Origin of the sequence: Rhabdaerophilum sp. (assembly GCF_046092605.1) — a bacterium.
Taxonomy (GTDB): Bacteria; Pseudomonadota; Alphaproteobacteria; order Rhizobiales; family Beijerinckiaceae; genus Rhabdaerophilum.
Genome location: NZ_JBJTDY010000140.1, coordinates 1 through 54,434 on the forward strand (window position 1 = coordinate 1; position 54,434 = coordinate 54,434).

The window sequence follows — 54,434 nt, forward strand, 5'->3', positions numbered from 1 at the left end:
GCGAGCGCAAACCCGTCGAGCATCAGTTCGAACGTGCCGAGATGGCCCTTGGCCTGCCGGATGACGCCGCAGGCGATCGGAAAGTCGCGGTTGCGCGGCGGCACCACGGCGCCGGGCTTCGCGAGCATCACGGTGATATCCAGCGTATCGGCGAGGCGCGCCGCGACCTCAAGGGCCACCTCGTCGCGACCATAGACCAGCGTCACGCCCTGGCTTTCCATCGTGAAGAACGGCAGCGCCGGCATGGGCAATTGCGCGGTCGCGAGCAGCGCCGCCATCTTCGGGCCAGCCGTGGCCCCCTCGCTTCCCCAGCCTGCGCGGTCGCGGATGTCGACGAAACGCGCCTCGCCCGCGAAGCCCGCTTCGGAAAGGCCGGTGCGCAGGCTGGCCTGCTCCTGCTCGCAGGCGATGGTGACCGTGCTCGCGCCCGCGAATCGACCGAGCAGATGGCGATCCGCGCCACAGAGCTGCGAACAGGCGACGATCGCCGGCTCCTGCCCGGCCGCCTTCAGTCCGCGGGTGATCACCGCCTCATCGGGTGAGAAAGTCCGCTCGCAGGAGCAAAGCGCCAGAATCGCGCCCTTGCGCGGCGTGGAGGAAATGTCTGCCATCATGTCCCTCGGGCGGGCGCGGGGTGTTGGTTGTTCCGTTCTTGGCCCCCGGCCCTTGTCGTTCGAACAAAAACGTTCAAATAACGCTAGGGCCGGAGAAGCAAGGGGGCAAGGCAAGAGAACCCCGCTGGCCAAAACGAGGGGGGAGGGCGGTTCAACGCCCCGCATCGCATGCTGACGAATGCCGAAACCACGAAATTCCCGCCGCTGGTGAAACCCTGTCGCCTGCGCGAGATCGAGGATTCCTTTGAGATCGCAAAGGCGCGCGCGGCCGAGTTTGGCGCGGGCTCGATGTTCTATGTCGGCCGCTTCGCGCTGATTGATTTCGCGCTCGTGCTGGAGCCGGAGGAGCCGCTGCGGCTTTCCCGCAAGATCTTGTTTGCTGGCATGAATGCTCTGGCCGAGACGCTCGCAAACATCGCGCCGCCCGAATTGCCCATCGAATTCGTTTATCCCGCCTCGCTCCATTTCGATGGCGCGCTGATCGGCGGCGGGCGCATCGCCTGGCCGGAGGGGTGCGGCGAGGATGACGTGCCGGAATGGCTTGTCTTCGGCGCGATGATCCGCGCGGGCGGCATGCGCGATCTCGGCATCGGGCTTTCGCCCAGCGTCACCACGCTCGATGACGAGGGGTTCGATGCGTGGAACCCCGAGGAATTCGCGGCGAGTTTCGCCCGGCACTTCATGATCGAGGCGGATAGCTGGGCCGAGAAGGGCTTCCGCGCCATCGGCCCGCGCTATCTCGAGCGCCTGCCGAGGATGAAGGGTGATGTGAAGCGCGGCATCGACAGCAATGGCGATCTCCTCGTGCATCGCAATTCGACCGATGCCCCCGAGCGCCTGCCGCTGCTCAGCCGCATCAACCCGCCGGAATGGTATGACCCGGCGGAAAACGAGCCGCGCGGCTGAACCGGAAAGGACGATGATGAAACTCCTGCGCACCATCCGGCTCGATCCGTCCGACGCCTTTGTCTTCACCCGCGCGGCGGAAACGGGCGAATGGGCCGTGCCCGGCACGTTTCTGTTCTGGGAACGGCCGGTGGAGACGCTGATCGGCAAGGAGCGCGCGGCCTTCCGCTCCGGTCTGCTCGGCATTGCGAGCTTCGGCTGGTCGACCCTCGCGACCATCGTGGAGGCGACGGAAGAGGAGCGCGCGGCCGCCGTGGAAGCCCTCGCGCAGCGCCTGCTCACCGATTGCGGCGCGCCGGATATGGAAGCGGCACGCGCGGCGGCGGAGGCGGAAATCGCCACATCCGCTGAACTCGCGGAGCCGGTTGTCGGCACGCTCGTCGCCATCCATCGCAGCGTGGAAAACGGCGAGATCATCGAGCGCTTCCGCACCCTGCTGCCGGGCACGGATGACCGGCATGGCCGCGTTTTCGAATTCGTGGAAGAACCGGATGATATCGAGGAACAGGTCGATCTGCTCGGCCTCATGAAGGAGGGTCAGGCCCGATGAGCCAAGCCGATACCCGCCAAGCCCCTACCCGCCAAGCCCATAACCATGACCACAAGGTCGTCGCCACCGCGCCGCGCGAGGCTTCCCCCATCCATGACGATTTCTGGGTGGCGAGCGGCCATCACCTTGTGGATCGGGGCGAGGAAGGCGGGCTTGTCATCACCGATGCCTTCCTCGCAGCCTATCTCGCCCGGCCGGAACTCGTGCCGCCGGAAGAGGCCTGCCCGGTGGAGCGCGGGCTCCATGCCAGCCTGCTCGCCGAGCCGCGTCGAGTCGTGCCCCCGGATGAACTCGCTCTCGTCGCGGATGAAGATGCCCGCGAAAATCTTGGCTATTTCCTGGCCTTCCGCGATCACCTCCTGGCGCACCCGACGCTGGAAGCGGCCTATCTCGCGCTGGTCACCAGGGGCAAGCCGCGCCTGCCGGTCATCTTCATGGGGCATCTCGCGCATGTCATCGCGCGGAACGCCTTCGATGAGGTGACCGATGGCTGGGCCCTGCGCGCGGCGGAATGCTTCTACCGCGCCCAGCGCCTCACCTTCCATGAAGGCCGCGCGCTGCTCGCCGATGCCGAGACCATCGAGACCCACGAGCATGATCGCACCCATTCGCCGCTCCTCTCGATGCTGGGCGGGCCGGCGGTATCGGAGCTTGAAGTGCTGAATGACACGAATGCCGGGACCTATCGCGCCCGCTCGGATGCGCATGATCTCGTGCTCGACATCACCGATCTCGCAGGCGGCCGCGCCGCGATGGCCCGCGCCATGACGCGCTGGATCGCGCATCTCACCGGGATCGCGATCGAATTCACCCCCGTCGAGCGGTTCTCGGGCCATGATTTCGGCTGGTTCCTGTCGCTCGATCAGGATGGAACGGCCTTCTCGAACAAGGTGTGGCGGGGCGAGAACCTGGAAGACGAGGAGGCCTCGCGCGTGCTCGCCCTCTTCACCTTCACGCTGCCGGATCATCCGCGCCTCGAGGCGGGCAAGCGCGGCGCGGCCGGCTTTGCGGTGCTGGGTTCCAGCGCGGATCGCTTCGTGCGCATCAAGCCGCAGAACCTCATCGCGGGCCTGCCGCTCGCAGCCGGAGAGTGATCCCATGCTGGTGGAAGAGGTGATCCCCGTCGCCGTCATCGTGGACAAGAAGAAGGCCGCGAGCCCCTGGCTCAACCATATCTGGGTGCCGGCGCGGGTCGTGACCGGTCTGCCCGAGACCGAGCCAATGACCCTTGTGGCGCGCGATGGCGAGAACGAGAGCTATTTTGCGGGCTCGACGAGCCTCGTCTTCGCCTCCACGGAAACCGCGAATTACCGCGACAACCTGCTCACCGGCCAGCCGACGCTCTGGGTGGTTTTGCGCATGGGCGAGCTCGATGCCTATGTCAGCGTCGTCGCCGTCACGGCCGACCCGGCCGAGGGCGAGGCGCACACGGAATCGGGCTCCAACATCGTCGAGCCGCTGCCGATGCCTCCGGAGATCGCCGCGCAGCTCGCGGCCTTCGTGGACCGGCACCATGTCGAGCGCGAGTTCTTCAAGCGCAAGCGCGACCGGGTGAACCCCGATGCCCTCGCGCATCGCCGGCACGGCCGCGGAGGCGAGGCATGAGCGTGGAAGACCCGAATCGCCCGGAGGGATTTCTCAGCCGCTGGTCACGCCGCAAGCGCGAGATCGCCGCCGGGGAAGCGGCGGTCGCGCCGGTTTCCGGCTCCGAATCGGCAGAAACCCCCGCCCCGCTCGTTGAACCGGAGGAGGAGGTTGATCTGTCCCTCCTACCGGATATCGAGACGCTCACGGCAGAGAGCGACATCACGCTATTCCTGAAAAAGGGCGTGCCGGAAGCCCTGAAAAACGCCGCATTGCGCAAGATGTGGAGCGCCGATCCGGCCATCCGCGACTACATCGGACCGGTCGATTACCAGTGGGATTTCAACGATCCGATGGGGGTCCCCGGCTTCGGGCCCCTGGGCTCTGATGTCGATGTCGAGGCGCTGCTCCGGCAGGTTATCGGCGAGCCGAAAAAAGCCGTCGCAACGATCGCTTCCGAGGGCGAAACGGTCCAGAATCCGGCCATTGTTACGGAGACAGAACCATCAGCTTATACGAAAGTCGAAGAACCCTCTTCCGAAGAAGCTGACGGACAGGTTGTTGCAGCAGTAAGTCTCTCAAAAAACGACGAAAATTTTGGCTCATCGCCTTGTCCCGCTTGTGATGGGGTCGAGACGGAGCCAAGACCCCGCCGCCACGGGGGGGCATTGCCTCCGTGACCCAACGCCGCAGGCCTTGCCTGCCCATAGGAATGGCCTATTTTTTTTAAGACTAGTCTATCTTACTATGTCCTCGGTTCCGTCAGAAAACGCCGCGGGCCGGACAGATAATCAAAAGGCGGGTTTACCGCCGATCGGAGAGCAATGAGGGACTCCGGTTTACAAGCCGCGCTGCAGTCTGCGGGTGGAGCTTCCGCTCTCGCGCGCATGCTTGGCTTGGCTCAGCCATCGATTTCCGGATGGAATCGTATTCCCGCCGAGCGTGTGGCGGCAGTCGAGGCGGCTACGGGCGTTGCGCGTCATGTCCTGCGCCCTGATCTCTATCCCTCCGAAGATGGTGTGTCGGTCCCCGTGGTGCTGGATCCGATCGACGAGGCTCGCGCTCAACTTTACCTGCTTTTCGCCAATCTCCTCCTGCGCGTTCCGGACGAGCGCATCCTGATCGGCCTGCGCCAGCTTGGCGGGGATGACGGGGCGCTCGGTGAAGCATTGCGCGGGCTCGCCGCCCAGGCGGACGTTACCCGTGCTGAGGAGATCGCCCGCGAGCATTTCGACCTGTTCATCGGCGTGGGACGGGGCGAATTGCTGCCCTTCGCTTCCTATTATCAGACCGGCTTTCTCTATGAGCGTCCTCTGGTGCGCGTGCGCTCCGACATGCGCCGCCTCGGGCTGGAGCGTGGCGAGGAATTCCAGGAGCCGGAAGATCATCTCGGTTTCCTGATGGAGACCATGTCCGGCCTCATCGCCCGCCGCATTCCCAGCGAAGCGCGCGAGGAGAGGGCCTGTTTCGAGCGCCATCTGAAGCCGTGGGTCGATCGCTTCTTCGCCGATCTCGAGAAGATGGATGCGCAACCTTTCTACCGGGCCGTCGGACGGCTCGGAACAGTCTTCATGGCCATCGAGCGCGAGGCTTTTGCGCTTGATGGCGAGGTAACGCCGGATGCCGCCTGAGGCGGACCGCAATCGAGGGGAGAAGATCGCGATGACGAGCGACACGAAAAAAGTGCCCGACCGCCCGGATGAATCCCGCCGCACCTTCCTGCGGACAGGGCTTGTGGGTGCAACGGCAACCGCGATCGGCGCGGGCGCGATCGCAACGCCGGCTGCGGCCAGCGAGAGCGATTCCGAGAAGAAGAAGGCGCGGTATCAGGAAACCGCGCATGTGAAAAAATATTATCAGACCAACCGCTACTGAGGAAAACGCCATGCTCATCAAGCGCAAGGAAGGTCAGGCGCCACGCGGCGCATTCCTCTCCTCCGTCAACGGCCTCGTTGCCGAGCGGCTCGATCGCCGTTCGTTCCTGCGGCGCTCTGGCCTTGCGGCCGGTGGTCTCGCGGCTCTCGGCTCCCTTTCCGTCGGCACGGTTCGTGAGGCTCGGGCGAAGATGCCCGTCCCCGGCAAACCGGTGGATGTGAAGACCAATATCTGCACCCATTGCTCGGTGGGCTGCACGGTGAAGGCCGAGGTGCAGGAAGGTGTCTGGGTCGGGCAGGAGCCGGCCTGGGACAGCCCCATCAACCGCGGCACGCATTGCGCCAAGGGTGCTGCGGTTCGCGAACTTGTGAAGGGCGAGCGCCGCCTGAAGTATCCGATGAAACTCGTCAACGGCGAGTGGCAGCGCATCTCCTGGCAGCAGGCCTTCGACGAGATTTCGAAGAAGATGCTGGAAATCCGCCAGGCTTCCGGCGCTGATTCGGTGTGGTTCCTCGGCTCGGCGAAGTTCTCGAATGAAGGGGCCTACCTGTTCCGCAAGTTCGCGGCCTTCTGGGGCACCAACAACGTCGATCACCAGGCCCGCATTTGCCACTCCACCACAGTGGCGGGCGTGGCGAACACCTGGGGCTATGGTGCGCAGACCAACTCGTATAACGACATCCGCAATTCCAAGACCATGATCATCATGGGCGGAAACCCGGCGGAAGCGCATCCGGTCTCGCTCCAGCACGTCCTCTCCGGCAAGGAGATCAACCGCGCGAACATGATCGTGATCGACCCGCGCATGACCCGCACGGCCGCCCACGCGACCGAATATGTCCGCATGCGTCCGGGCACGGATATCCCGGTCATCTGGGGCATGCTGCACCACATCTTCAAGAACGGCTGGGAAGACAAGAAGTTCATCGAAAGCCGCGTCTACGGCATGGAGATGGTGAAGAAGGAATGCGAAAAGTGGACGCCGGCGGAAGTCGAGCGGGTCACCGGCATTCCCGGCGCCCAGCTTGAGAAGGTCGCGAAGACCTTCGCGCTCGAGAAGCCGGCGACCCTCATCTGGTGCATGGGCGCCACGCAGAAGACCGTCGGCACGGCCAATGTCCGCGCCTTCTGCACCTTGCTGCTTGCCACGGGTAACGTGGGTTCGGCCGGCACGGGTGCCAACATCTTCCGCGGCCACTGCAATGTGCAGGGCGCGACCGACCTCGGCCTCGATGTCACGACGCTCCCGCTCTATTATGGCCTCGATGCGGGTGCCTGGGGGCATTGGGCGCGCGTCTGGGAAACCCCGGTGGATTGGCTCCGCGGCCGCTTCGACACCATCAAGGCGGCGGATGGCAAGGATGTCTCCACCATGGAGATGCCGGGCATCACCTCGACGCGCTGGTTCGATGCGGTCACCCTGCCGAAGGAGCAGGTGGGCCAGAAGGACAATGTGAAGGGCATCGTGGTGTTCGGCCATGGCGGCAACACCGTCACGCGCATGCCGGAAATGACCAAGGGTCTCGAGAAGCTCGATCTCGTGGTGGTTGCCGACCCGCATCCAACCACCTTTGCGCATATCTCGAACCGCAAGAACGGCACTTATCTGCTGCCGATCTGCACCCAGTTCGAGTGCTCGGGTTCGCGCACGGCTTCCAACCGCTCCATCCAGTGGGGCGAGAAGGTGGTCGATCCGATCTTCGAGAGCGCGAACGATTACTGGGTCATGCATCAACTCGCCCAGAAGCTTGGCTTCGCCGACCAGATGTTCAAGAACATTAAGATGGTGAAGGGCAAGTATGGCGAGGAGCCGGAGCCCGAATCCATCCTCCGCGAGATCAACCGCGGGGGCTGGTCGACCGGCTATTGCGGCCAGTCGCCGGAGCGGCTCAAGGCGCATATGAAGCACCAGGACAAGTTCGATCTTGTCACGCTGCGCGCGCCGAAGGATGCGCCGGAAGTGGGCGGTGACTTCTACGGCCTGCCCTGGCCGTGCTGGGGCACGCCGGAATACCGGCACCCGGGCACGCACATCCTCTACAACACCAATGTGCATGTGAAGGATGGCGGCGGCACCTTCCGCGCCCGGTTCGGCGTGGAATACGAGGAGCCGCAGGCCGATGGCTCCAAGAAGAAGATCAACCTGCTCTCGGAAGGTTCGTATTCCGAAGGCTCTGAGATCAAGGACGGCTATCCGCAATTCACCCTGGGCGTGCTGAAGCGCCTCGGCTGGGACAAGGATCTCACGGAGGCGGAACTCTCGGTCATCAACCGCATCGGCGGCAACAACCCGGATAACGTCTCTTGGGCGATCGACCTCTCGGGCGGCATCCAGCGCGTGGCCCTCGAGCATGGCTGTATCCCGTTCGGCAACGGCAAGGCCCGCGTGAACGCGTGGAACCTGCCGGACCCGATCCCCGTGCATCGGGAGCCGATCTACACGCCGCGCACCGATCTGGTGGCGCAGTACCCGACCAGGCCGGACTTCCGCCAGTTCCGCGTGCCGAATATCGGCTTCACGGTTCAGAAGGCAGCGGTGGACAAGGGGATCGCGAAGGAATTCCCGATCATCCTCTCCTCGGGGCGTCTCGTGGAATACGAGGGTGGCGGTGAAGAGACCCGCTCCAACCCTTGGCTCGCCGAACTGCAGCAGGACATGTTCGTCGAAATCAACCCCGCGGATGCGGCCGATCGTGGCATCCGCGATGGCGGCTGGGTCTGGGTCACCGGTGCCGAGAACAACTCCAAGGCCCGCATGAAGGCGCTCGTCACCGAGCGTGTGGGCAAGGGTGTCGCATGGATGCCGTTCCACTTCGGTGGGTGGTTCCAGGGCGAGGACCAGCGCGCGAAATACCCCAAGGGAACGGATCCCTATGTCTTGGGCGAAAGCGTGAACACCGTGACGACCTATGGCTATGATCCCGTCACCGGGATGCAGGAAACCAAGGTCACGCTCTGCCAGATCCGTGCGGCGTAAGGGAGGAGAGACACCATGGCTCGCATGAAATTTCTCTGCGACGCGGATCGCTGCATCGAATGCAACGCCTGCGTCACCGCCTGCAAGAACGAGCACGAGGTGCCCTGGGGCATCAACCGTCGCCGTGTCGTCACCATCACTGACGGCAAGCCCGGTGAACGCTCGGTCTCCATGGCCTGCATGCACTGCACGGATGCGCCCTGTGCCTCCGTTTGTCCGGTCAGCTGCTTCTACACCACGGCGGATGCGGTGGTGCTGCACTCGAAGGACCTGTGCATCGGCTGCGGCTATTGCTTCTACGCCTGCCCGTTTGGCGCTCCGCAATATCCCAAGACGGGCAACTTCGGTTCGCGCGGCAAGATGGATAAGTGCACCTACTGCGCCGGCGGTCCCGAGGCGGATAATGCCTCGGCCGAACTCGATAAATATGGCCGCAACCGCCTCGCCGAGGGCAAGCTCCCGCTCTGCGCGGAGATGTGCTCGACCAAGGCCCTGCTGGCTGGTGATGGCGATATCATCGCTTCCATCTACAAGGAGCGTGTCGCAAAGCGCGGCTATGGTTCCGGTGCCTGGGGCTGGAAGGTCGCCTACAAGGAAACCATCGCCATCTGAGGCGATGCACGAGAAAGCGTGAGGCGGGGAACCCCGCCTCAACCCAACAATAAACCGAACATAAGGGGGCTTATCGTGTCGATGTCCTTCTCCCGTTTCCTTCGTGGTTGCCAGGTCAAATCCGGTTTTGGCGCGCTGCTTCTTGCGGCCTTCTTCATGGCCGCCCCTGTCGCGGCCCAGAGCGTCAACCCCACCGCGCAATCGGTGAAGGAAGAGCAACTCATGCAGGCGCTGAAACCTGGCGAGCAGTTATCCGGCCGCATCTCCATCCCCGATCCGAAGGCCGCGAGCCTCATCCAGTCCGGCCGTGAATGGCGCGCCTTCAACCAGGAGACCCTGCATGCGCTGGGCACTTGGACGTTCCTTGGCATGGTCGCGCTGTTGATCGGGTTCTACCTGCTGCGCGGCAAGATCCGCATCGATGCGGGGCCTTCGAACCAGCGTATCCTGCGCTTCAACATGGTCGAGCGCTTTGCCCACTGGCTCTCTGCCGTCAGCTTCATCATCCTCGCCATCACGGGCGCTAACGTCACCTTCGGCAAGCTGCTGCTGGCCCCGGTGATGGGCCCTGAGGCCTTCGCCGCCTGGGCGCAATACGCCAAGTATATTCATAATTATGTTGGCTTTGCCTTCATGGCGGGCGTGCTGCTGGTGTTCCTCGTCTGGGTGAAGGACAATCTCCCGAACGCGGTGGATCTTCGCTGGTTCGCGGCGGGCGGGGGGCTGCTCTCCAAGGGAAGTCACCCTCCGGCGAAGCGTTTCAATGGTGGCCAGAAGATCGTGTTCTGGTCAGTCGTGATCGGCGGCTTCCTTCTCTCGCTCTCGGGCTGGTTTCTGCTCTTCCCGTATTCGACCACGCTGGCTGACGTGCAGTGGCACGCGACTATCCATGGCGTCACCGCCTACGTGATGATCGCGCTGATGCTGGCACACGCCTATATCGGCTCCATCGGCATGGAAGGCGCCTTCGATGCCATGGGTTCCGGCGAGGTCGATCTCAACTGGGCCAAGGAGCACCATTCGCTCTGGGTCGAGGAAGAAATGAAGAAGGGCACGCTGCATCCGCATGCTGCCGGGCAGCCGGCCGAGTAACGGCCATGCACTCGCCGGGAGCATTTTCAAGGGCAAGGGTTCCTGTTTGCAGCGGGAAAATGTAACCGAACAAGAGATTGGGTTTGATCTGCCTCAGTCAGATCGGGAACCGCTGAAGACTTGAAAAGGGCGCGCCAGCGCCCTTTCTTGTTCGGGTAGCAGAGGGGGGGCGGCATTGCGGGTAATCGGACTGGCGGGGTGGAGCGGCGCAGGCAAGACGACGCTCGTTTCGAAACTCATCCCCACCCTCGTGCAGCGGGGGTATCGTGTCTCCACCGTGAAGCATGCCCACCACAGCCTCGAGATCGATCAGCCCGGCAAGGACAGCCACACCCATCGCGTGGTGGGGGCCACCGAGGTGCTGGTATCATCCGCGAACCGCTTCGCCCTGATCCACGAATTGCGCGACGAGCCGGAATTCGCCCTGCGGCAATTGCTGGCCCGGCTCGGCCCGGCGGATCTCGTGCTGGTCGAAGGGTTCAAGCGCGAGACCCATCCGAAGATCGAGGTTTTCCGTGCCGCCAATGGCCGTGAGCCGCTGCATCCCGTTGATCCGATGATCCGCGCCGTCGCCACGGATTCGCCCTTCGCCGATGTCCCCCTGCCGCAGGTGCACCTCGATGACATCGAGGCCATCGCCGATCTCGCCATCCGTTTCGCGCTGCCGCGCGCCGAACTGCTCGCCGGGAGCTGAGCGATGGCGCAACTCAGCCCGGATTCCTTTGCCTTCGGCGGCAGGCTGCGCCGCCTTGATGATGCGCTGGACGATCTTACGATCCGCCTTGCGGGCCTCAGCGAAACCGAAACCGTGCCGGTGATGCAGGCCATCGGCCGGGTGCTGGCGCATGAGGTGCGGAGCTCCTTTGCGATCCCGAATTTCGACAATTCCGCCGTCGATGGCTATGCCGTGGGCTTCGCCGATCTCGCAGCCTCCGGCGAGACGCGGCTGCCCGTCTCCTTGCGCATTCCCGCCGGGATGATTGGCGTGCCGCCTCTGCCGCCCGGCACGGCCGCGCGCATCTTTACCGGCGCGATGATGCCTGCCGGGGCCGATACGGTATTCATGCAGGAAGATGTGTGCACCGAGGGCGAAACGGTTCTCCTGCCGCATGGCCTGAAGCTGGGCTCCAACCGACGTTTCGCCGGCGAGGATTTTGCGAAAGGGGCGGCCATCGTTCCGGCGGGCACGCGGCTGAAGCCGCAGCATCTCGCGGGCCTCGCGGCCGCTGGCCGGTCAGTGGTCACCGTGCGGCGACGACTTCGGGTCGCGATCTTCTCCACAGGCAACGAGATCCGCGAACCGGCTCCGGAGGCCCCCGAGCCCGGCTGCCAATATGATGCGAACCGCGCGATGCTTGCGGGCTTGCTCGCGGCACGTGGCATAGAGATCATCGATCTGGGCATCCTGCCGGATGATCCCGGCATCATGGCGCGGGCCCTGAAGGACGCCGCGAAGGCCAACGATGCAATCCTCACCTCTGGTGGCGTCTCCACCGGTGAGGAAGACCATGTGAAGGCTGCGATCGAGGCGGCGGGGCGGCTGGATTTCTGGCGTCTCGCCATCAAACCCGGGCGGCCCATCGCCATGGGCACATTGGAAGGCACGCCTTTTCTTGGCATGCCGGGCAATCCGGCTGCGGTGTTTGTCACATTTTTGCGTTTCGTCGGGCCAGTGCTCGACATGCTCGCCGGCGCGAAACCGCTGCGGCCCGCGCCCATCCCCGTACCCAGCGGCTTCGATTACCGCAAGAAGGCCGATCGGCGTGAATATCTCCGCGTCAGCCTCGCGGCCGGAGCGGGTGCGCGCATGATGGCGCAAAGATTCCCGAAGGATGGCGCCGCGCTGATCTCATCGCTCATCGCGGCGGATGCGCTGGCGGAACTCGGCGAGGACATCACGGAGATCAAAGCGGGAGAGACGATCCACGTCCTCCCGCTCGCAGGTCTGCTGAGCTGAAATCAGCGGGGCAGGGCGGGTGATGCCCTCGCCTCGCTCAGAGGCGCACGCCAGTGGTCGCGAAGCTCTGCGACGCCGTCTTCTGGTAGCTTGCGTTGAGAATGAAGCTCGCGCCGAAGCTGATCGCGAGAATCACAGCGCAGGAAGTCAGGAACGCTTTCATCATTGCCCTCCGGAAAGTCCGGGCCGCTTATGCGACCTCGTTCGAATGTGCCCGGCCTGTCGACCGAACCTCTTTTCCTTTTTAGGGCCTTGTGGCCCCGGCGACAAGCGCGGCCAATCGTTCCGCCTCGCTCAATTCGTCGGGCGTGTTCACGTTGAAGAACGGATCGAACGGCTCCACCGGCCACTCCGCCGTTGCGCAGCCGAAACGGCCGGTGAAACGGTCGATCTTGCGCTCGCCGGCGGCCATGGCCGCGCGCAGTTCCTCGCGCAGGGAAACCGGCCAGAGCCCGATCACGGGATGCGTCCAGCCACCCGAACCGGCGCAGGCCAGCGGCACGCCCGCCGCCTGCCGCGCTTCCTCCAGCCTTCCGGCGAGATCATGCGGAATGAAGGGGCAATCGCCGGGCACGCTGAGCACGTCGCCGGCCATTCCCCGCGCCGCCGCCCAATCGAGCCCCGCGAGAATGCCCGCGAGCGGCCCCGGGAAATCGCCTTCCGCATCCGCCACAACCGGCAGGCCGAAGGGCGCGAAACGATCGGGGTCGCCATTGGCGTTCAGCACCAGCGCACGCCCATCCCTCGCCACGCGGGCGAGCACATGGCTGAGGATCGGCACGCCCCGGAGCACCTTCAGCGGCTTGTCGCCGCCGCCCATGCGTGTGGCGCGTCCGCCCGCGAGAATCACCACCGCGAGGCTCATTCAATCCTCCCCGCCTGCGCCCTTGCGGCGATGCTTCGCGCTCTCCTCGGGCACATAGGCGAGATCCTGATCATGGATGAGCCGATCCGCGCCGGAGAGCACGACGAAGCGCTTGCCCCGCGCGCGACCGATGAGCGTGAGCCCGGCCTTCCGCGCGAGTTCCACGCCCCAGGCGGTGAAGCCCGAGCGCGAGACCAGAGCCGGAATGCCCATGCGTACGGTCTTGATAACCATTTCGGAGGTAAGCCGACCTGTCGTGTAGAACAGCTTGTTTTCCGGACTCATGCCGTGTCGGTGCATGTAGCCCGCGATCTTGTCCACGGCGTTGTGGCGGCCCACATCCTCCAGATAGATCAGCGGGCGATCCTCCTCCGCGAGTACGCAGCCATGGATGGCGCCGGCCTCAAGATAGAGCGAGGGGGTCTGGTTGATCTTGCGGGTGAGGGCATAGAGCCAGGAGGTGCGGATCTTCGCTTGTGGCAATTCCGCTTTCTTGATCACGTCCATCAGGTCGCCGAAGACCGTGCCCTGCGCGCAGCCCGAGGTCTGCACCCGCTTCTTCAGCTTTTCCTCGAAATTGGTCTCGCCGTCGGTGCGGACGACCACCACGCCGAGTTCCTCGTCGTAATCGACGCCGGTGATCTCATCCTCCGGTTTCAGCATGGCCTGGTTGAGGAGGTAGCCGATCGCGAGATATTCCGGGTGGTCGCCGATCGTCATCATGGTGACGATCTCGCGCGAATTGAGGAAGAGCGTCAATGGACGTTCCACCGTCACGCGGGTTTCGATGGGCTCCCCGGCCTCGTTGAAGCCGGTGACCGGCACGGAAAGGCGCGGATCATCCGGGTCCGGGCGGAGCCGGTAATCGCTCAGGAAGTCAACGGGCATTGGCGAGCCATTCCTCTCGTCCGCCTGCGCAGCAAGGCCGCTGGCGGAACCTTGTCCTTGAATCGGGATCATAGGTCGGATCACGGCGAAAGCGAGGGCCTGCCTTTCCCTCCGCGCAATGCCTTTTTCCTTGCCAAGCCCGGCCAAACTCGCGCATGGAGGGTCTTGTCGACTGCTCTCTCAAGGGTTTGAAGTCCATGAGCGAATCCCTGATCCGAACCGATTGCCTCATCATCGGCGCGGGCCCCGTGGGCCTTTTTGCCGTGTTCGAACTCGGTCTGCTGGATATCAAGTGCCACCTCGTGGACATTCTCGGCAAGCCCGGCGGGCAATGCTCGGAGCTTTATCCCGAGAAGCCGATCTACGACATTCCCGGCTTCCCCATGGTCACCGGGCAGGGGCTGGTCGATAACCTCATGGCGCAGATCGCGCCCTTCGGCCCCACCTTCCATTACGGCGAGATGGTGAGCGAGGTGCATCGGCTCGGCACGCCGGAAGCACCGCTCTTCCGCGTGAAGACCGATGCCGGCACCGAATTTGAGGCGAAGACCGTGGTGATCGCCGCGGGTGGGGGCTCCTTCCAGCCGAAGAAGCCGCCGATCGAGGGGATCGAGGCCTATGAAGGCGGTTCGGTGTTCTATGCCGTGCGCAAGATCGAACCATTCCGCGGCAAGCGCGTGCTGATCATCGGCGGCGGCGATTCCGCGCTCGACTGGACGCTGAACCTCCAGCCCGTCGCCGAGCGCGTGACGCTGCTGCATCGCCGAGACGATTTCCGCGCCGCCCCGCATTCCGTCGCGCAGATGCGCGAACTGGTGGCTTCGGGTAAGATGGATCTCGCGATCGGGCAGGTCACGCGCCTGGAGGGGACCGCGCCGGAACTCTCGGGTGCGATGTGCAAGGCGGCGGATGGCAGCGAGTTCCGCGTGGCATGCAACCGCATGCTGCCCTTTTTCGGTCTCACGATGAGCTCGGGCCCATCGCGGACTGGGGGCTGAACCTGCATGAGAATCTCATTCCGGTGGATACCGAGAAATTCGAGACGAGCGAGCCCGGCCTTTTCGCCATCGGCGACATCAACACCTATCCGGGCAAGCTGAAGCTGATCCTCTCCGGCTTCCATGAGGGAGCGCTGGCGGCGCAGAAGGTGCACCGTTATGTGTTCCCGGAAAAGCGGCTGGTGTTCCAATACACGACTTCATCCACCAGCCTTCAGCGCAAGCTGGGCGTGAAGGACGAGCCGGCCGCGCCGCCGTCAGCGTGACGAATCGATCCTGGCGATGCGCGCGGCAATTACACGCGTGAGGATTTTGGTCGGCACGGACATGATCAGGTCGGGGCTGCCGGCCATGCACCAGACGCGCCCGAGATTTACGAGGGTCTCGTCCATGATGATCGGCAGTCGATGGGTCGGCAAGAAGGGCGGCAGGCATTCAGGCGGAAAACCAGTGATGCGCTCGGTCGTTGCGGCGTCAACCCGCTCCAGCACCTCCCCGACGATCTGCGCCAGCGCACGTTCGCCCACATTCGTTGTGGCGGAAGCCAGAACCAGCATGGGCTTCTTCGTCGTCTTGCCCCGGAAGACAATGGCACGCAACAGCGCGCTGGGTTCTGTGCCGCAGGCTGCGGCAATGGTCTGGGGATCAACGGCCTCCGCCGGCAGACGTCTGAGGGAGTAGGGGATCCCGCCCCGCATGGCCGTGTCGATCACGCGACGAACAGCAACCGGAACCTCTTCGAGCTTGACTTCCGCAGCCGCGGATACCTGCGTTGCATCCATGCCGATGAAATTGTTCAAAACCGACTGAGTAGAGGTCATACATGCAATCTCCCAACCCGCAGGCAGAGTGCACATCAATCGTTAATCCACCGTTTTCTACAGGGTCAGCAGCCCCACCCGGGACACGATCCGGCTGTCGAGAGCGATCCCTCGCCGTTCGACATGCACGGCCTGTTCGGAGCCCGGCACAATCCGCATCAGATTGTATTCCGCCAGATGCTGGACCGTGCCGGGAACGGCAGATGCCGATCCCACGCCCACAACCGGGATTTGTGCGCGAGGCCCGGCAATCCGCTGAACCGAGAAAGAGTGATTATGCCCGTGCAGCACCAGTTCGGCCCCATGTTTCCGAAGAATCCTTTCAAAGCGCCGGGCATCGGTGAGGCCACGCCCGAATTTCACCCCTCGCGTCACCGGAGGGTGGTGCAGCATCACAATTCGGAATAGATGCTGGCGGCCGGTTTCCTCGAGCAGGCGCGCAAGCTTCTCGCCCTGCTTCTGCCCCATGGTTCCGGTGGCGAAGAAAGGCATTGTGGGCACCCCGGTATTCACACCGATGAGTGCGACATTCTGTCGCACCCGAAGATAGGGAAATCGCTCCTCCAGCGGCTTCTTCCTCGGCGATTCATCGCCATCGGAGCACATGAAGGGCGCGAAGACCTCATCCATCGCCGGCAGGGAGCCGCGCACATAGGCATCGTGATTGCCGGGTATGACGCTGACATCCGTTCCGCTGCCCAGGGTTTCAACCATGCGCGCCGCGACCGGAAATTCCGGAGGGTAGCCGACATTCACGAGGTCGCCCGTCAGCGCGATATGATCGGGCTTGTGCCGACGGATATCGGCGATGATCGCTTCAAGTACCGCCATGCTATGAATGGTGGCGCGGGCGCGGTGCCAGTTCAGCACGCCGGTGAGGCGTTTGTTCGCCATCGCCCGGAAAGGCATGGCGGGCAGAGGACCGATATGGGGATCGGAGAGATGAGCCAGCAGAAGGGTCACGGCGCGCCTGTCTCGCCCTCGGCCGAAGAGGCGGGGCGCTCCGGGTTCGTCTCTTATGATGTGGCGCATGCGTCAAGAGGCGAAACGCCGCCACTGCCCGCCCTCCGGCATCGCTTGACTTTCGCGCCATGGCGGTGGAAGCGCGGGGACATGACGGAACTCTCCCTCACGATCGAAGCCGCGAAGGCCAGCGACGAACCGGCCATCGAGAAACTGCACCAGCGTGCCTTCGGCCCCGGTCGCTTTGCGCGCACGGCCTATCGCATCCGCGAGCAGGCAAATGCGGCGGAATCGCTCACTTTCGTGGCGCGTGTGGGTTCGCTGCTGGTGGGTTCGGTGCAGTTGACGCCGGTGCGGCTGGGCGAGGCGCGCGCCTTCATGCTCGGCCCGCTCACGGTGGAACCGGCCTTCGAGAAGCGCGGCATCGGCGCGGCGCTGCTGCAGCGCTGCGAGCAGGCGGCGCGGGCGATGCGCTCGGACGCGATCTTCCTCGTGGGGGATGAGCCCTATTACAGCCGCCACGGCTACAAGCGCGTGCCCATGGGCCGCGTGCGCTTGCCGGGTCCGGTCGATCCCGGCCGGCTGCTCGTCCTGCCGCTGACCGGGACCGGGGCGAGCCTCTCCGGCCCGCTGGTTGCCGCGCGCTGATCAGGCCGAACCGCGCGGCTGGCGGCGACGCCCTTCGCCGAACCACATGGCGATGAGCGGCAGGAGCAGCAGCCCCAGCCCGAGGAAACCCAGGCCGAGTGGCGTGATGGTGATGCCGCGGAGAATCGAGGCGTTATTCGGCTTCAGGCCGATATAATCCGAGCCCGCGAAGCGGCTGCCGGAACGGATATCCACGATGCGCGGCACGGCGACCGTGCCATTCGCTGCGATCCGCCGCACCGAGCCGCCGGTCCATTCCGCCACGGGCTGAAGCATCTCGGTCGTGGAGATCACCTGCCGGAACTCGCGCGGGTTGGGCGGGCCGGCATTCGCGAAGGCGATGAGCCCGCCATTGGTGGCGCGATGCAGGCCGGCGCGGCGGATCGTCACCTCCGCCTGCCAGAGGCCTGGCTCGGTCTCGGCGAGCGAGATCGGCAGGGTTTCCCCGGCGGGATTCGTCAGTTCGACATCGCCCGGCGGGCCGCCGATGGTGCGTCGCTCGACCATGAGGCGATTGCCGCTGACCATGAGGCGCAAGGCCTCTTCTTCCAGCTCCGGCTCCTTCATCAGCCAATGCGAGAGGCGGCGCAGCACATCGAGATAGGGGCCTCCGCCCTGATAGCCGCGCGCCCAGAGCCAGACGTGATCGGACAGGAAGAGCCCTACGCGACCCTTCCCCTCGCGCTTCAGCACGAGAAGCGGCAGGCCATCGGCGCCGGTCATCAGGCCCTGCCCGTCGCGCGGACGCGCCGCGATCTGCCGAAACCAGGGCGACCAGCGCGCGGCCTTCACGGCAATCGGCCCGGTGCCTTCATTCGCTCCGTCAAGCTTGCGCGTCACCGGATGCTTCTGGCCGAGATCGGTGACTTCCGCGCGATAGGGCCGCTCGATGATCGATCCCGTGGGCTCGGCCGGCATGATGTCCTTCAGCGGCGTGGTGAGAAGCCCGTTGCGCGCCACGAATTCCGGCCCCACCGCGAAGAGCATTGCCCCGCCATCACGCACATAGCGCACCATGTTCTCGAAATAGAGCGTGGGGAGAAAGGTCTGGTTCGAGTAGCGGTCGAAGATGATGAGATCGAATTCCTTGATCTTCTGCACGAAGAGTTCGCGCGTGGGGAAGGCGATCAGCGACAGTTCGTTGGTGGGCGTGCCGTCCTGCTTCTCCGGTGGGCGCAGAATGGTGAAATGCACGAGATCGACATTGGGGTCGGCCTTGAGCAGGTTGCGCCAGGTGCGCTCGCCATTATGGGGCTCGCCGGAAACCAGCAGCACGCGCAATTTCTCGCGCACGCCCTCGATGGGGATGGCGAGGATGTTGTTGAGGCCGGTGAGTTCGCCCGGCGCGGTTTCGATGCCGACCTCGAACAGGTTCAGCCCCGCGCGATCGAGCTTGAGGAGGACGCGGAAGGGCACGCCGGGCACCACGGGGCGGGCGGGCAGCGTCTCGCCATTCTGGCGCAAGGTGAGGCGAAGCGGCGCGGCGCTTTCCCCTTGGACTTCCACCCGAATGATGGCCGTGATCTCCTTGCCGACGAGGCCGAAGCGCGGCGCTTCCACCAGTTCGATGCGGCGATCGAATTCATTCGCGCGGCCTGTGATCAGCCCATGGAAGGGCGCGGAGAAGCCGAGGCGCGCGCGCTCGTCCGGCACATCATGCACCACGCCATCGGTGATGGCGATCACGCCCGCGAGGCGATCCCGCGGAACGTCACGCGTTGTGGCGGAGAGCGTTTCGAACAGGCGCGTGCCATCCGAGGAGCCCTCACGCTCGAAAACATCCACCATGCGGATTTCGGTATTGGGCCGACGCTTCAGTGCTTCGGTAACCTCGCGGAGCGTCTCCTCCGTCTCGGCGGGCCGCGTCGCGAGGTTCTGCGAGCCGGAACGATCCACCACCACCGCGACGATATCGTTCAGCGGGTCGCGCTCCTCGTTCACGAGGCGAGGATCGGCAAGGCCGAGACAGATGAGAAGCGTCGCGGCCAATCGCAGCCAGGCGCCGCGCTTGCCGCGGAATACGAGCACAAGGCAGACGCCCAGCGCCAGCACGGCAAAGCCGATCAGCACCGGCCAGGGCAGGAAGGGCGCGAAATCGAGGCTCAGCCGGTCGGCATTCATTGCCCCAGCCTTTCAAGGAGCGCCGGCACATGCACCTGATCGGCCTTGTAGTTGCCGGTCATTACATACATCACGATGTTAACGCCGGTGCGCAGCGCGAATTCGCGCTGCCGCGGCTCGCCCGGCACGAGCGGGAAGAGCGGCTGCCCGAGCCGATCCACCGCCCAGGCTGCGGCGAGATCATTGCTCGTGATGATCAGTGGCGACACGCGATCGCCCGCGCGGGCCGGCACCTTCGTATCGCGCGGGCCGGAAATCGCCTCCACCCAGGTATCCCCCGCGACATAGCGGCCGACCATGCGGTCGAGCAGGTAGAAGGTCTTCGTCAGCACATGATCCGCCGGCACCGGCTCCAGCGCTGGAATATCGAGCGAGGCGAGCATCCGGCGAAGCGCGCGCGTCTCGGCCGAGGGCTGGCCGCCGGAGCGCTGGGCGAAGGCATCGCGCGTGTCGAACACCACCGTGCCGCCATTCTTCATGTAGGCATCGATGGCGCGGATTGCGGCTTCCGGCGGGCGCGGCTGGTCCGGCAGCACGGGCCAGTAGATCATCGGGAAGAAGACGAGTTCGTCCTTCTCCGGGTTGATGCCGACCGGCTCGTCGAGGCTGATGGCCGTGCGCTGCTGCAGGATCTGCCCGAGGCCCAGAAAGCCGGCCCGGCTGGCCTCGTCCACGGATGCGTTGCCGGTGATGACGAAGGCGATGCGCGGGCGGAGAGCCGAGCGCATCTCTTCCGGCGTGGTGGTAATCGGCGGCGGCTGCGCCGGGTTCTGGTTCGCCGGCGGGGCGGCACCCTGCGCTTCCGCGCGTTGCGGCAGCATGGCCACAGCGCCGAGACCTGCGGCCAGCAGGGCAGCCGCTGTCGCCGCGCGGAAACCGCGACGCAGGCCACCGGTCGAGATCCAGAGAACAGCGAGGGCATCGGCGAGGATCAACAGGGCCGCAAGCGCCATGAACCATGGACGCAAATCAACCGAAGCGGCACCCGCCAGGCCCTGCACCGCGTGGCCCTGCCAGTCGATGCCGCGCAAGCCGTCATTCGTGCTCACGGCATTCACGGCCACGCTCGCCTCCGGCGGACCATAGAAGCCCGGCGGATTCTCGCGCGTGGCGCTGCCGGTGCGGCCCGGATCGAGCGGACGCGCGGTGGCGGGCGGTGCGGAAAGGGTTCCGAAACCATCGAGCGTGAGCCGCGCCGGCAGAAGCTCGCCGGCGGAGAACTGGCCCGGGCCGGCATTGGCATGGCTGGCGGCGAGTTGCAGGCAACGGCGGAGCATGTCGACGAAGATGCCCGAAAGCGGCAGATTCGACCAGCTTGTATCAGCCGTGACATGGAACAGGATGATCTGCCCCTTGCCGCGCGCGGCGGCCGAGACAAGCGGCGTGCCATCCTCCAGCACGGCCCAGCTCGCGCGTGTCAGGGTGGAATCCGGTTCTGCCAGCACCTGCCGCTCCACGCGAATCTCCTCGCGGATGGGAATGCCGTAAAAGGGCGAGCCCTCCGGGAAGGCACCGAGCTTCTGCGGCCTGTCCCATGAGAGCGCGCCGCCGAGGATGCGCCCGCCGCGACGCAGGCGCACCGGCAGGAGTTCGTCGCTCGCTGCCGCGAGGCCAGGGCCGGCAAAGCGGATCAGCGTGCCGCCATTCTCCACAAAGCGGCTCACCGTTTCCGCCGTGCTGCCCGAGAGCGTGCCGATATCGACGAGCACGAGAAGATCAGGCCGCTCTTCCAGCGCGCGCTCGATCGGGTCGGGCGTGCCACGCGCGGGCTCGCGCAGTTCGGAAAAGGGTTGCAGCGCGCGCGTGACGAAGAAGCGACCGGAGACCAGCGGCTGGGCGGTGTCGGTCGTCTCGCCCGTGATGATGGCCACGCGCCGGCGGCGGCTGGAGCCATCCACAAGCGCCACGGCCCCGGCATGGCGTGCTTCGGCCACTTCCAGCCGCGAGACGGCGTTCAGCAATTCGAGCGGCAGGGCAAGGCGGGCCTTGGCCTCCACGCCGCCCGCCTCGAAGGCGAAGGTCACATCACCCAGCGGACGGCCCCGATCATCGCTGGCCCGAAGCAGGCCCGCTTCCGCCCCACCCCGACCGCCGACGCGCAGAAGCGCGACATCAAGCCCTTCGGCGGAAGCGGAGACGCCGGCAATCGCCACCGGGCTCTTGTCGAGCGGGGAAAGGATGTTCACACGATTGCCATAGCCCGAAAGGAAAGCGGTGAGCCGCGCCTGTTCCGCTTGTGTCGTCACGCCGTCGGATACCCAGATTGCGCCGGCCTGCGGATCGGCATCCAGCAGCCGTTCGGCGGCGGTCAGCATCGCCTCGCGATCGGGACGGAAGGATTTCGGCGAAAGGCCCATCACCTTGGTGAGCGCGGTGCGTGCCGCTTCCGGAATGGCCTCGGGGCGATCATCGCTGGCGGTCAGCAGCACGATTGGGCGAGAGGGCTGGTCCGCAAGGATCGCGGAAACACGGTCGATGCGGGTCTTCCAGTCGCCTGCGGCGGCCCAGCCGTCATCGATCATCAGAACCAGCGGCCCCGAGCCGCCCGGCAAGGCCGTCGCGTCGGGCTGCCATCGCGGGCCGGCAACCGCGAGAATCACGGCTGCCGCGAGCGCGAGGCGAATCAGCAACAGCCAGAGCGGCGTGCGCGCGGGCTCGCGCTCGCGCCCCAGCAGATCCTTCACCAGCGGCAGGGTGGGAAGCGGCATGCGCTTCGGCGGCGGCGGGGTCAGCCGCAACAGCCAGTAAAGCGCGGGCAGCGCCACCAGCGCGATCAGAGCGAAAGGCGCGGCGAAAGCCAGGGCGCTCATGGTCTCGCCTCCTCGACATCGCCTTCGGGGAGGCGCGGCAGGACCGGAACCTGGCCGCCGATCAGCGCGGCGAGCATCAGCAGAACCTCCGCCGGGGGGCGATCCGTCACATGATGCAGGAAGCTGAAGCCGTGGCGCGTCGCGATGCGGCGGATTTCGGCCCGGTGAGCCAGAATGCGCTCGCGATAACGCCCGGCGACCTCGCCGGCCTCGCCGACGCGCCACAGATCGGGCGCCTCAAGCCCCTCGAATTCCACCTCGCCCACGAAGGGAAACTCCTCCTCCACGGGGTCGCGGACCATGACGATCGTGCCGCGCACGCCCTTGGCGGCAATTGCCTTGAGCCTGGCCGCAAAATCCTCGATGGGGAGAATGAAATCACCGATCAGCACCAGGCGATCCTGCCGGCGCAGCGGAACATCCGGCGGGAAGCCGCCGGTATCGGCCTCGATGCCCTGGGCGCGCAGCAGCGCCTCGGCCATGCGCGGGATGATCTGCCGCGAGGCCATCGGGTTGGTGCGCCCGAGAAGAGCCACCCGCTCGCCGGCATGCACGAGCATGTCGGCAAGCGCGAGGCCGAGCACGATGGCGCGGTCGCGCTTCGGTTTCTGCGCCAGCGACGAGACAAAATGCATCGAGGGCGAGAGATCGAACCAGATCGAATAGGACGAGGCGCTCTCCCATTCGCGCTCCCGCACATAGAGCCGGTCGTCGCGGGCCGAACGCCGCCAGTCGATGCGATGCGCGGCCTCCCCGGGCACGAAAGCGCGAAACTCCCAGAATTCCTCGCCGGGGCCCGGGCGACGACGCCCATGGATGCCCATGGCGAGTTGTGCCGCAACCTGCCGCGCCTCCACCGTGAGATGTTCGAGCACGCTCGACAGCGCCGCCGCCTCGCGCTGCAAGCCCGAGGGCAGGCTCTTGCCGTAGCGGGGAAGGGCGCGCGCAAGATCCGCCATCAGCGATACTTCGCCGTCAGGCCGGCGATGATGTTCCCGAGGGTTTCGCCTTCCGCACGGGCCGCGAAGGAGAGCGCCATGCGGTGCTTCAGCACGGGCTCCGCCAGCGCGATCACGTCTTCCATGGAAGGCGAGAGCCGGCCATCGATGAGGGCGCGGGCGCGGGCGGCGAGCATCAGGGCCTGCGAGGCGCGCGGACCCGGACCCCAGACGAGCTTCTCGGCCAGCGGCGTACCCGGCGCGGGACGGGCCGAGCGCACGAGATCGAGAATCGCATCGACGATCTGTTCGCCCACCGGCAGGCGGCGCACCAGGCGCTGCGCGGCGACGAGGCCCTCGGCGGAGAACACGGCCAGCGGCTCGGCATGCTCCGCGCCGGTGGTTTCGATCAGCATGCGGCGTTCTGCCGTGCGGTCGGGATAGTTCACGTCGATCTGCAGCAGGAAGCGGTCGAGCTGCGCCTCGGGAAGCGGGTAGGTGCCTTCCTGCTCGATCGGGTTCTGCGTTGCGAGCACATGAAAGGGGCGGGGCAGATCATGCCTCTGGCCGGCAATTGTCACGAAGCCCTCCTGCATCGCCTGCAGAAGCGCGGATTGCGTGCGGGGCGAGGCCCGGTTGATTTCGTCTGCCATCAGCAGTTCGGCAAAGACCGGACCCTTGATGAAGCGGAAGGCGCGCTTGCCGGGGGCGGGCTCCTCGAGGATTTCCGTGCCGAGAATGTCCGACGGCATCAGATCCGGCGTGAACTGCACGCGGCGGGCATCGAGCCCCAGAACCCTGCCAAGAGTCTCGACAAGCTTGGTCTTCGCAAGTCCCGGCACGCCGACGAGCAGCGCGTGCCCCCCCGCGAGCAGGGTGACGAGGGTTTCCTCGATTACCGTTTCCTGGCCAAAGATCACCTTCCCGATCTCGCCGCGCGCCTTCTTGAGGCTCTGGCCGGCCTCCTCGGCGAGGCGGACAAAGGAGGCGGCGAAATCCTTGGGTTCATGGGCCTGCATTTCGCTCTCCTCCTGATGGGTCTGAGGTCTTAAAATTCCGAGGTCTTGCAATTCCGAGATCCTGCAATCTGGAACGCAAGCCCGTTCTCGGCAATGCGGCAGCGCGGGTGCGGAAGCCGAATCCCCATCACAGTTCCGGCAACCCGCTAACCTGTCTGATCAACTCCAGTCGAACGTCCGATCATGGCGAGGCTGTGGCGGGTCTTTGCGTTTCGGCCTTCTGCGCCTACATCAAGAGGGAAGGAATGGTCGAAGCCAATGGCTGCACCCAAGAGATCGCCGGAATGAGCCTTCCCGCGCTGCCGCCGCATTTTCTGGAATTCGCCGAGGCCAATGCCGGGCGGAAGGTGCCGCCCGTGGAGAAATGGAACCCCGCCTATTGCGGCGAAATCGACATGCGCATCGCGGCGGATGGCCGCTGGTTCTACCAGGGCGGCCCCATCAACCGGCTGCCCCTGGTGAAGCTCTTCGCCTCCATCCTGCGGAAAGATGCCGGGCGTCATGTGCTGGTGACGCCCGTGGAGCGCGTGGGCATCCGGGTGGATGATGCGCCCTTCATCGCAGTGGAGATGGAAGAGAGCAGGACCCCCGAAGGCCCGGCTCTCGTCTTCCGCACCAATCTCGACGAGATCGTGGTGGCGGGCGCGGAACATCCCATGTGCCTCACGCTGGCGGCCGATGGTGGCTTCAAGCCTTATATCCGGGTGCGCGGCGATCTCTGGGCGCTGGCAACGCGCAGGATTGCGCAGGAGCTTGCGGAACGTCTGGAGGAAACCGACAAGGGATTTGTGCTCCGCTCCGCCGGGGTTGATTTTGCATTACCGCCGGAAAACGCACCATCCGGGCCTGGCCCCGCCAAGGATCGCCATGGTTGATTTCGCGCTCGATGATTCCTTCACCGCGCCGTTGCCGCCCGAATTGCGGGAGGTCGAGCCGTTTTGCCTCCGCGCCCGGTCCAGGCTCTTTCCCGGTCCGCTGGATCCCGCTCAGGATTGGGAGCAGTTCGGCTGTCACAAGATCGCGGGCTTTCCGCCCGAGCCGGAATTCCTGGCGAAGGCCAGCCCGGCGGCGGTGCTGGTGCCCGTGGTGCGGCGCGAGCATGGCCTCTCGATCGTGCTGACGGAACGGGCGGCGAATCTCTCCACCCATGCCGGGCAGGTGGCCTTTCCCGGCGGGCGCGTCGAGCCCGGCGAGAATGCCGCCCAGGCCGCCTTGCGCGAGGCGCAGGAGGAAATCGGTCTTGCGCCCTCGCATGTGGAGCCGCTGGGCTATCTGCCGCCCTATTTCTCCGGTTCGGGTTATCGCGTGCAGCCGCTCGTGGCCGTGCTCGTGCCGGGCACGGAATTCACCGCGAATGTGAATGAGGTGGCGCGGCTTTTCGAGGTGCCGCTCGCCCATGCGCTTGACACGCGGCGCTACCGGCGCGGCGAAACATTCTGGCGTGGACAGGAGCGAAGCTTCTTCATCCTCGATTACCCCGATGCCTATATCTGGGGTGTGACAGCGGGAATCATGCGCAGTTTCGCGGATCGTTTCTGACAACCGGGTGAGGGTATGGCTCGCATTCTTTTCGAGATCGGCGGATTTTTCTTTATGCCATTTCTGGCCTATGCCGCGTTTCTCATGTGGCAGGGGCGAAATCCGCAGGCAGCGAAACAGATATTCGAGCGCAAGGCGCTGCTGATTCAGACGCTGATCGGCCTCGTGCTGATGGCGCTCGTGGTGCTGTTCATCGGTTTCACCGATGAGGTTCATCAGGGGGCCTATCGCCCGGCGGTCTTCAAGGATGGCAAGCTCGTGCCGGGGACCATCGAGTGATGCCGGAAGCCGTCTCGGCGCGCCTTCAGGGGCTTCTCGCCGAGCCGGGTGCGGCAGCGATCCTCTCGGCTTTTTCGGAAGCCGGGGAAGAGGCGCGCATCATCGGCGGGGCCGTGCGCAACGCGCTGCTTGGCACGGATTTCGCCGATCTCGACATCGCGACCACCGCGCTTCCCCGGCGCACCGCCGAGATCGCCGAGGGAAAGGGCTGGAAGGCCGTGCCGACGGGAATCGCGCATGGAACGATCACGATCGTCATTTCCGGCAAGCCTTACGAGGTGACGACCCTCCGGGAGGATGTCGCCACCGATGGCCGCCGTGCCGAGGTGCGGTTCGGCCGCGATTTCCGCATGGATGCAGCGCGGCGCGATTTCACCATCAACGCCATGGCCGTATCGGCCGATGGACGATTGCACGATTTCTTCGACGGTCTCGTCGATCTCGAAAGCCGTCGCGTGCGCTTCATCGGCGATCCCGGGCAGCGCCTAAGGGAGGACTACCTCCGCGCCCTGCGCTTCCTGCGCTTTTCCGCCAGCCATGCCGAGGGGCCACTCGATGCGCCGGGCCTCGCGGCCTGTTCCCGCCATCGCGAGGGCTTCGCGCGGCTCTCCCGCGAGCGTATCCGCACCGAGGTTCTGAAGCTGATCGTCGCGCCGCGCGCGCTTGCGGTGATGCGGGAAGCGGATGCGCTGGGGCTTCTCACGGATCTCGTAGGCCTCAAGCCGGATTTGCAGCGTTTCGCGCAGGTCGCAGCGCGCGAGAAGACGCCGGATGCGGTGACGCGCCTCTTCGCGCTCTATGGCGATCAGGCGAAGGCGGCGCGGGAGGCCCTGCGTCTCTCCAACCGCGAATTCGCGCTCATTCAAGCATTGGGCGGTGCACTGCAGATGCTCGAAGCGGGTGCCGCGCCGGAACTCGTGGCCTATCGCTTCCGGGAAGCGCTCTCGCGCCTGCCCGCCCTCTGGCCTGCGATCGCCGATTGGCCGGAGCCGCCGGTCTTCCACCTCAAGGGGGAGGACCTCCTGAAGGCGGGCCTGCCCGCGGGGCCGAGGATCGGCGAGGCCCTCAAGGCCATCGAGGCGCGCTGGATCGCCGCCGGCTTTCCCGCTTCGCGCAATGATCAGCTCGCGCTGATGCAGGCGGAACGCGCGGGTTAGGGCCACCTCACGCGGGGCGGCATGGAAGACAGGATCGATTCGATGTTCCCGCCGGTCTTCAGCCCGAACAGGGTCCCGCGATCCCAGAGCAGGTTGAACTCCACGTAGCGGCCGCGCTGCACCTCCTGCTGGAAGCGCTGCTCCTCGCTCCAGGGCTTGTCGATGTTACCCAGGAGGATCGCGAGATAGGTCGAGAGGAACGCCTCACCCACGCCGCGCGTGAAGGCGAAATCGGCCTCCCATTCCTCCGAGAGGTAATCGTAGAAGATGCCCCCGATGCCGCGCGGTTCATCCCTATGCTTCAGGTGGAAATATTCGTCGCACCACGTCTTGTAGCGTGAATGATCGCGGCCGTGGGCCAGGCACGCCGCGCGCATCCCCTCGTGGAAGGCAACCGAATCCGGGTCCTGCTGCACGCGGCGTGCCGCAAGAACGGGCGTGAGATCCGCGCCACCGCCGAACCAGGCTTTCGAAGTCACGACAAAGCGGGTGTTCATGTGAACGGTCGGCGCATTCGGGTTCCAGGGATGCGCGATGAGCGATATGCCGCAGGCGGAAAAGCGCGGATCGGTATCCGCTCCGGGGATCTGGCTGGCGAATTCAGGCGCGAATTGCCCGTGGACATGGCTGAAATGCACGCCGCATTTCTCGAAGACGCGGCCCCGCATCATGCCCATGCGGCCGCCGCCGCCAGGCGAGCCATCGTGGTTCTTCCGCTCCCAGGGCTTGAATTCCGGCTGGCCCGGCCCGCCGGCCTCGTCGAAAAACGGGCCTTTCGCCTCCGCCTCCACGGTCGCGAAGGCCGCAAGGATTTTCTGCTGCAGGCTGCCGAACCAATCGGCGGCGCGGCCGATGCGCGCTTGCGTTTCGGGCTGGTCAAGAAGAGCGCTCATGCGGAACTTTCAGGCGAACAATGTCAAGGCGATGGAACGTCAAGACCTCCAGTTGTCGCCATTGGCGGGAAGAGGTCAAGCTGCCGCATGGCTTCGGCGACCAGAATGCCGCCGGCCACCGCCACGTTCAGCGAGCGCAGCCCCGGCCGCAGCGGGATCGCCAGCCGCGCATCGGCCGCTTCATGAACATGGTCGGGCACGCCCGCGCTCTCGCGGCCGAGCAGGAGGATGTCACCGGGAGAGAACCGGAAATGGTGATGCGCGACATCGGCTCTCGTGGTCGCGAGCACCAGTCGATGGGCGCGCGCTCGCCGCCATTCCTCGAAATGACCGAAGGAGAGATGCCGTTCGGGCCTGAGGGCATGAAGGTAGTCGAGGCCCGCGCGCCTCAGGTTGCGGTCGCTCGCGTCAAATCCGGCCGGTTCGATCAGGTCCATGGGCAGGCCGAGACAGGCGCAGAGGCGCATCAGCGTGCCGGCATTCTGGGGAATGTCGGGTTCGTAGAGCGCGAGCCGCAGCGGAGCCTGCGGATCGGAGGCGGATGGAGGGCAAAGGGAGCGGATATCGACCATGGTCTAGCCCGCAAAGCATGGGGTTGGGGTATGGACAAGTGGCTTGCGGAGTGCCATGGAGCCACGGACTTTTGAACCGTTCCGATCGGAAGGCTCCATCAGGGGTGCCAGGATCGTGCTTTCGGCTTTTTGGCGACTTCTGGTCGCATTGAAAACCGGGCGCACGCGTCATTTGTCAGGGATCAATTTCCACAATCCCGGACAATGTTCAGCGTGAAAAACGGCTGTGGGATATCGCAAGGCGAGCCGGTGACAAGGGCGCGCCCCGCGAGAAGGAAGGATGAAGGACGTGGCTGACAACACGATGAAGGCTCCCGGCGCGAGCGACCCGAATCGCCGTGATTTTCTTCTTCTGGCGACCGGTGCCGCTGGCGCCGTGGCCGTGGGTGGTATCGCCTGGCCGCTGATCTCGCAGATGAATCCTGATGCTTCCACCGTTGCGGCCGGTGCCCCGGTCGAGGTGGATCTCGCGCCGATCGGCGAGGGCAAGGCCATCACCTTGAAATGGCGCGGCAAGCCGATTTTCGTGCGGCACCGCACAGCGCAGGAAATCGCGGAAGCCAGGAAGGATGACAACGCCGCCCTGCCGGACAGGCAGGCCGATTCCGCGCGCGTCCGCGCCTTCGACGGCAAGCCGCAGGAGCAGTGGATCGTCGTCTACGGCAACTGCACGCATCTGGGCTGCGTGCCGATCGGGTTCTCGGGCGAGTATAATGGCTGGTACTGCCCGTGCCATGGCTCGCATTACGACAATTCGGGCCGCATCCGCAGAGGTCCGGCACCTCGCAACCTCGACATTCCGGAATTCGCCTTCCTGTCGGCGTCCAAGATCCGCATCGGCTGAACGAACAAGGGTGAGTGACAATCATGGGTGAGCATCATTCCACCTACGTGCCGAAGACCGGCATCGAACGCTGGGTCGACGCGCGTCTGCCGATCGTGCGGCTCATGCACGATTCCGCGGTTTCCTACCCGGTTCCGCGCAACCTGAACTATTTCTGGACCTTCGGCGGCATCCTCATGCTCATGCTGGTGTCGCAGATCATCACCGGCATCGTGCTGGCGATGCACTACACGCCGCATGTGGACTACGCCTTCCAGTCCGTCGAGCACATCATGCGAGACGTGAACTATGGGTGGCTGGTGCGCTATGCGCATTCCAACGGCGCTTCGATGTTCTTTGTCGCGGTTTACATCCATATCTTTCGCGGCATGTATTACGGCTCCTACAAGGCACCGCGCGAACTGCTCTGGATCCTCGGCGTGGTGATCTTCCTCCTCATGATGGCGACCGCCTTCATGGGTTACGTTCTGCCATGGGGCCAGATGTCCTTCTGGGGCGCGACCGTCATCACGAACCTGTTCTCGGCCATTCCGATTGTGGGCGAGTCGATCGTGACCTGGCTGTGGGGCGGCTACTCGGTCGACAACCCGACGCTGAACCGCTTCTTCGCGCTGCATTATCTCCTGCCGTTCATGATTTTCGGCGTGGTGATCCTGCATGTCTGGGCGCTGCATCATGTGGGCCAGAACAACCCGTCGGGCGTGGAAGTGAAGAACTACGCGAAGGACACCGTGCCCTTCACCCCCTATGCCACCGTGAAGGACCTCTTCGCGATGGTCTGCTTCCTGATGGTCTTCGCGTGGTTCGTGTTCTTCCACCCGAATTTCCTCGGCCATGCCGATAACTACATCCCGGCTGATCCGCTGAAGACCCCAGCGCATATCGTGCCCGAATGGTATTTCCTGCCCTTCTACGGCATCCTGCGTGCGGTTCCCGACAAGCTCGGCGGCGTGCTCGCCATGTTTGCCTCCATCGCGCTGCTGGCTTTCCTGCCTTGGCTCGATACCTCGAAGGTGAAGTCGGGTGCCTATCGGCCTGCCTTCAAGATCTTCTTCTGGGTCTTCGTGGTGGTCTGCCTGTTCCTTGGCTATGCCGGCTCGCAACCGACGGACAAGGCCGTGCTGACGCTTGGTGGCCGCGTGGTGCTGGACATGGTCGGCTTCGGCCAGATCCTGACCATCTACTACTTCGCGCATTTCCTGGTGATCCTGCCGCTGCTGGGGCTTTTCGAGAAGCCGCTGCTTCTGCCGGCTTCCATCGCGGATTCGGTCCTGGCCTCCACCGGCCATGGCCACCCCGCGGGCGCGCACGCCTCGCCCGAAAAGTAAGCGTGGCAGGCCAGAAGGATTGAACCGATGACAATCGCCTCCCGTATCCTCGCCGCTGCCATCGTCGCGGGTTCCAGCCTGGCTCTCGCGGGCCCGACCCTCGCGGCTGGTGGCGCCGAGAAGCCCCCGCGCCAGACCTGGTCGTTCTATGGTCCGTTCGGCACCTTCGACAAGGCGCAGCTGCAGCGCGGCTTCAAGGTCTATCGTGAGGTCTGCGCGGCCTGCCATGGCCTCTCGAAGCTCTCCTTCCGCAACCTCTCCGAGCCGGGTGGCCCCGGCTTCACGGAAGGCCAGGTGAAGGCGCTTGCCGCCGAGTACAAGGTGAAGGATGGCCCCAACGAGCAGGGCGAGATGTTCGAGCGGCCCGGGCGGCCTTCGGATCGCTTCCCGAAGCCTTTCCCGAACGATGAGGCCGCGAAGGCAGCGAATAACGGTGCCGTGCCGCCGGATTTCTCGGTGATCGCCAAGGCACGTTCCTATGAGCGCGGCTTTCCGATCTATATCTTTGATATCTTCACCCAGTATCAGCAGCAGGGTGTGGATTACCTGACTGCATTGCTGCTCGGATACGAGCCGCCGCCTCCCGGCGTGAAGGTGGAAGACGGCCTGCATTGGAACCGTTACTTCCCGGGCAACAAGATCGCGATGGCCAATCCGCTCGCCGCCGTTTTCGACGATGCCGGAAAGCCCCATGATCCGAATTTCTATTCGGATGGCACGCCGGTAACCAAGCTGCAGGTCGCGAAGGACGTCTCGGCCTTCCTGATGTGGGCGGCAGAGCCCAAGATGGAAGAGCGCAAGCGCACGGGCGTGAAGGTCATGCTCTGGCTTGTGCTGCTTGCAGGGCTGCTCTTCATGCTGAAGAAGCGCATCTGGTCGCGTCTCGATGACGCGCCCGCCAAGGCGCATTGATCGCGCGCCCGGATTCGGCAAGGAATCAGGGGGCTGCGGCCCCCTTTTTCGTGGGGCGTCGGCGTATCAATTGGGGGGGGCAGGCCATGACGAAGGCAGGCAAGGGCTTGGATCATGACGATCTTCGCGCGGCCATCCGCACGATCCACGATTATCCGAAACCGGGCATCTCGTTCCGCGATATTTCCACCCTTCTCGGCAATCCGCGCGCCTTCCGCCGGGCAGTGGATGAGCTCGTGCATCCCTATGCTGGTGCGGGGATCTCGAAGGTCGCAGGGATCGAGGCGCGCGGCTTCATCCTTGGCGGTGCCATCGCGCACCAGCTTTCCTGCGGCTTCGTGCCCATCCGCAAGAAGGGCAAGCTACCGCACGCGACCGTTTCGATATCCTACAGCCTGGAATACGGCACCGACACAATGGAAATGCATGTCGACGCGGTGGCGAAGGGCGAGCGGGTGATCCTCGTCGATGATCTCATCGCGACCGGCGGCACCGCGAGCGCTGCCGTGCAATTGCTGCAGAAGCTGGGGGCGGAGGTGGTCGCGGCCTGCTTCGTGATCGACCTGCCGGAACTGGGCGGCGCGGACAAGATCCGCGCTTTGGGTGTGCCCGTACGCACGCTGATCGGCTTCGAGGGGCACTGACCCTGGAGCGACAGGGCATCCAGCCGCGGGATCATGCCGGCTTCATGCTTCGGCTTCCCAGAGCACGATGCCGGTGAAGGCGAAGACCAGTTCACCGCGCTGGTTGATGCCGAAATTCCGGTGCTGCGCAATGCCCCAGCCCGGTTTCGAGGCTGATTTCCGCCCCTCGATGAAGCGGGAACCATAGGTGATGCGATCGCCCGCCAGCACGGGACGCAGCCACAGGAGATCGCGAAAGCCGGGCGAGGGGCCAAGCTTCGGCACGAAGCGCCCCGACTTGGCTTCGTTCGCCCAGAATGTCACGATCGCGCGCATCCAGTTCGACGCGATATGCCAGCCCGAGGCCGAAAGGCCGCCGAAATGCGTCGCGCGGCCCGCCTCCTCGCTCAAATGGAAATCCTGAGGATCGAAATCACGTGCAAAGGATTTGATGCTTTCGGGTGTGAATTCAATCGTGCCAAAGCGCAAGGTGAGGCCCGCTTCCATCGCGCCGATTCGGCCCATGGGCGGGTTCGGCGCATCGGGAAAGGCGAGGTTTTCGCGCGGGGGTGGCGGGATTTCCAAGCCCTCCGGCGGCGGCACGGGCGATCTCGCGTCGCGCCGCGCGAACATGATCAGGTTTTCCTGCCGCAACACAGGCGTGCCGTGCTGGTTCGTCACCGTGAAGCGGAAATTGACAAAGCCGCGATCCGGCTTGCTGGCCGATGCTTTCCGACCCAGCACCTCGAAGCTTCCGCTAAGCGTGTCGCCGGGGCGCACCGGCGCGGCCCAATCGAGCCGGGACACGCCCGGTGATCCCAGCCCCTGCTTTGCGGGCAACAGGAAATTGTCGGCCATGAGACGCATGTTGAGCGAGGCCGTGTGCCAGCCCGAGGCGATCAGCCCTCCGGTCATCCGCGCCTGTTCGGAAGCGGGGTCGGTATGCATCGGCTGCGCATCATATTGCCTCGCGAAGCGAAGGATCTCCACCTCGCTCACGGTCAAGGAACCGTAGGCCTGCTGCTCGCCGACCCGAAAATCCTCGAAAAAGCGCATGGTCTCACCCGGCTGGCTCCATATCCCGCCGAGGCAGGACTGGGATCGGACATCCCGCGCCAGCGGGAAGAATGGCTTATAATCGGCCACCCGTCGCCGCAGCGCAAGCGAGGCCGAGGGTCATGAGGGTCAGGAAGCCCACGCTTTTAACCAGGACATCCTTCATGCCAGCGGGCGCCATCTGGGCCCAGGTCATCAGGAAAACAAGAGGAAAAAGAACCAGATAAAGAGAACGCCAACACACCGCCCGAACGCGTATCGTCAAAGCCGACATCGACAAGCCTCCGTTTCGATCCCCCTTGGAGGTTAAGACTAAGGTTGTATCCGTAAACGGCAAGTCAAGAACGCGATCATCCGCCTCGCTCGGCATGAGGGCTCAGTTTGCGAAGCGGAAATGCAACACGTCGCCATCGGCCACTTCGTAATCCTTGCCTTCGAGGCGGAACTTGCCAGCTTCGCGCGCGCCGGCCTCACCCTTTTGCGCGATGTAATCGGCATAGGCGATGGTTTCGGCGCGGATGAACCCCTTCTCGAAATCCGTGTGGATCACGCCGGCGGCCGCCGGAGCCCTGGTTCCGGCCGTAATCGTCCAGGCGCGCGCTTCCTTCGGGCCGACCGTGAAATAGGTGAGGAGGCCCAGCAGCGCATAGCCCTCGCGGATGACGCGGTTGAGGCCCGGCTCCTCCAGGCCGATGGCCTCGAGATATTCCTTCTGCTCGTCGAGCGGCAGCACTGCGACCTCGCTCTCGATCTTTGCCGAGACGACGACCGCGCGCGCCCCTTCCTGCTTCGCGCGTTCAAAGACACGCGCCGAGAAGCCATTGCCCTTGTCCGCCGAGCCTTCCTCGACATTGCAGACATAGAGAACCGGCTTCGATGTCAGCAGGCCGAGCATGCGGAAGGCACGCTCCTCGCCCGCCTTCACTTCGACGAGGCGCGCAGGCTTACCCTCGCGCAGCAGGGTGAGCGAGCGGCTCATCAGGTCGAAAGCCTCTTTCGCTTCCTTGTCGCCGCCCTTCGCCTTCTTCTCGATGGCGACGATGCGTTTCTCGAGGCTGTCGAGATCGGCGAGCATCAACTCGGTCTCGATGGTCTCGATATCGGCCAGGGGGTCGATCTTGCCCTCGACATGGGTGATGTCGCTGTCCTCGAAGCAGCGCACGACATGGGCGATGGCATCGACCTCGCGGATATTGGCGAGGAACTGGTTTCCGAGGCCTTCGCCGCGCGAGGCGCCGCGTACGAGGCCCGCGATATCCACGAAGGTGAGGCGGGTCGGGATGATCTCCCTCGAGTTGGCAATCGCCGCGAGCGCGTCAAGCCGCGGATCCGGCACGGCGACATCGCCCACATTCGGCTCGATGGTGCAGAAAGGGTAATTCGCGGCCTGCGCGGCGGCGGTCTGCGTGAGCGCGTTGAAAAGGGTGGACTTGCCGACATTCGGCAGCCCCACGATGCCCATCTTGAAACCCATGATGTCCGTTCCGTGCGGTAGGCGGCCGCGCCGCCGAAATTTTTGAAGTTGCGCTGCTTTTTCAGCGAGGTTCCTCGCCCTGTCCAGCCTTTTTCGCTTGTTCAGCCTCGCGCGGGGTCTTCGCCTCGGCATGGCCCGCCTTTTCCGTCGCGACATGCACGCGGTTGGCGAAGAGCGCGTCATTCTGGCCGAGCAGCGCGGCATGGCTGGCGATTGCCGCGCAGAGATGCTCCAGCCAGGGCTGCTCGGCCTTGGCGAAATCATTCAGCACATAGGCATGCACCAGAGCCTTGTCGCCCGGATGGCCGATGCCGAGCCGAACGCGGGCGTAATCATTGCCGCAATGGGCGGAAATCGAACGCAGGCCGTTATGGCCTGCAATGCCGCCGCCGGTCTTGACCCGCAGCTTGCCTGCCGGGAGATCGAGTTCATCATGCAGCACATGGAGCGCCGAGAGCGGCAGCTTGTAGAAATCCATCGCGGCGCGCACGGCCCGGCCGCTCTCGTTCATGAAGGTCTGCGGCTTCAGGAGCAGGGCCTTCTCGCCTTCGAGCGTCACCTCGGCGACCTCGCCTTGAAAGCGCGCGCGCCAGGGTGCCGCGCGGTGTGCCTTCGCGATCGCGTCGAGCGCCATGAAGCCGATATTGTGCCGGTTTCCGGCATATTTGGCACCGGGATTGCCGAGGCCGACCAGGAGCCGCATCGCAACGCCTTCCAGAGGAGGTTGTGTTCGCATGCTTTTCGCGTTTTTTCCGGCTTCCACCCAATCGCAGCCTGTTCCAGACATGGAACGGGCCGGATCGCTCTTCGCGAACCCGGCCCGAAAAGGATGGGTGCCGGCGCTGTCGCGCCGGTAAGGGCTCAGGCCTCTGAGGGCTCAGGCCTCTTCCTTCGCCGTGCCGGTGATGGTGACGAGGGTGAGGTCCTTCTCGCCGCCAGCGGGCATCCTGGCGCCAGCGGGAAGCGTGACCGACGAGATATGGATCGAATCCCCGATCCTGGACTTCGACACGTCGACCGTGATGGCCTCGGGGATCGCATCGGCCGGAACGATCAGCTCCACGGCGTGGCGAACGAGGTTCAGCGAGCCGCCGCCTTTCAGGCCCGGCGAGACTTCCTGGCCCGTGATGTGGACCGGGATCTCAACGCGCACGGTCGAGCCTTCCGCGAGGCGGAGGAAGTCGACATGGATCGGAAAATCGCGCACGCGATCGAGCTGGTAGTCGCGCGGGATGGCGCGGACCTTCTTGCCGTCGACGTCGATTTCGAAAACCGTCGTCAGGAAATGGCCGGCATAGATCAGCTTGTTCGTCTCTTTGTATTCGAGCGAGATGGCGATCGGCGGCTGGCCGGCACCGTAGATGACGGCCGGAACACGGCCTTCCTTACGGATTGCACGGGCGGCCCCCTTGCCAACCCCCTCGCGGGTCTTCGCCGCGAGCTGCTTCAGAGAAGCCATGGTGTTTCTCCAACAAAAATGTCCCGCCGGGCGGCCTTGGGGCCCCCTTTGCGGGAACGGATGGGCCCGCGACCTCCAGGGGTGTCAGCGCGGATGAGCGGGGCTATAGGGGAATTGGTCCGAAAGGGCAAGAATGAGCGCGCAAGAAGCAACGCGGGTTCCGGCAAGGCGTCGTTCCTTCCGGCTGTTACCGGCCCGGCGCGCGTCCGAGGAGCGTTGGATTCCGCGCAATTTCAATTTTCCTGCCTGCAAGACCCCGGCAATGGATGCCGAAGGCGGGGGCGGGGCTGGGTCGGCAAGCGCCAGGCAGGCCGGTTGTTGCGGGCAAGACGCTGAAATCTGGACAGGTTGGTCCAATCTTGGTGCCCTGGCCGGGTTTCTGGAGTTCCGGCCGCAGCAGGGCCCGGCCAGGTTCCGCCCGGACATGAGCCCTCTGTCGGCCATCTCTTTCGATCTTCGTTAACGTTTTCGGTGTCTAACCGAATTTCAGCGGGACAAAGACAGGAATTTTGCCGTCATGCGCCTCAATCTCGCATTCAAGCTGGTGCTCCCGGTTGCGTTTCTGGCGCTGATCGCGGCAGCCCTCGCAGGGCTGAGCTACTCTGTTCTCGAACAGGGTCGCGACCTTTCCCGGCATGCGGGCGCGGCGCACCAGAAGGCGTTCCTCGCCTCCGAGATCCGGGCGACCAGCCGCGCCGTGCAGCGCGACCTGCTGAACCTCGTGCTGGACCAGAATTCCGATAGCCGGCGCGCCATGGCGGAGAATGTCGACCGCCGCATCAAGGCCCTTCAGGATCTCTCTGCACGCTTCCTGCCGACGCTCGGCGATGCGGATCGCGCTATTCTCGTGAATTTCGATGCCCTGGGCCAGCAGGTCATCCAGGCCTTTGGTGCCGTGCGGCAACAGGCGGTGGCCGGGCAGCCGGATCTGGCCTACCAGACCTTCACACGAGACGTCCGGGTTCGCGAACGCGCGATGAGCGCGGTAATCGATCCGTTCCTCGTGGAGATGGAACGGCAGTCCCACAGCCTCACGCACGCCGTTCAGGAGCAGGCGGTCTGGGCCGAACGCATCTCGATCGTGCTTTCCTTCATCGGCATTCTCACGGGACTGGGCCTCGCATTGGCCGCCATTTTCCTCTGGGCGGTGCGCCCCTTGCGCGCCATGACCGGCGCGATGACGAAGCTCGTCGATCGCCAGTGGCAGACAGAGGTGCCCGGAACGACGCGCAAGGACGAGATCGGCGACATGGCGAAGGCGCTTCTCGTCTTCCGCGACAATGGGATCGAGGCGGATCGTCTCGCGGCGGCGTCCGAGGCGGATGAGCTCGCCCGCGAGCAGCGCCGGCAGCGTCTCGAGGCGGCGATCGCGGAGTTTGAATCCCGCGCCGGCATGGTCATGTCCACCGTGGTATCCGCTTCTTCCGAATTGCAGGCCGCGGCGGAAAGCCTCGCCGGATCGGCTGAGGAAACCCTGCAGCAGAGCAATTCGGTTGCCCAATCCGCAGAGGCGGCCACAGGGAATGTGCAGAGCGTCGCGGCGGCGGGCGAGGAGCTTTCCGCCTCCATCAGCGAGATCCTGCGGCAGGCGCGGCAATCCTCGGAGATCGCCACGGACGCCGTGCATGCCGCCGGCACCACAGACGAGAAGATCCAGCAGCTTTCCCAGGCCGCGGACAAGATCGGCAGCGTGATCGAACTCATCCAGGGCATCGCCTCGCAGACCAACCTGCTTGCGCTGAACGCCACCATCGAGGCGGCGCGGGCGGGCGAGGCGGGCCGCGGCTTCGCGGTTGTCGCCAACGAGGTGAAGGACCTCGCGGGCCAGACCACCCGCGCGACGAATGAAATCGCCGCGACGATCGCCGGCATCCAGGATGTCACCAACGGCACGATCGAGGCGATGCGGGGCATCGGTCGGAAAATCGAGAAGATCCACGCAATCGCGCAGGAAATTGCCGGCTCGGTGGAAGAGCAGGGCCGCGCGACCTCAGAGATCGCGCAGAGCGTGCAACTCGCGGCCCGTGGCACGACGCATGTCTCGGGCAACATCCTTCACGTGAACGAGGCGGCCACGAATACCGGCGCGGCATCGGCTCAGGTGATGAGCGCCGCGCGTGACCTCGCCGAACAGGCCGAGACCCTGCGATCCGAGATGGACAAGTTCCTGATCTCCGCCCGCGCGGCCTGATCATGCCCCGATCAGCAAGATCCGGCCGGTTCAGGCTGCCGGCTCTTGCCTTTCCCCGGCCCGATCGGCGACAAGGGTATCCCAGCCCACGGACCTGATCATGACACCGAGTGACATCACCATCCGCGAAGCCCGATCGGACACGGATTATTACCGGGCCTACCCGACCATCCGCCAGCTGATCCCCCAGCTCGACATGCAGACCTATGCCCGTCGCGTCTTCGTGGCGCGGGCCACGGGCTATCGCATGTTCATCGCGGAAAGCGGCGAAGAACTCATCGGCGTCATCGGCATGGTGCCCAACCACAACATCCACGATGGCTTCGTGACCTATATCGAGCATGTCGTGGTGGACCAGAAGCATCGCGGCAAGGGCTATGGCCGGCTGCTGATCGAGTTCGCCGAGCAGCGCGCACTGGAGGATGGGTGCAACCTCGTCCAGCTCGATACGGAGGAGGGCGCGGGCGTGGACCAGCTCTATCTGAAGAACGGGTATCGCCGCACAGGCTCGTATTTCTCGAAGGATCTGGGTCCGCGTTCCGGCTGAACGCGCGACAGGATCAATCGAAGAGCGTCGAGACGCTTTCCTCGCCCGCCGTGCGCTTGATCGCCTCGCCGAGCAGCGAGCCAACGGAAATCACGCGGATATTCTTCGCCACGCGCACGGCTTCCGTGGGCTGGATGGTGTCGGTCAGCACGAGTTCGTTGATCTTGGAAGCCGTGATGCGCGCGACCGCGCCGCCCGAAAGAACGCCGTGGGTGATGTAGGCGCGCACATCGCTCGCGCCCTTTTCCATCAAAGCATCCGCAGCGTTGCAGAGCGTGCCGCCCGAATCGACGATGTCGTCGACCAGAATGCAATGTTGCCCTTCGACGTCGCCGACGATGTTCATCACTTCCGATTCGCCAGCGCGCGGGCGACGCTTGTCGACGATGGCGATCGGCGCGTTGATGCGGTTGGCAAGCGCGCGGGCGCGCACGACGCCGCCCACATCGGGCGAAACCACGGTCACCTTCGAGGTATCGAGGCGTTCCTTGATGTCCTTCACCATCACCGGCGCGGCATAGAGATTGTCCACCGGGATATCGAAGAAGCCCTGGATCTGCCCGGCATGAAGATCGAGCGTCAGCACGCGATCCGCACCTGCGCGCGTGATGAGATTAGCCACGAGCTTCGCGGAAATGGGCGTGCGCGCGGCGGATTTCCGATCCTGACGGGCATAGCCGAAATAGGGCACCACCGCCGTGATGCGCTTGGCCGAGGAGCGGCGCAGCGCATCGATGATGATGAGCAGTTCCATCAGGTGGTCGTTGGTCGGTGCCGAGGTCGATTGCAGGATGAACACATCCTCGCCGCGCACGTTCTCCTGAATCTCGACGAAAATCTCCATGTCAGCAAAGCGCCGAACCTGGCACTTCGTCAGCGGCTGCTGGAGATAGGCCGCAATGGCTTCCGCGAGCGGGCGATTCGCATTGCCCGCCACGAGCTTGATCTTGTCCATGGGGAAGCCTCCTCGTCTGTCGTGCTGCTAGCGCGACTGGCGCCGCGTTTCAACATGACATGCGCGGGACGTTCACGACTCGGTGCAAAATCGGCGTCGAAAAAAGTGAATCTGCGCCAAGGGCTTGGCCGAAAGGATTATGGGCTGTCCTCGCCTGCAGCCGCCACCTCGCCTGCCGCGCCCGGCTGGCGCGTGAGCTGGCGGGTCAGATCGTCGAGACTCGCGGCGGCGACCCGGCGCATCGCGCCATCATCAAGGCCAGCCCAGCCCGGAGCCTGGGCAGGCACCATGCCCGATACGCGATGGGTGCGCGTGCGACCATCGACCGAGGTCTGCAGCACATAGGAGATCGCCGGGCGGCCATCCGTTCCGGTGAAGCTGTCGAGATAGGCCTTGAGGCGCGTGGTCGCGACCGGCGCATTCGCTTCCGCCATCACGAAGCCGCGGCTGCGTGCCTCCTGCGCGAAAATGGCTGCAAAGCGCTGACCCTGCTCGTCGGAGGGGCCGGAGACACCGAGGATCACGATGGTTGCCGCTTCGGGACGAAGGGACGCGAGATTGGCCGTCGCCGTCATCCGCGGCCCATTGCAGGCTGCAAGGCCCAGAGCGAGGCCGAGGGCAAGCGTCAGGCGCGAAGCCGGGAGGGAGGGGAAATGCCGAACCATGTCACCGCCGGAAATTGGTCAACGGTTTCTTAACGCTGCCTGGCCGGTATGCAAAGCCGGTCCTCCGGCCGAAGACAACCGTGGTTAATATCGGCTCAGGGCGTTTGCTCAACCTTTGCGGAATCACGCCGAACGCCTATGTCTCGGGCATGACCAGCCGCAAGATCATCGATGGGGGAACGACCTTCGAGGATGACGACCTCGAAGAGGATGAGGCGTTGGCCTCGTCAGGCCCGGATTACCATCCGCCGGAAGTGATGCTCGACCTGGCCGATCTGCCGCGCCGGCTCGCGACCGGCATGGCCGTGATCCGCGCCTTCTGGGAGACCTTGCCGGGTTCGCCGGGTGTCTACCGGATGATCTCGGTCACCGATGAAGTGCTCTATGTCGGCAAGGCGCGGAACCTGAAGGCGCGGGTCTCATCCTATGCGCGGGGCGATGCGCCGAACAACCGCATCTCCCGGATGATCGCCGAGACGGCGCAGATGGAGTTCGTGACCACCACGACGGAAGCCGAGGCGCTTCTCTTGGAAACGAACCTCATCAAGCAGTTGAAGCCCCGCTATAACGTGCTGATGCGGGATGACAAATCCTTCCCGTTCATCCTCATCACGGGCGATCACCAAGCCCCGCAGATCACCAAGCATCGCGGCGCGCGCAACCGCAAGGGACGCTATTTCGGGCCCTTTGCCTCGGCTGGCGCGGTCAATCGCACGCTGAACACGCTGCAACGCGCCTTCCTGCTGCGTTCCTGCGCTGATTCGGTTTACGAGAACCGCTCGCGGCCCTGCCTGCTTTTCCAGATCAAGCGCTGCGCGGCGCCCTGCACCGGTGAAATCTCGCGCGAAGGCTATGCGGCGCTCGTGCGCGAGGCCAGCGATTTCCTCGACGGCAAGAGCCAGGCCATTCGCCAGCACCTCGCATCGGCAATGCAGGCGGCCTCCGAAGCCATGGAATTCGAGACCGCCGCGCGCTACCGTGATCGCCTCGCGGCGATTTCCGCGATCTCGGCCCAGCAGGGCGTGAACACGAGCGAGGTCGCGGAGGCGGATGTCTTCGCGATCCATGCCGAGGCCGGGCAGTTCTGCGTGGAAGTGTTCTTCTTCCGCACCTTCCAGAACTGGGGCAACCGGGCCTTTTTCCCGCGCGCCGACCGCGCGATGGAGCCGGCGGAAGTGCTCGGCGCCTTCCTCGCGCAATTCTATGACGAGCGCCCCGCGCCCCGCCTCGTGCTGCTCTCCGAGATGATCGAGGATCTCGCGCTGCTGGCCGAGGCGCTCTCGGCGCGGGCGGGCCACAGGGTCGAGATCGCCACGCCCCGGCGCGGCGAAAAGCGCGATCTCGTCGAACATGCGCTGACCAATGCGAAAGAGGCGCTGAGCCGGCGCCTCAACGAAAGCGCCAGCCATGAGAAGCTTCTCGCGACCCTCGCGCAGGCCTTCGATCTGGCTTCACCGCCGCGGCGCATCGATGTCTTCGACAACTCCCACATTTCCGGCACCAATGCCGTCGGCGCGATGATCGTCGCGGGCCCGCGCGGGTTCTCGAAAACACATTACCGGACCTATAACATCCAATCGACCGAGATGACCCCCGGCGACGATTTCGGCATGATGCGCGAGGTGATGCAGCGGCGTTTCGCACGGCTCCTCAAGGAATCCCCGCGCGACGAGAAGCCGGACGATCCCGAGGCCTTGCCTGCCTGGCCCGATCTGGTGCTGATCGATGGTGGCAAGGGCCAGCTCGAGGCCGTGCGCGGCGTGCTCGCCGGATTGGGCATCACCGATCTGCCGCTCGTGGGTGTCGCCAAGGGGCCGGACCGCGACGCCGGCCGCGAGCAATTCGTGATGCCCGGCCGCGAGCCTTTCCGCCTTCCGCCGCGTGACCCCACGCTCTACTTCATCCAGCGCCTCAGGGATGAAGCGCACAGGTTCGCCATTGGGACGCATCGCGCCCGGCGCAAGAAGGCGCTCACCGCCAATCCGCTGGACGAGATCAGCGGGATCGGGCCGCGCCGGAAGCGGGCGCTTCTCCTGCATTTCGGCACGGCGAAGGCGGTGAGCCGCGCCTCCTATGACGATCTTGCCCGCGTGCCGGGCATCAACGAGGCCACGGCCAGGCTGGTTTATGATCACTTCCACGAAGGTGGGCGCTGACGCGGTTGAGGCCACGAAATTTTCGGCCCCGCAAGGCTTGACCCGCTCTGCTCCGGCATGGTGCTAAGAGACATGCCGCCTCGGAAGCTTCGACCGTTCTCGCTGCCCAACGTGCTCACCTATGGGCGCATCCTGGCCATTCCCGTGGTGGTGGGCCTGCTTTTCTGGCCGGGCGATCCGAGCATGCGCTGGTGGGCGCTGGCGATCTATGCGCTCGCGGGCATCACGGATTACCTTGATGGCTATCTCGCACGGCTCTACCAGGAGCAATCCTCGCTCGGCCGCATGCTCGATCCCATCGCCGACAAGCTGCTGGTTGCCGCGTGCCTGCTGATGCTGGTGGCCGATGGCACGATCCGTTCCTGGTCGATCTGGGCCGCGATCGTCATCCTCAGCCGTGAAATCCTCGTCTCGGGCCTGCGCGAATATCTCGCGGAACTGAAGGTCTCCGTGCCGGTCTCGCGCCTTGCGAAATGGAAGACCGCGATGCAACTCTTTTGCCTCGGCTTCCTCATTGCCGGGCCGGCGGGCGACGCCTTCCTGCCCGCCGACTGGACGCGTCTTATCGGCCTGTTCCTTCTCTGGGTCGCCGCGGTGCTGACACTCATCACCGGCTACGATTACATGAAGGCCTCGATTCGCCATCTGGTCGAGGAAGACAGCGCGTCCTAGATCAAGCTGGATATCACCGCCGGAAGGACGCCATGAAGGTTCTGTATTTCGCTTGGTTGCGCGAACGCATCGGAAAGGCGGAGGAGGAGATCACCTTCCCGCCCGGCACCCGAACAGCTGGCGAGGCGATGTCGCATCTGGCCTCGCTTGGCGAGGAATATGCCTATGCGTTCGAGAATCCCTCGATCATCCGCATTGCGCTCGATCGCAAGCATGTGCCGCATGATTGCCCTCTCGGCGCCGCGCGCGAACTTGCCTTCTTCCCGCCGATGACCGGGGGCTGAGCCATGGTCGTCCCGTTGATCCGTGTGCAGGCTGAACCCTTTGATGCCGCAGCGGAATCGCGTCGCATCACGCAAGGCCGGACGGATATCGGCGCGGTCGTCACCTTCACGGGGCTTTGCCGCAGCGAAGGGGGCAGTCTCGCGGCGCTCGAGCTTGAGCATTACCCCGGCATGGCTGAGGAAGAACTCCTGCGAGTGGCTGGTGAAGCGTTGTCGCGTTGGCCGTTGCAGGGCGTCACCATCCTCCATCGCTACGGCAGAATTGCGCCGGGCGAGGATATCGTGCTGGTGGTCACCGCCTCGGCTCATCGGCGCGCGGCGTTCGAATCGGCTGATTTTCTGATGGATTACCTCAAGACCCGCGCGCCGTTCTGGAAAAAAGAGCACACCGTCTGCGGTGAACCGGGCGGCTGGGTGGCGGCCAAGACCGCGGATGATCAGGCAGCAGGCCGCTGGTGACGTCGCATCCTGCCGGCTTCAGATCACTCGATGGCCGAAGTTAACGCAATTTTGTAACCTGAGGTTGTAGCCTTGTTCCTGTCCAGACACTGGCTCGGGAATGGAGGCTTACTCTATGCACCTCAGCGACGATCTTCCGCCCGCCAAAGCTTCTGCAAGGCCGCTGCGAATTCTGGTGGTCGATGATTCGGTGGTGATTCGCGGCACGATCCGCGCGGCCCTCGACAAGCTCGAGCGCCCGCTGACAGTGATCGAAGCGGCCGCTGGCGACGAAGCGCTGGCGATCATGCGGCAATCGCAGGTGAACATGATCTTCTGCGACATCCAGTTGCCGGGCATTTCCGGCCTCGAAGCGCTGGCCTATGCCTTCGCCACGCAGGAGCACCCACCTTTCATGGTGCTGATGTCGTCGCTCGATGCGGGGGCCGTGCGCGAGGTTGGCCGCAAGCTGCGTGTCTATGAATTCCTGCAAAAGCCTTTCCGCATCTCCGACGTGCTGAACGCGGTCGCGGCCTATGATCGGCTCTCGACCCTCAGCAATGCGCTGGTGGTCGATGACAGCTCGACCGCGCGCAAGCTGATGCGCCGCATTCTCGAGCGGTCGCAGTTCCGGCTGGACATCCAGGAGGCCGAGAGCGGCGCGGAGGCGGTGAAGCTCGCGGGCGTGACGGACTTTGAAGTGATTTTCCTCGATGCGAACATGCCGGGCATGAATGGCCCTGAAACGGCGGGGCACCTGCTGCGGGCCAATGCGCGCACGCAGATCGTCATGGTCTCCACCGAGCAGCAGTTGGAGCTGATCCGCTCCTCGCAATATGCAGGTGCCTTCGCCTTCCTGACCAAGCCTTTCCAGTCGTCCGACGTGAATGCGGTGCTCCACTCGGCTTTCTCGATCCGCGCGCCGAGCCTGGCGCTGCCGACGCATGCCATCTTCTCGGATGTCGAAAGCGCGAATGGAGGAGTGGAAAGGCGTGCCACTCCCTAATCCGGTGTTCCGAAAGTCCGGTGTTCCGAACGTCGGGGGCGCTTCAGTTCGCGCCCACCTCGGTCACATAATCCTCCATCAGCGTGCGGCTGATGTTGCCCGGCGTGAAGCGATAAGGGCCGATCTCGGCCACCGGCGTCACTTCCGCAGCCGAACCCGTGATGAAGCACTCGACGAAGCTCGGCAGTTCATCCGGCATGATGCGGCGCTCGATCACCTCGAAGCCGCGGCGCTTGGCGAGGTCGATCACCGTGCGGCGGGTGATGCCATCGAGAAAGCAATCGGCAAGCGGGGTGTGGATCGCGCCATCCTTCGTGAAGAAGATGTTGGCACCCGTGCATTCCGCCACGCGCCCCTGCCAGTCGAGCATCATCGCATCGGCATAGCCGCGCTTCTCGGCGCGATGCTTGGAGAGCGTGCAGATCATGTAGAGGCCGGCGGCCTTGGCGTGAACCGGCGCGCAGGCCGGATCAGGGCGGCGATATTCCGCGATGTCGAGCCTGATGCCCTTCATCTTGATCGCCGGGTCGAACATCGACGGCCAGTTCCAGGTGGCGACGGCCACATGGATGCGGTTGTGCTGGGCTGAAACCGCCATCATTTCCGAGCCGCGGAAAGCCACTGGACGCACATACTGGTCACCGCCGCCATTGAGCTCGACGATCTGGCGCTTGGCTTCCTCGATCTCCTCGATGGAATAGGGGATCACCATGTCCATGATCCTGGCCGAGGCGATCAGGCGCTCGGAATGCTCGCGGCTCTTGAAGATCTTGCCCTTGTAGGCGCGCTCGCCCTCGAAAACCGACGAACCATAATGCAAGCCATGGGTGAGGACATGGACCTTCGCATCCTGCCAGGGCAGAACTTCGCCGTTCATCCAGATGAAGCCCTCGCGTTTGTCGAACGGGATGATGGCAGGGGTGGCAGACATGATCAGTGTTTCCTCGTTGCTCTTGGCGTGATCCGGATGCTTCTCGGGGCTTTGTCCGAATCTTGAAATATTATTACGCCAATCGCTTTGGTATACCAGAGCCTATGGGTGAGTTTGCCTTCCTTGCTCACAAGAAAGCCCGGTCACGAACTTTCATTGCGCGGAAGACGTCTTGACGGGTAACAATCCGTCTGAAATATGTCAATAACATTGACATAATTTCTCGCGCCGGCGCCGTTATCCCCGGCTCTTGCGCGCCTGACGGACATCATGGCCCAATCCTTCCAGCGAAAACTGGCCATCGCCGAGCCCGCGCCGCCTGGCGAAGGCCCGGATTTCGAGCTGATCGAGCTGCTTTTCTTCGCCTATCGCGATTTCGTCGGCGAACCGGATCGGCTGCTTGAAAAGCACGGTTTCGGCCGCGCGCATCATCGCGTGCTGCATTTCGTGAACCGCAACGAGGGGCTGACCGTGGCGGAGCTGCTGGAGATCCTCGAGATCACCAAGCAAAGCCTCGCGCGCGTCCTGAAGGATCTCGTGAGCGGCGAGTTCATCGAGCAGCGCGCCGGCACGGAGGATCGTCGTCAGCGCCGGCTCTATCTGACCGAGCGGGGAAAGGCGCTGGCCGAGGCGCTTGTGCGGATGCAGGGGCGGCGCATCGCGCGGGCGATTGCCAAGGCCGATCCGGCCGCGCGGCCCGTGATCGCGCGATTTCTCGCCGAACTGATCGACCCCGAGCGGCCGCTTCCGGCATCGCCGGACAAGGCCTGAGCGGCCGGCTTTATTTGCGCCCCCGATCCGTCGCATAATCCCGTTCATGCGCAAGGCCCCGGTTTCCGACGAATCGCCCCACATCCTCGTCGTGGATGACGATGACCGCATCCGCACCCTGTTGTCGCGCTTCCTCGCGGAGCATGGCTATCGCGTCTCCACCGCCGACAATGCCGGCGAGGCGCGTGCCCGGCTGGCGGGTCTCGTCTTTGATCTCATCGTGCTCGACGTGATGATGCCCGGCGAAAACGGTCTCGATTTCGCGCGCGATCTCAGGAAGACCTCGGCGATCCCCATCCTCATGCTCACGGCACGCGCGGAAATCGAGGACCGGCTCGCCGGCCTGCAATCAGGTGTGGATGATTATCTCACCAAGCCCTTCGATCCGCGCGAACTGCTGCTGCGGATCAGCTCCATCCTGCGGCGCGTGGCCTTGCCGCCGCCCGTGAAGAATGCCGAGGAGCCCGAAAGCGTGCGCTTCGGCCCCTTCGGCTATCACCTTGCGCGCGGCGAATTGCGGCGGGGCGAGGAAATCGTGCGGCTTTCCGAGCGGGAGCGGGAAATCCTGCGGCTGCTCTCGGCCACCAATGGCGAGACCCTGCCCCGCGAGGCGCTGGCGGAAACCGCCAATGCCGCGAATGAGCGCACCATCGATGTGCAGATCAACCGCCTGCGCCGGAAGATCGAGGATGACCCCGGCAATCCCGTCCATCTGCAAACCGTGCGCGGCCTTGGCTACCGGCTGGTGATCGACCGATGAGCCGTCTCGTCAGCGGCCTGCGCTTCGCCTGGTCTGCTCTCCTGTGGCTTCTGGCCAGGCTGCCGCCCATTCTGCGCCTGCTCTGGCGCATCATTGCCGTGCCGCTCGGGTGGCTGTGGCTGCTTCTGGTATGGGTCTGGAACACGGCGCCGGTGCAGAGGCTCGCGCAGCCCGTGATGCGGCTGGAAGCGCGCATCGGCCGCTGGCTCAACCGGGTGCTGCCGAAGGGGCTCTACACCCGCGCGCTTCTCATCATCATCATGCCGATGGTGCTGCTCCAGACCGTGGTCGCCTATGTCTTCATGGAGCGCCACTGGCAGGCCGTGACCGCGCGCCTCTCGCAGGCGTTGAGCCAGGACATCGCAGCGCTGATCGCGATCTACGACCAATTCCCCAGCGAGAAGCAGGCGCGCTTCATCTCCGGCATTGCCGAACAGCAGCTTGGTCTGGATGTCGATTTCCTGCCGCCTGAGCCCTTGCCGCCGCCGTTGAAGAAGCCCTTCTTCGACATTCTCGACCAGTCGCTGACCGCTGAACTGGCGAGCCGCATCCGCCGCCCGTTCTGGATCGATACGGTGGGGCGTTCGAACCTCGTGGAGATCCGGATCCAGCTTGAGCAGAGCGTGATGCGCGTCATTGCGCGGCGAAGTCAGGCCTATGCCTCGAACTCGCATATCTTCCTTGCCTGGATGGCCGGTTCTTCGCTGGTGCTGATCGGCGTCTCGGTCATCCTGCTGCGCAACCAGATCCGGCCGATCCTGCGATTGGCCGAAGCCGCGGAGGATTTCGGCAAGGGGCGTGACGTCATCTTCCGACCGCGCGGCGCGAAGGAGGTGCGGCAGGCGGGCCTCGCCTTCCTGGAAATGAAGAACCGCATCGAGCGTGCCATCGAGCAGCGCACGACCATGCTCAACGGCGTGAGCCACGATCTGCGCACCATCCTCACGCGATTCCGCCTTTCGCTCGCCTTCCTGCCGGAAAGCGCCGAACTGGAGGACATGAAGCGCGATGTGGACGAGATGAGCCGGATGCTCGAGGCCTATCTGGCCTTCGCGCGCGGAGAGGCGGCGGAGAGCGCGTCTCCCACGGATATCCGCGCGCTGATCGAGACGTTCAAATCGGATGCGGAGCGCGCGGGGCATTTCACCACGCTGGCGATCGAGGGTGATCCGGTGGTGAGCGTGCGCCCGCAGGCCTTCCGGCGCCTCCTCGGCAATCTTGTCTCGAATGCCGCGCGCTACGGCGACCGCATCGAGATTCGCGCGGTGCATGACGAGAAATACCTCACGATCACCGTGGATGACGATGGCCCCGGCATTCCGGCCGAGAGCCGCGAGGAAGCCTTCAAGCCCTTCCTGCGGCTCGATGCCTCGCGCAACCAGGACCATGGCGGCACGGGACTCGGTCTCGCCATTGCGCGCGACATTGCGCGCGGCCATGGCGGAGATGTCACGCTGGAGGAAAGCCCGCTCGGGGGCTTGCGGGCGCGGGTGCGGGTCCCTGCATAGAAAGGAAAACTAATATAGAAGAGTTGCCAGCCTAGAACAATCGCCCGCCCGGCGGGACGTCCCGTTCGGGTGTCACGAGCACAACCTCGCCCTCCTCGTCCGGGAAGCCCAGCGTCAGTACCTCGGACATGAACTTGCCGATCTGGCGCGGCGGGAAATTCACCACCGCCGCGACCTGCCGCCCCAGGAGCGTCTCGGGCGTGTAATGCTTCGTGATCTGCGCCGAGGAGCGCCGCGTGCCCAGCGGCCCGAAATCGATCGTGAGCTTGAAGGCGGGTTTGCGCGCTTCCGGAAAGGCATCCACCGCGATGATCCGCCCGACGCGGATATCCACCTTCATGAAGTCGTCGAACGTGATCTGCGGCGCGATGCCGGTTGTCTCGGTGGCCATGGTTCCTCAGGCGGCGTCGGGCTTCGGTTCATCCTGATGGCGGTGATGATGGCCGCGGCGCTTCCTGGCATCGCAGGCCGCGCGGAAGAAGCCGCGGAGCGGGGCGGCCAGCCGGTCGAGACCCTCGGCGCGGGCCAGCACCCATTCGCCACGCTTCAATTCGCGATCCAGCGCCGCCATGGTGCGGGTCAGGGCCGGGTCATCCTCCTCAAGGAAGATGCGGAAGGCGCGCGCGAACACAAGGATCGCGCCCTGGATCTTTACCGCGCCCATCGCCCCGTCAACTTCGATGCCCGCGGCTTCCAGCATGTAGCGCCAGGAATTGAGGCCCTGCTGGTTGAGAGCAAGCAGGCCGAGCGGATCACGCTCGAAACCGCGCGAGATGGAGCGCAGCGCCTCGCGATAGGGCAGCAGCGCATCAAAGCGGCGCATCATGATGTCGAGCACCCGGTCACGCGCCGGCTCGTCCTGCATGTCGGTCCCCGTGCCTTCGAGCACGATCCGGTCGATGCGACGCACGAAGCTGCCGAGGATCGCACCTTTCGAGGGGGTAAGATCGCGCAGGTCGGCAAGGGAAATCCCGGCTTCCTCGGCGATGGAGGAAAGGGTGATCATGTCCCAGGGCTGGCGCGCCGCGAGCGCCATCAGCGCATCCACGACCAGGGCGCGCGGGTCGCCCTTCGGAGCCTCGGCGGTTTTCTCGGCGGCTTTACGGGCCATGGTTGCCTCCCATGAAGGGTTGGGGAACTTCCGCTGAAGGTAGTCGTTCCCCGCCCGACTGCAAGGCCCGGCTAGCCGGCAAGAGCCTTCGCGCGCGCTTCCGCCGCGGCGACCGCGCGCGTCATCAGCGGGGCAAGGCCGTCGTCGCCCATCAGGATTGCAAGCGCCGCAGCCGTGGTGCCGCCGGGCGAGGTGACATTCTGGCGGAGCTCGGCGGGGCTGGTCTCGGCCTCCCGGAACAGCAATTCGCCCGCGCCTTCGATGGTGGCACGCGCAAGGCGCGCGGCGATGGCCGGTTCGAGGCCCAATTGCTCGCCCGCCTTCGCCAGCGCCTCGACCATGTGGAAGACATAGGCCGGGCCGGAGCCTGAAACGGCCGTCACGGCGTCGATCTGACCCTCATTCTTCACCCATTCGAGGCGTCCCGTGGTCTGGAGCAGGCGCGTCACGTTGGCGCGATCGGCTTCCGAGAGCGCATCGGTTGCGTAAGCGCCGGTGATGCCCCGGCCAATGGCCGCCGGCGTGTTCGGCATGGCGCGTACGAAGCGCGTGACCTGCGGCAAACGCTTCCTCATGTCCGCAATGCTCTTGCCTGCCATGATGGAGACAACGACGCTCTTGCCATCGAGGCAGCGCGCGAGGCCCTCGGCGGCAACATCGAGCATCTGCGGCTTGATGGAGATCAGCATCAACCCGGCTCGGGTCGGCTCGGGCGGGTTCAGCGTGAAACCGGTCTTCGCCTGCAAGGACAGAAGCTCGGCCGAGGGGGAGGGCTCCACCACGGCGATGCTTGAAGCGGGCCAGCCACCTGCCAGCGCGCCCTTCAGCATGGCACCGCCCATCTTGCCGCAACCGAAGATCAGAAGTTGGGGAACGGACATCGCAGGCTCCGGGGTCATGAAAAACGGCAGATCATGATGGGCGGGAAGGGATTGCCGGCTCGCGGAAAAGATCACACTTCGGGGAACAGGGATGTCCCGCCTTCTGTCGTGCCGGCCTTGTGGCTTCAACCCTTCAGGCCTCGCCGGCGGTCTCGAACAGGATGGTTTCCAGCGCCTCCGTGGCGTTCTTGCCGGCCCAGACGACGAACTGGAAGGCCTGATAATACTTCTCGCAGGCCTCGACCGCGACCTTGATCAGCGCCTCGCACTGATCCGGGCTCGGCGGCGTGCCGCCCGCGAGCACGAGAGCATGGCGGAACATGATGGCGTTCTCGCTTGACCAGAGATCGAAATGCCCCACCCAGAGTTGCGTATTCACGCGGCCGATGAGCTCGATGATCTCCGTGCGGCGGCGCTCCGGCACCTTCAGATCGAAGGAGCAGGCGAGGTGCAGGGCTTCCATATCGTCGAGCCAGGTGAAGCTCACGTGATAGTCGGACCAGCTTGCGGCAATGACGATGGAAATCTCGTCCTGCTCGTCGCGCTCGAAGGACCAGGCATGCCGGCAGGCGATCTGCTCGACGAGATCGACCGGGTGTTCTGCCCGCCCGCCATGATGATCGAGGATGTCCATCCCTTATGCCCTTTTTCGTTCAGGCCGGCGAGCGCAGAAAGACCGTCCATCGCGAGCGACCGCGACGGCGTACGCCTTTACGCTTCCACCGGAAAAACCCTTACGCCTCCATGGCGCGCACGAAACATCTGCACGCCGACGCGTACCAAGACTCTGCGAACCCTCTGAAATCAGGCCGCGAATCACCCCGCGACGAAACTAGCATGGCCAGATTCGCCCTGTCCTCCTGAATTTCTGTGCAGGAGTCCGGTCCGCGTCAGGCGTGTTCGAGGCTGCCTTCCGCGCCCGCGTCATCACGATGACTGTCGAATTTGACGCTCTCGGATTCGCGGTCTCCCCACAACCGGCCGGAGGGGGTTGATCCACAGCCCTTGACCGATTTCCACAGGCGGCGAAGAGATTCAGCCCTTTGACGAGAGCTTTGCCTCGAGCGCCTCGATGCGGGCCAAGAGGTTCTCGTTGAGCTTCTCGTTCTCGTCGCGTGCGAGGATCGCCATCTCGCGCACGGCCTCGAATTCCTCGCGCGTGACGAAATCGCTGTCGCGGAGGATGCGCTCGATCTGGCTCTTCACGAAGCTCTCGGCCTCGCGGCTCATGCCCTGCGCCACGCCGATCGCGCCGGTCATCACGCGGGAGAGTTCATCGAGCAGACGGGTCGGGGGTTCACGCATGGGGGCCTCCCAGATCAGGCGAAAAACAAGGAACGAAAAGAATGATGGGGCTCACCTAGCACGGGGCTTCGCCTTTGGTTAGACAGATTTCGCCGCTTACCTGTCGCGCTCGTCCCAACCCGGAAAAGCCGGATGCTCCTTCCCCAGTTTGATCCCGTCGCGTTTTCCATCGGCCCGCTCGTCGTGCGATGGTATGCACTGGCCTATATCCTGGGATTGTTGGGCGGCTGGTGTTACGCGCGACGCCTGGCAGCCAATGCGCGGCTCTGGCCCGCGCATCTGAAAGCGCCGACACCGGAACAGCTCGATGACCTTCTGGTCTATGCGGCCTTTGGCGTGGTGATCGGCGGCCGCCTGGGCTTCGCGTTCTTCTATCATCCCGGTTATTTCCTTGAGAACCCGCTGGAGATCGTGCAGGTCTGGAAGGGCGGCATGGCCTTCCATGGCGGCCTGTTCGGCGCAGGCGTGGCGGTGTTTCTCTGGGCCAGGCGCAATGGCCTCAACCCCTTCTCCATGCTCGATATTGCCGCTGCCGTGGCGCCTCTCGGGCTGATGCTCGGTCGCATCGCGAATTTCGTGAATGGCGAATTGTGGGGCCGCGTGAGCGATGTGCCCTGGGCCTTCATCTTCCCGGCTGCCGGACCGCTGCCGCGCCACCCGAGCCAGCTCTATGAAGCCGCGACCGAAGGGCTTCTTCTGCTCGTCGTGCTGGCCGTCGTCGTGCGGAAGGACGGCTTTGCCCATCCCGGCCGCATCGCCGGGCTCTTTGGCATGGGCTATGCCGCGACGCGCATCTTTTGCGAGTTCTTCCGCGAGCCCGACCGCCATCTCGGCTTCCTCGCCGGCGGTTGGGTCACGATGGGCATGGTGCTCTCCGTGCCGATGGCGCTTGTGGGCTTCTGGCTCTATGCTCGCGCCGGCAAGAATCCGGTGACGGCATGAACGCACGGACCACGCCACTCGCGCAGGAAATGGCGGCGATCATCGCGGCCGAAGGCCCGCTTTCGCTCGATCGGTTCATGGCTCTGGCGCTGGGGCATCCGCGCTACGGCTATTACATGACGCGCGACCCGTTCGGCGCGGGCGGCGATTTCATCACCGCGCCGGAGATCAGCCAGATCTTCGGCGAACTGCTCGGTCTCGCCTTGGCCATCACCTGGCAGAACATGGGTGCGCCGGAAGGTGTTGTTGTGGCCGAGCTTGGCCCCGGTCGCGGCACGTTGATGAGCGATGCCCTGCGCGCTGCGCGCGCCATCCCCGCCTTTGCGGAAACGCTCGAACCGCATTTCGTGGAGACAAGCCCCGTGCTGATGCGTGCGCAGGCCGCGCGCCTCGCGCAGGATGGACGTGATGCCAACTGGCACGCAAACATCGATTCCCTGCCGGAAGACCGCCCGCTTCTCATTCTTGCGAACGAGTTCTTTGATGCGCTGCCGGTTCGGCAGTTCCAGCGGGCGGGCGATCACTGGCATGAGCGCCTCGTGGGGCTCGATCCGGCCGGCGGCCTCGCCTTTGGCCTCGCCCAGGAGCCTGCCGCGAACATCCCCTTCGCCGCGCCGGAGGGTGCGATCTTCGAAACCTCGCCACTCTCGCTTGATATCATGCGCCGCCTCGGCGAGCGCATCGCGCGGCAAGGCGGGGCGATGATCGCCATCGATTACGGGCACGCGAAAAGTGGTTTCGGGGATACATTGCAGGCCGTGAAGGCGCATCGCTTCGTGCCGGTCCTCACCGATCCGGGCGAGGTGGATATCACCGCGCATGTCGATTTCGCGATGCTCGCGATCGCCGCCCAGCGCGGCGGGGCGCTGGCGCATCCGCTGCTGACACAGGCGAGCCTGCTGGAGCGGCTTGGCATCCACCATCGTGCGGAAATCCT

The 54,434-nt window shown here is 64.7% G+C and carries 55 protein-coding genes and 3 pseudogenes (1 of these 58 running past the window's edge); 34 read left to right on the plus strand and 24 right to left on the minus strand.

The window, feature by feature from the left end; all coding sequences use genetic code 11:
• Positions 1–614, minus strand: a pseudogene (locus ACKODO_RS10495) (4Fe-4S ferredoxin); the annotation flags it as partial.
• Between the two features lie 168 nt (positions 615–782).
• Between ACKODO_RS10495 and ACKODO_RS10500 the strand changes: the two are divergent.
• The 12 genes and pseudogenes from ACKODO_RS10500 (at position 783) to glp (ending at position 12,167) form a co-directional block, all read left to right on the plus strand.
• Positions 783–1,520, plus strand: a complete 738-nt coding sequence (locus ACKODO_RS10500; protein ID WP_408983381.1) for a biotin/lipoate--protein ligase family protein — start codon at positions 783–785, stop codon at positions 1,518–1,520.
• A gap of 13 nt (positions 1,521–1,533) precedes the next feature.
• Positions 1,534–2,070 (plus strand): DUF6505 family protein, encoded by a 537-nt coding sequence (locus tag ACKODO_RS10505; protein WP_408983382.1) that lies wholly within the window; start codon positions 1,534–1,536, stop codon positions 2,068–2,070.
• A complete protein-coding gene (locus tag ACKODO_RS10510) occupies positions 2,067–3,164 on the plus strand; it encodes a DUF6352 family protein (RefSeq protein ID WP_408983383.1) in 1,098 nt (365 codons plus the stop codon). Before ACKODO_RS10505 ends, ACKODO_RS10510 begins: the two co-directional genes overlap by 4 nt.
• Positions 3,165–3,168: 4 nt before the next feature.
• Complete coding sequence (locus tag ACKODO_RS10515) at positions 3,169–3,675, plus strand: DUF3305 domain-containing protein (protein WP_408983384.1); 507 nt, start codon at positions 3,169–3,171, stop codon at positions 3,673–3,675.
• Entirely contained in the window at positions 3,672–4,334 is a 663-nt protein-coding gene (locus ACKODO_RS10520; protein WP_408983385.1) for a DUF3306 domain-containing protein, read from the plus strand. Before ACKODO_RS10515 ends, ACKODO_RS10520 begins: the two co-directional genes overlap by 4 nt.
• A gap of 144 nt (positions 4,335–4,478) precedes the next feature.
• The gene (locus ACKODO_RS10525) at positions 4,479–5,285 is read left to right on the plus strand and encodes a molecular chaperone TorD family protein (RefSeq protein ID WP_408983386.1); all 807 of its coding nucleotides are present in this window, start codon (positions 4,479–4,481) and stop codon (positions 5,283–5,285) included.
• Positions 5,286–5,316: 31 nt separating this feature from the next.
• On the plus strand, positions 5,317–5,529 hold the full coding sequence (locus tag ACKODO_RS10530; protein WP_408983387.1) for a formate dehydrogenase: 213 nt from the start codon (positions 5,317–5,319) through the stop codon (positions 5,527–5,529).
• Between the two features lie 10 nt (positions 5,530–5,539).
• On the plus strand, positions 5,540–8,506 hold the full coding sequence (locus tag ACKODO_RS10535) for a formate dehydrogenase subunit alpha (RefSeq protein ID WP_408983388.1): 2,967 nt from the start codon (positions 5,540–5,542) through the stop codon (positions 8,504–8,506).
• A 15-nt stretch (positions 8,507–8,521) separates the two neighbouring features.
• Positions 8,522–9,118, plus strand: coding sequence for a formate dehydrogenase FDH3 subunit beta (gene fdh3B / locus ACKODO_RS10540; RefSeq protein WP_408983389.1), 597 nt, complete (start codon positions 8,522–8,524; stop codon positions 9,116–9,118).
• Positions 9,119–9,199: 81 nt separating this feature from the next.
• On the plus strand, positions 9,200–10,210 hold the full coding sequence (locus ACKODO_RS10545; protein WP_408983433.1) for a formate dehydrogenase subunit gamma: 1,011 nt from the start codon (positions 9,200–9,202) through the stop codon (positions 10,208–10,210).
• 172 nt (positions 10,211–10,382) lie between these two features.
• Positions 10,383–10,904 (plus strand): annotated as a pseudogene (mobB, locus tag ACKODO_RS10550) (molybdopterin-guanine dinucleotide biosynthesis protein B); the annotation flags it as partial.
• 3 nt (positions 10,905–10,907) lie between these two features.
• Positions 10,908–12,167, plus strand: coding sequence for a gephyrin-like molybdotransferase Glp (gene glp / locus ACKODO_RS10555; RefSeq protein ID WP_408983390.1), 1,260 nt, complete (start codon positions 10,908–10,910; stop codon positions 12,165–12,167).
• A 37-nt stretch (positions 12,168–12,204) separates the two neighbouring features.
• Here the strand turns inward: glp and ACKODO_RS10560 are convergent, their stop codons facing one another.
• The 3 genes from ACKODO_RS10560 to fdhD form a co-directional block, all read right to left on the minus strand.
• Positions 12,205–12,333 (minus strand): hypothetical protein, encoded by a 129-nt coding sequence (locus ACKODO_RS10560; protein WP_408983391.1) that lies wholly within the window; start codon positions 12,331–12,333, stop codon positions 12,205–12,207.
• A gap of 78 nt (positions 12,334–12,411) precedes the next feature.
• Complete coding sequence (gene mobA, locus ACKODO_RS10565; protein ID WP_408983392.1) at positions 12,412–13,032, minus strand: molybdenum cofactor guanylyltransferase MobA; 621 nt, start codon at positions 13,030–13,032, stop codon at positions 12,412–12,414.
• Entirely contained in the window at positions 13,033–13,920 is an 888-nt protein-coding gene (gene fdhD / locus ACKODO_RS10570) for a formate dehydrogenase accessory sulfurtransferase FdhD (protein WP_408983393.1), read from the minus strand. It lies immediately after the preceding gene.
• A 197-nt stretch (positions 13,921–14,117) separates the two neighbouring features.
• On the opposite strand from fdhD, the pseudogene ACKODO_RS10575 reads away from it, so the two are divergent.
• A pseudogene (locus ACKODO_RS10575) lies at positions 14,118–15,184 on the plus strand (NAD(P)/FAD-dependent oxidoreductase).
• On the opposite strand, the gene ACKODO_RS10580 reads toward ACKODO_RS10575, so the two are convergent.
• A complete protein-coding gene (locus ACKODO_RS10580; protein ID WP_408983394.1) occupies positions 15,176–15,739 on the minus strand; it encodes an aminoacyl-tRNA deacylase in 564 nt (187 codons plus the stop codon). The pseudogene ACKODO_RS10575 and the gene ACKODO_RS10580 overlap by 9 nt on opposite strands.
• A gap of 57 nt (positions 15,740–15,796) precedes the next feature.
• Positions 15,797–16,702: a metallophosphoesterase family protein gene (locus tag ACKODO_RS10585; protein WP_408983395.1), complete on the minus strand. Its 906-nt coding sequence runs from the start codon at positions 16,700–16,702 to the stop codon at positions 15,797–15,799.
• 150 nt (positions 16,703–16,852) lie between these two features.
• Between ACKODO_RS10585 and ACKODO_RS10590 the strand changes: the two genes are divergently transcribed.
• Entirely contained in the window at positions 16,853–17,350 is a 498-nt protein-coding gene (locus ACKODO_RS10590) for a GNAT family N-acetyltransferase (protein WP_408983396.1), read from the plus strand.
• Here ACKODO_RS10590 and ACKODO_RS10595 read toward each other — a convergent pair whose 3' ends face one another.
• The 4 genes from ACKODO_RS10595 to ACKODO_RS10610 are packed head-to-tail and all read right to left on the minus strand — an operon-like array spanning position 17,351 to position 24,238.
• Entirely contained in the window at positions 17,351–19,471 is a 2,121-nt protein-coding gene (locus ACKODO_RS10595; RefSeq protein ID WP_408983397.1) for a hypothetical protein, read from the minus strand.
• On the minus strand, positions 19,468–22,281 hold the full coding sequence (locus tag ACKODO_RS10600) for a DUF4159 domain-containing protein (protein ID WP_408983398.1): 2,814 nt from the start codon (positions 22,279–22,281) through the stop codon (positions 19,468–19,470). The genes ACKODO_RS10595 and ACKODO_RS10600 overlap by 4 nt, the downstream gene beginning before the upstream one ends.
• On the minus strand, positions 22,278–23,240 hold the full coding sequence (locus tag ACKODO_RS10605) for a DUF58 domain-containing protein (protein ID WP_408983399.1): 963 nt from the start codon (positions 23,238–23,240) through the stop codon (positions 22,278–22,280). The genes ACKODO_RS10600 and ACKODO_RS10605 overlap by 4 nt, the downstream gene beginning before the upstream one ends.
• Positions 23,240–24,238: an AAA family ATPase gene (locus tag ACKODO_RS10610; RefSeq protein ID WP_408983400.1), complete on the minus strand. Its 999-nt coding sequence runs from the start codon at positions 24,236–24,238 to the stop codon at positions 23,240–23,242. The genes ACKODO_RS10605 and ACKODO_RS10610 overlap by 1 nt, the downstream gene beginning before the upstream one ends.
• Before the next feature lie 245 nt (positions 24,239–24,483).
• On the opposite strand from ACKODO_RS10610, the gene ACKODO_RS10615 reads away from it, so the two are divergent.
• The 4 genes from ACKODO_RS10615 to ACKODO_RS10630 are packed head-to-tail and all read left to right on the plus strand — an operon-like array spanning position 24,484 to position 27,213.
• Entirely contained in the window at positions 24,484–25,113 is a 630-nt protein-coding gene (locus ACKODO_RS10615) for a DUF1285 domain-containing protein (protein ID WP_408983401.1), read from the plus strand.
• Positions 25,106–25,777 (plus strand): CoA pyrophosphatase, encoded by a 672-nt coding sequence (locus ACKODO_RS10620; protein WP_408983402.1) that lies wholly within the window; start codon positions 25,106–25,108, stop codon positions 25,775–25,777. Before ACKODO_RS10615 ends, ACKODO_RS10620 begins: the two co-directional genes overlap by 8 nt.
• A 15-nt stretch (positions 25,778–25,792) precedes the next feature.
• Positions 25,793–26,056, plus strand: coding sequence for a DUF6111 family protein (locus ACKODO_RS10625; RefSeq protein WP_408983403.1), 264 nt, complete (start codon positions 25,793–25,795; stop codon positions 26,054–26,056).
• Positions 26,056–27,213: a CCA tRNA nucleotidyltransferase gene (locus ACKODO_RS10630; protein ID WP_408983404.1), complete on the plus strand. Its 1,158-nt coding sequence runs from the start codon at positions 26,056–26,058 to the stop codon at positions 27,211–27,213. Before ACKODO_RS10625 ends, ACKODO_RS10630 begins: the two co-directional genes overlap by 1 nt.
• Here the strand turns inward: ACKODO_RS10630 and hemF are convergent.
• Both hemF and ACKODO_RS10640 read right to left on the minus strand, forming a co-directional pair.
• Complete coding sequence (gene hemF, locus ACKODO_RS10635) at positions 27,210–28,106, minus strand: oxygen-dependent coproporphyrinogen oxidase (RefSeq protein WP_408983405.1); 897 nt, start codon at positions 28,104–28,106, stop codon at positions 27,210–27,212. The two genes, ACKODO_RS10630 and hemF, sit on opposite strands and share 4 nt — an antisense overlap.
• Positions 28,107–28,129: 23 nt before the next feature.
• Positions 28,130–28,678 (minus strand): tRNA (cytidine(34)-2'-O)-methyltransferase, encoded by a 549-nt coding sequence (locus ACKODO_RS10640; protein WP_408983406.1) that lies wholly within the window; start codon positions 28,676–28,678, stop codon positions 28,130–28,132.
• Positions 28,679–28,982: 304 nt separating this feature from the next.
• On the opposite strand from ACKODO_RS10640, the gene petA reads away from it, so the two are divergent.
• From petA to ACKODO_RS10660, 4 genes are all read left to right on the plus strand, one after another.
• Complete coding sequence (gene petA, locus ACKODO_RS10645; protein ID WP_408983434.1) at positions 28,983–29,522, plus strand: ubiquinol-cytochrome c reductase iron-sulfur subunit; 540 nt, start codon at positions 28,983–28,985, stop codon at positions 29,520–29,522.
• Between the two features lie 23 nt (positions 29,523–29,545).
• Positions 29,546–30,850, plus strand: coding sequence for a cytochrome b (locus ACKODO_RS10650; protein ID WP_408983407.1), 1,305 nt, complete (start codon positions 29,546–29,548; stop codon positions 30,848–30,850).
• A gap of 27 nt (positions 30,851–30,877) precedes the next feature.
• Positions 30,878–31,762, plus strand: coding sequence for a cytochrome c1 (locus tag ACKODO_RS10655; protein WP_408983408.1), 885 nt, complete (start codon positions 30,878–30,880; stop codon positions 31,760–31,762).
• Between the two features lie 86 nt (positions 31,763–31,848).
• Positions 31,849–32,406 carry an adenine phosphoribosyltransferase gene (locus ACKODO_RS10660; RefSeq protein WP_408983409.1) on the plus strand — a complete coding sequence of 186 codons (558 nt, stop codon included), beginning with the start codon at positions 31,849–31,851 and terminating at the stop codon, positions 32,404–32,406.
• Between the two features lie 42 nt (positions 32,407–32,448).
• On the opposite strand, the gene ACKODO_RS10665 is transcribed toward ACKODO_RS10660, so the two are convergent.
• From ACKODO_RS10665 to ACKODO_RS10680, 4 genes are all read right to left on the minus strand, one after another.
• The gene (locus ACKODO_RS10665; protein WP_408983410.1) at positions 32,449–33,531 is read right to left on the minus strand and encodes a MaoC/PaaZ C-terminal domain-containing protein; all 1,083 of its coding nucleotides are present in this window, start codon (positions 33,529–33,531) and stop codon (positions 32,449–32,451) included.
• 286 nt (positions 33,532–33,817) lie between these two features.
• Positions 33,818–34,915, minus strand: coding sequence for a redox-regulated ATPase YchF (gene ychF / locus ACKODO_RS10670; protein WP_408983411.1), 1,098 nt, complete (start codon positions 34,913–34,915; stop codon positions 33,818–33,820).
• A 61-nt stretch (positions 34,916–34,976) separates the two neighbouring features.
• The gene (gene pth, locus ACKODO_RS10675) at positions 34,977–35,618 is read right to left on the minus strand and encodes an aminoacyl-tRNA hydrolase (protein ID WP_408983412.1); all 642 of its coding nucleotides are present in this window, start codon (positions 35,616–35,618) and stop codon (positions 34,977–34,979) included.
• Positions 35,619–35,792: 174 nt separating this feature from the next.
• Positions 35,793–36,374: a 50S ribosomal protein L25/general stress protein Ctc gene (locus tag ACKODO_RS10680; RefSeq protein ID WP_408983413.1), complete on the minus strand. Its 582-nt coding sequence runs from the start codon at positions 36,372–36,374 to the stop codon at positions 35,793–35,795.
• Between the two features lie 517 nt (positions 36,375–36,891).
• Here ACKODO_RS10680 and ACKODO_RS10685 point away from each other — a divergent pair.
• Complete coding sequence (locus ACKODO_RS10685; protein ID WP_408983414.1) at positions 36,892–38,565, plus strand: methyl-accepting chemotaxis protein; 1,674 nt, start codon at positions 36,892–36,894, stop codon at positions 38,563–38,565.
• A 100-nt stretch (positions 38,566–38,665) separates the two neighbouring features.
• Complete coding sequence (locus tag ACKODO_RS10690) at positions 38,666–39,112, plus strand: GNAT family N-acetyltransferase (protein ID WP_408983415.1); 447 nt, start codon at positions 38,666–38,668, stop codon at positions 39,110–39,112.
• Positions 39,113–39,125: 13 nt separating this feature from the next.
• Here the strand turns inward: ACKODO_RS10690 and ACKODO_RS10695 are convergent, their stop codons facing one another.
• Together ACKODO_RS10695 and ACKODO_RS10700 are read right to left on the minus strand one after the other, a co-directional pair.
• Complete coding sequence (locus ACKODO_RS10695; RefSeq protein WP_408983416.1) at positions 39,126–40,067, minus strand: ribose-phosphate pyrophosphokinase; 942 nt, start codon at positions 40,065–40,067, stop codon at positions 39,126–39,128.
• Between the two features lie 137 nt (positions 40,068–40,204).
• A complete protein-coding gene (locus ACKODO_RS10700; RefSeq protein ID WP_408983417.1) occupies positions 40,205–40,732 on the minus strand; it encodes a hypothetical protein in 528 nt (175 codons plus the stop codon).
• 149 nt (positions 40,733–40,881) lie between these two features.
• Here ACKODO_RS10700 and uvrC point away from each other — a divergent pair, with 149 nt between their 5' ends.
• The 5 genes from uvrC to ACKODO_RS10725 all read left to right on the plus strand — a co-directional run bounded on the left by uvrC (position 40,882) and on the right by ACKODO_RS10725 (position 45,288).
• Positions 40,882–42,888: an excinuclease ABC subunit UvrC gene (gene uvrC, locus ACKODO_RS10705; protein WP_408983435.1), complete on the plus strand. Its 2,007-nt coding sequence runs from the start codon at positions 40,882–40,884 to the stop codon at positions 42,886–42,888.
• Positions 42,889–42,960: 72 nt separating this feature from the next.
• Positions 42,961–43,560 (plus strand): CDP-diacylglycerol--glycerol-3-phosphate 3-phosphatidyltransferase, encoded by a 600-nt coding sequence (gene pgsA / locus ACKODO_RS10710; RefSeq protein WP_408983418.1) that lies wholly within the window; start codon positions 42,961–42,963, stop codon positions 43,558–43,560.
• A gap of 32 nt (positions 43,561–43,592) precedes the next feature.
• Positions 43,593–43,844 carry a molybdopterin converting factor subunit 1 gene (gene moaD / locus ACKODO_RS10715; RefSeq protein ID WP_408983419.1) on the plus strand — a complete coding sequence of 84 codons (252 nt, stop codon included), beginning with the start codon at positions 43,593–43,595 and terminating at the stop codon, positions 43,842–43,844.
• Between the two features lie 3 nt (positions 43,845–43,847).
• Positions 43,848–44,303, plus strand: coding sequence for a molybdenum cofactor biosynthesis protein MoaE (locus ACKODO_RS10720; RefSeq protein WP_408983420.1), 456 nt, complete (start codon positions 43,848–43,850; stop codon positions 44,301–44,303).
• A gap of 175 nt (positions 44,304–44,478) precedes the next feature.
• Positions 44,479–45,288, plus strand: coding sequence for a response regulator (locus ACKODO_RS10725; protein WP_408983421.1), 810 nt, complete (start codon positions 44,479–44,481; stop codon positions 45,286–45,288).
• Between the two features lie 43 nt (positions 45,289–45,331).
• Here ACKODO_RS10725 and ACKODO_RS10730 read toward each other — a convergent pair whose 3' ends face one another.
• On the minus strand, positions 45,332–46,219 hold the full coding sequence (locus ACKODO_RS10730; protein WP_408983422.1) for a branched-chain amino acid aminotransferase: 888 nt from the start codon (positions 46,217–46,219) through the stop codon (positions 45,332–45,334).
• A 270-nt stretch (positions 46,220–46,489) separates the two neighbouring features.
• Between ACKODO_RS10730 and ACKODO_RS10735 the strand changes: the two genes are divergently transcribed.
• The 3 genes from ACKODO_RS10735 (at position 46,490) to ACKODO_RS10745 (ending at position 49,258) form a co-directional block, all read left to right on the plus strand.
• Complete coding sequence (locus ACKODO_RS10735; RefSeq protein ID WP_408983423.1) at positions 46,490–46,990, plus strand: MarR family winged helix-turn-helix transcriptional regulator; 501 nt, start codon at positions 46,490–46,492, stop codon at positions 46,988–46,990.
• Positions 46,991–47,036: 46 nt separating this feature from the next.
• Positions 47,037–47,750: a response regulator gene (locus ACKODO_RS10740; protein ID WP_408983424.1), complete on the plus strand. Its 714-nt coding sequence runs from the start codon at positions 47,037–47,039 to the stop codon at positions 47,748–47,750.
• Between the two features lie 176 nt (positions 47,751–47,926).
• On the plus strand, positions 47,927–49,258 hold the full coding sequence (locus tag ACKODO_RS10745; protein ID WP_408983436.1) for an ATP-binding protein: 1,332 nt from the start codon (positions 47,927–47,929) through the stop codon (positions 49,256–49,258).
• Between the two features lie 31 nt (positions 49,259–49,289).
• Here the strand turns inward: ACKODO_RS10745 and ACKODO_RS10750 are convergent, their stop codons facing one another.
• The 5 genes from ACKODO_RS10750 to ACKODO_RS10770 all read right to left on the minus strand — a co-directional run bounded on the left by ACKODO_RS10750 (position 49,290) and on the right by ACKODO_RS10770 (position 52,555).
• On the minus strand, positions 49,290–49,649 hold the full coding sequence (locus ACKODO_RS10750; RefSeq protein WP_408983425.1) for a tRNA-binding protein: 360 nt from the start codon (positions 49,647–49,649) through the stop codon (positions 49,290–49,292).
• 6 nt (positions 49,650–49,655) lie between these two features.
• Complete coding sequence (locus ACKODO_RS10755; protein ID WP_408983426.1) at positions 49,656–50,369, minus strand: TetR/AcrR family transcriptional regulator; 714 nt, start codon at positions 50,367–50,369, stop codon at positions 49,656–49,658.
• Between the two features lie 71 nt (positions 50,370–50,440).
• A complete protein-coding gene (gene proC / locus ACKODO_RS10760) occupies positions 50,441–51,250 on the minus strand; it encodes a pyrroline-5-carboxylate reductase (RefSeq protein ID WP_408983427.1) in 810 nt (269 codons plus the stop codon).
• Positions 51,251–51,383: 133 nt separating this feature from the next.
• Positions 51,384–51,884, minus strand: a complete 501-nt coding sequence (locus tag ACKODO_RS10765) for a YbjN domain-containing protein (protein ID WP_408983428.1) — start codon at positions 51,882–51,884, stop codon at positions 51,384–51,386.
• A gap of 401 nt (positions 51,885–52,285) precedes the next feature.
• The gene (locus ACKODO_RS10770) at positions 52,286–52,555 is read right to left on the minus strand and encodes an accessory factor UbiK family protein (protein WP_408983429.1); all 270 of its coding nucleotides are present in this window, start codon (positions 52,553–52,555) and stop codon (positions 52,286–52,288) included.
• Between the two features lie 132 nt (positions 52,556–52,687).
• Between ACKODO_RS10770 and lgt the strand changes: the two genes are divergently transcribed.
• Both lgt and ACKODO_RS10780 read left to right on the plus strand, forming a co-directional pair.
• The gene (gene lgt / locus ACKODO_RS10775; protein WP_408983430.1) at positions 52,688–53,497 is read left to right on the plus strand and encodes a prolipoprotein diacylglyceryl transferase; all 810 of its coding nucleotides are present in this window, start codon (positions 52,688–52,690) and stop codon (positions 53,495–53,497) included.
• Positions 53,494–54,434, plus strand: partial view of a class I SAM-dependent methyltransferase gene (locus ACKODO_RS10780; RefSeq protein WP_408983431.1) — the 5' portion only. 163 nt of this gene lie beyond the right edge of the window; 941 of the gene's 1,104 nt are visible here — the first part of the coding sequence; it begins with the start codon at positions 53,494–53,496; the stop codon falls past the right edge of the window. Before lgt ends, ACKODO_RS10780 begins: the two co-directional genes overlap by 4 nt.

What these genes read in the sequence shown, in the direction of transcription:
- ACKODO_RS10500 (WP_408983381.1), top strand. Translation starts at nt 783, where the DNA reads ATGCTGACGAATGCCGAAACCACGAAATTCCCGCCGCTGGTGAAACCC.
- ACKODO_RS10505 (WP_408983382.1), top strand. Translation starts at nt 1,534, where the DNA reads ATGATGAAACTCCTGCGCACCATCCGGCTCGATCCGTCCGACGCCTTT.
- ACKODO_RS10510 (WP_408983383.1), top strand. Translation starts at nt 2,067, where the DNA reads ATGAGCCAAGCCGATACCCGCCAAGCCCCTACCCGCCAAGCCCATAAC.
- ACKODO_RS10515 (WP_408983384.1), top strand. Translation starts at nt 3,169, where the DNA reads ATGCTGGTGGAAGAGGTGATCCCCGTCGCCGTCATCGTGGACAAGAAG.
- ACKODO_RS10520 (WP_408983385.1), top strand. Translation starts at nt 3,672, where the DNA reads ATGAGCGTGGAAGACCCGAATCGCCCGGAGGGATTTCTCAGCCGCTGG.
- ACKODO_RS10525 (WP_408983386.1), top strand. Translation starts at nt 4,479, where the DNA reads ATGAGGGACTCCGGTTTACAAGCCGCGCTGCAGTCTGCGGGTGGAGCT.
- ACKODO_RS10530 (WP_408983387.1), top strand. Translation starts at nt 5,317, where the DNA reads ATGACGAGCGACACGAAAAAAGTGCCCGACCGCCCGGATGAATCCCGC.
- ACKODO_RS10535 (WP_408983388.1), top strand. Translation starts at nt 5,540, where the DNA reads ATGCTCATCAAGCGCAAGGAAGGTCAGGCGCCACGCGGCGCATTCCTC.
- fdh3B (WP_408983389.1), top strand. Translation starts at nt 8,522, where the DNA reads ATGGCTCGCATGAAATTTCTCTGCGACGCGGATCGCTGCATCGAATGC.
- ACKODO_RS10545 (WP_408983433.1), top strand. Translation starts at nt 9,200, where the DNA reads ATGTCCTTCTCCCGTTTCCTTCGTGGTTGCCAGGTCAAATCCGGTTTT.
- glp (WP_408983390.1), top strand. Translation starts at nt 10,908, where the DNA reads ATGGCGCAACTCAGCCCGGATTCCTTTGCCTTCGGCGGCAGGCTGCGC.
- ACKODO_RS10560 (WP_408983391.1), bottom strand. Translation starts at nt 12,333, where the DNA reads ATGATGAAAGCGTTCCTGACTTCCTGCGCTGTGATTCTCGCGATCAGC.
- mobA (WP_408983392.1), bottom strand. Translation starts at nt 13,032, where the DNA reads ATGAGCCTCGCGGTGGTGATTCTCGCGGGCGGACGCGCCACACGCATG.
- fdhD (WP_408983393.1), bottom strand. Translation starts at nt 13,920, where the DNA reads ATGCCCGTTGACTTCCTGAGCGATTACCGGCTCCGCCCGGACCCGGAT.
- ACKODO_RS10580 (WP_408983394.1), bottom strand. Translation starts at nt 15,739, where the DNA reads ATGACCTCTACTCAGTCGGTTTTGAACAATTTCATCGGCATGGATGCA.
- ACKODO_RS10590 (WP_408983396.1), top strand. Translation starts at nt 16,853, where the DNA reads ATGACGGAACTCTCCCTCACGATCGAAGCCGCGAAGGCCAGCGACGAA.
- ACKODO_RS10595 (WP_408983397.1), bottom strand. Translation starts at nt 19,471, where the DNA reads ATGAATGCCGACCGGCTGAGCCTCGATTTCGCGCCCTTCCTGCCCTGG.
- ACKODO_RS10600 (WP_408983398.1), bottom strand. Translation starts at nt 22,281, where the DNA reads ATGAGCGCCCTGGCTTTCGCCGCGCCTTTCGCTCTGATCGCGCTGGTG.
- ACKODO_RS10605 (WP_408983399.1), bottom strand. Translation starts at nt 23,240, where the DNA reads ATGGCGGATCTTGCGCGCGCCCTTCCCCGCTACGGCAAGAGCCTGCCC.
- ACKODO_RS10610 (WP_408983400.1), bottom strand. Translation starts at nt 24,238, where the DNA reads ATGCAGGCCCATGAACCCAAGGATTTCGCCGCCTCCTTTGTCCGCCTC.
- ACKODO_RS10615 (WP_408983401.1), top strand. Translation starts at nt 24,484, where the DNA reads ATGGTCGAAGCCAATGGCTGCACCCAAGAGATCGCCGGAATGAGCCTT.
- ACKODO_RS10620 (WP_408983402.1), top strand. Translation starts at nt 25,106, where the DNA reads ATGGTTGATTTCGCGCTCGATGATTCCTTCACCGCGCCGTTGCCGCCC.
- ACKODO_RS10625 (WP_408983403.1), top strand. Translation starts at nt 25,793, where the DNA reads ATGGCTCGCATTCTTTTCGAGATCGGCGGATTTTTCTTTATGCCATTT.
- ACKODO_RS10630 (WP_408983404.1), top strand. Translation starts at nt 26,056, where the DNA reads ATGCCGGAAGCCGTCTCGGCGCGCCTTCAGGGGCTTCTCGCCGAGCCG.
- hemF (WP_408983405.1), bottom strand. Translation starts at nt 28,106, where the DNA reads ATGAGCGCTCTTCTTGACCAGCCCGAAACGCAAGCGCGCATCGGCCGC.
- ACKODO_RS10640 (WP_408983406.1), bottom strand. Translation starts at nt 28,678, where the DNA reads ATGGTCGATATCCGCTCCCTTTGCCCTCCATCCGCCTCCGATCCGCAG.
- petA (WP_408983434.1), top strand. Translation starts at nt 28,983, where the DNA reads ATGAAGGCTCCCGGCGCGAGCGACCCGAATCGCCGTGATTTTCTTCTT.
- ACKODO_RS10650 (WP_408983407.1), top strand. Translation starts at nt 29,546, where the DNA reads ATGGGTGAGCATCATTCCACCTACGTGCCGAAGACCGGCATCGAACGC.
- ACKODO_RS10655 (WP_408983408.1), top strand. Translation starts at nt 30,878, where the DNA reads ATGACAATCGCCTCCCGTATCCTCGCCGCTGCCATCGTCGCGGGTTCC.
- ACKODO_RS10660 (WP_408983409.1), top strand. Translation starts at nt 31,849, where the DNA reads ATGACGAAGGCAGGCAAGGGCTTGGATCATGACGATCTTCGCGCGGCC.
- ychF (WP_408983411.1), bottom strand. Translation starts at nt 34,915, where the DNA reads ATGGGTTTCAAGATGGGCATCGTGGGGCTGCCGAATGTCGGCAAGTCC.
- pth (WP_408983412.1), bottom strand. Translation starts at nt 35,618, where the DNA reads ATGCGGCTCCTGGTCGGCCTCGGCAATCCCGGTGCCAAATATGCCGGA.
- ACKODO_RS10680 (WP_408983413.1), bottom strand. Translation starts at nt 36,374, where the DNA reads ATGGCTTCTCTGAAGCAGCTCGCGGCGAAGACCCGCGAGGGGGTTGGC.
- ACKODO_RS10685 (WP_408983414.1), top strand. Translation starts at nt 36,892, where the DNA reads ATGCGCCTCAATCTCGCATTCAAGCTGGTGCTCCCGGTTGCGTTTCTG.
- ACKODO_RS10690 (WP_408983415.1), top strand. Translation starts at nt 38,666, where the DNA reads ATGACACCGAGTGACATCACCATCCGCGAAGCCCGATCGGACACGGAT.
- ACKODO_RS10695 (WP_408983416.1), bottom strand. Translation starts at nt 40,067, where the DNA reads ATGGACAAGATCAAGCTCGTGGCGGGCAATGCGAATCGCCCGCTCGCG.
- ACKODO_RS10700 (WP_408983417.1), bottom strand. Translation starts at nt 40,732, where the DNA reads ATGGTTCGGCATTTCCCCTCCCTCCCGGCTTCGCGCCTGACGCTTGCC.
- uvrC (WP_408983435.1), top strand. Translation starts at nt 40,882, where the DNA reads ATGACCAGCCGCAAGATCATCGATGGGGGAACGACCTTCGAGGATGAC.
- pgsA (WP_408983418.1), top strand. Translation starts at nt 42,961, where the DNA reads ATGCCGCCTCGGAAGCTTCGACCGTTCTCGCTGCCCAACGTGCTCACC.
- moaD (WP_408983419.1), top strand. Translation starts at nt 43,593, where the DNA reads ATGAAGGTTCTGTATTTCGCTTGGTTGCGCGAACGCATCGGAAAGGCG.
- ACKODO_RS10720 (WP_408983420.1), top strand. Translation starts at nt 43,848, where the DNA reads ATGGTCGTCCCGTTGATCCGTGTGCAGGCTGAACCCTTTGATGCCGCA.
- ACKODO_RS10730 (WP_408983422.1), bottom strand. Translation starts at nt 46,219, where the DNA reads ATGTCTGCCACCCCTGCCATCATCCCGTTCGACAAACGCGAGGGCTTC.
- ACKODO_RS10735 (WP_408983423.1), top strand. Translation starts at nt 46,490, where the DNA reads ATGGCCCAATCCTTCCAGCGAAAACTGGCCATCGCCGAGCCCGCGCCG.
- ACKODO_RS10740 (WP_408983424.1), top strand. Translation starts at nt 47,037, where the DNA reads ATGCGCAAGGCCCCGGTTTCCGACGAATCGCCCCACATCCTCGTCGTG.
- ACKODO_RS10745 (WP_408983436.1), top strand. Translation starts at nt 47,927, where the DNA reads ATGCGGCTGGAAGCGCGCATCGGCCGCTGGCTCAACCGGGTGCTGCCG.
- ACKODO_RS10750 (WP_408983425.1), bottom strand. Translation starts at nt 49,649, where the DNA reads ATGGCCACCGAGACAACCGGCATCGCGCCGCAGATCACGTTCGACGAC.
- ACKODO_RS10755 (WP_408983426.1), bottom strand. Translation starts at nt 50,369, where the DNA reads ATGGCCCGTAAAGCCGCCGAGAAAACCGCCGAGGCTCCGAAGGGCGAC.
- proC (WP_408983427.1), bottom strand. Translation starts at nt 51,250, where the DNA reads ATGTCCGTTCCCCAACTTCTGATCTTCGGTTGCGGCAAGATGGGCGGT.
- ACKODO_RS10765 (WP_408983428.1), bottom strand. Translation starts at nt 51,884, where the DNA reads ATGGACATCCTCGATCATCATGGCGGGCGGGCAGAACACCCGGTCGAT.
- ACKODO_RS10770 (WP_408983429.1), bottom strand. Translation starts at nt 52,555, where the DNA reads ATGCGTGAACCCCCGACCCGTCTGCTCGATGAACTCTCCCGCGTGATG.
- lgt (WP_408983430.1), top strand. Translation starts at nt 52,688, where the DNA reads ATGCTCCTTCCCCAGTTTGATCCCGTCGCGTTTTCCATCGGCCCGCTC.